The organism is Novosphingobium sp. FG90 (assembly GCF_057808725.1).
The window spans coordinates 113,273-170,943 of record NZ_JBMDIO010000005.1; the positions used below are offsets into that span (position 1 = coordinate 113,273).

General features: G+C 62.0%; 43 protein-coding genes (2 of these 43 running past the window's edge). 13 read left to right on the forward strand and 30 right to left on the reverse strand.

All coding sequences use genetic code 11. The features are described 5' to 3' along the window. Together ACODRZ_RS06655 and ACODRZ_RS06660 are read left to right on the forward strand one after the other, a co-directional pair. Positions 1-21, forward strand: the final stretch of a protein-coding gene (locus ACODRZ_RS06655) for a cytochrome c oxidase subunit 3 (RefSeq protein ID WP_488971194.1). Its footprint begins 558 nt before the window's first position; the window shows 21 of its 579 coding nt (coding positions 559-579); its start codon lies beyond the left edge, outside the window; the stop codon is at positions 19-21. Positions 22-26: 5 nt separating this feature from the next. Further along, on the forward strand, positions 27-293 hold the full coding sequence (locus ACODRZ_RS06660; protein WP_488971193.1) for a cytochrome C oxidase subunit IV family protein: 267 nt from the start codon (positions 27-29) through the stop codon (positions 291-293). 202 nt (positions 294-495) lie between these two features. On the opposite strand, the gene ACODRZ_RS06665 is transcribed toward ACODRZ_RS06660, so the two are convergent. Beyond that, entirely contained in the window at positions 496-1,203 is a 708-nt protein-coding gene (locus ACODRZ_RS06665; protein WP_488971192.1) for a TetR/AcrR family transcriptional regulator, read from the reverse strand. Between the two features lie 70 nt (positions 1,204-1,273). Then, positions 1,274-2,680, reverse strand: a complete 1,407-nt coding sequence (locus ACODRZ_RS06670; RefSeq protein WP_488971191.1) for an aromatic ring-hydroxylating oxygenase subunit alpha — start codon at positions 2,678-2,680, stop codon at positions 1,274-1,276. A gap of 201 nt (positions 2,681-2,881) precedes the next feature. Here ACODRZ_RS06670 and ACODRZ_RS06675 point away from each other — a divergent pair, with 201 nt between their 5' ends. Further along, complete coding sequence (locus ACODRZ_RS06675; RefSeq protein WP_488971190.1) at positions 2,882-4,543, forward strand: methylmalonyl-CoA mutase family protein; 1,662 nt, start codon at positions 2,882-2,884, stop codon at positions 4,541-4,543. 361 nt (positions 4,544-4,904) lie between these two features. Here ACODRZ_RS06675 and ACODRZ_RS06680 read toward each other — a convergent pair whose 3' ends face one another. The 4 genes from ACODRZ_RS06680 to ACODRZ_RS06695 form a co-directional block, all read right to left on the reverse strand. Further along, entirely contained in the window at positions 4,905-5,282 is a 378-nt protein-coding gene (locus ACODRZ_RS06680) for a hypothetical protein (RefSeq protein ID WP_488971189.1), read from the reverse strand. Between the two features lie 589 nt (positions 5,283-5,871). After that, entirely contained in the window at positions 5,872-6,321 is a 450-nt protein-coding gene (locus ACODRZ_RS06685) for a cobalamin B12-binding domain-containing protein (RefSeq protein WP_488971188.1), read from the reverse strand. Next, the gene (locus ACODRZ_RS06690) at positions 6,318-6,590 is read right to left on the reverse strand and encodes a hypothetical protein (RefSeq protein ID WP_285021467.1); all 273 of its coding nucleotides are present in this window, start codon (positions 6,588-6,590) and stop codon (positions 6,318-6,320) included. Before ACODRZ_RS06690 ends, ACODRZ_RS06685 begins: the two co-directional genes overlap by 4 nt. 23 nt (positions 6,591-6,613) lie before the next feature. Continuing rightward, positions 6,614-8,206: a phytoene desaturase family protein gene (locus ACODRZ_RS06695; RefSeq protein ID WP_488971187.1), complete on the reverse strand. Its 1,593-nt coding sequence runs from the start codon at positions 8,204-8,206 to the stop codon at positions 6,614-6,616. 217 nt (positions 8,207-8,423) lie between these two features. Between ACODRZ_RS06695 and ACODRZ_RS06700 the strand changes: the two genes are divergently transcribed. The 5 genes from ACODRZ_RS06700 to ACODRZ_RS06720 are packed head-to-tail and all read left to right on the forward strand — an operon-like array spanning position 8,424 to position 13,358. Then, positions 8,424-9,260 carry a DUF1295 domain-containing protein gene (locus ACODRZ_RS06700; protein ID WP_488971186.1) on the forward strand — a complete coding sequence of 279 codons (837 nt, stop codon included), beginning with the start codon at positions 8,424-8,426 and terminating at the stop codon, positions 9,258-9,260. Between the two features lie 16 nt (positions 9,261-9,276). After that, positions 9,277-9,648: a Rieske (2Fe-2S) protein gene (locus tag ACODRZ_RS06705; RefSeq protein ID WP_488971185.1), complete on the forward strand. Its 372-nt coding sequence runs from the start codon at positions 9,277-9,279 to the stop codon at positions 9,646-9,648. 47 nt (positions 9,649-9,695) lie between these two features. Beyond that, the gene (locus tag ACODRZ_RS06710; protein WP_488971184.1) at positions 9,696-11,900 is read left to right on the forward strand and encodes a TonB-dependent receptor; all 2,205 of its coding nucleotides are present in this window, start codon (positions 9,696-9,698) and stop codon (positions 11,898-11,900) included. A gap of 20 nt (positions 11,901-11,920) precedes the next feature. Beyond that, a complete protein-coding gene (locus ACODRZ_RS06715; RefSeq protein WP_488986175.1) occupies positions 11,921-12,418 on the forward strand; it encodes a cupin domain-containing protein in 498 nt (165 codons plus the stop codon). A gap of 1 nt (position 12,419) precedes the next feature. Then, positions 12,420-13,358: an NAD-dependent epimerase/dehydratase family protein gene (locus ACODRZ_RS06720; RefSeq protein ID WP_488971182.1), complete on the forward strand. Its 939-nt coding sequence runs from the start codon at positions 12,420-12,422 to the stop codon at positions 13,356-13,358. Here ACODRZ_RS06720 and ACODRZ_RS06725 read toward each other — a convergent pair whose 3' ends face one another. Beyond that, on the reverse strand, positions 13,359-14,471 hold the full coding sequence (locus tag ACODRZ_RS06725; RefSeq protein ID WP_488971181.1) for an alkene reductase: 1,113 nt from the start codon (positions 14,469-14,471) through the stop codon (positions 13,359-13,361). Between the two features lie 484 nt (positions 14,472-14,955). Between ACODRZ_RS06725 and ACODRZ_RS06730 the strand changes: the two genes are divergently transcribed. Continuing rightward, positions 14,956-15,279 carry a hypothetical protein gene (locus ACODRZ_RS06730; protein ID WP_488971180.1) on the forward strand — a complete coding sequence of 108 codons (324 nt, stop codon included), beginning with the start codon at positions 14,956-14,958 and terminating at the stop codon, positions 15,277-15,279. Between the two features lie 131 nt (positions 15,280-15,410). Here the strand turns inward: ACODRZ_RS06730 and ACODRZ_RS06735 are convergent, their stop codons facing one another. Next, a complete protein-coding gene (locus ACODRZ_RS06735; protein WP_488971179.1) occupies positions 15,411-15,731 on the reverse strand; it encodes a hypothetical protein in 321 nt (106 codons plus the stop codon). A gap of 96 nt (positions 15,732-15,827) precedes the next feature. Between ACODRZ_RS06735 and ACODRZ_RS06740 the strand changes: the two genes are divergently transcribed. Beyond that, positions 15,828-16,421, forward strand: a complete 594-nt coding sequence (locus ACODRZ_RS06740) for a hypothetical protein (protein WP_488971178.1) — start codon at positions 15,828-15,830, stop codon at positions 16,419-16,421. Between the two features lie 80 nt (positions 16,422-16,501). On the opposite strand, the gene ACODRZ_RS06745 is transcribed toward ACODRZ_RS06740, so the two are convergent. The 13 genes from ACODRZ_RS06745 to ACODRZ_RS06805 form a co-directional block, all read right to left on the reverse strand. Beyond that, the gene (locus ACODRZ_RS06745) at positions 16,502-16,795 is read right to left on the reverse strand and encodes a hypothetical protein (RefSeq protein WP_488971177.1); all 294 of its coding nucleotides are present in this window, start codon (positions 16,793-16,795) and stop codon (positions 16,502-16,504) included. 971 nt (positions 16,796-17,766) lie between these two features. Next, positions 17,767-20,307 carry a helicase-related protein gene (locus tag ACODRZ_RS06750; protein ID WP_488986176.1) on the reverse strand — a complete coding sequence of 847 codons (2,541 nt, stop codon included), beginning with the start codon at positions 20,305-20,307 and terminating at the stop codon, positions 17,767-17,769. Beyond that, positions 20,307-22,109 (reverse strand): hypothetical protein, encoded by a 1,803-nt coding sequence (locus ACODRZ_RS06755; protein WP_488986177.1) that lies wholly within the window; start codon positions 22,107-22,109, stop codon positions 20,307-20,309. The genes ACODRZ_RS06750 and ACODRZ_RS06755 overlap by 1 nt, the downstream gene beginning before the upstream one ends. After that, complete coding sequence (locus ACODRZ_RS06760; RefSeq protein ID WP_488986178.1) at positions 22,109-23,323, reverse strand: hypothetical protein; 1,215 nt, start codon at positions 23,321-23,323, stop codon at positions 22,109-22,111. Before ACODRZ_RS06760 ends, ACODRZ_RS06755 begins: the two co-directional genes overlap by 1 nt. Beyond that, the gene (locus ACODRZ_RS06765; RefSeq protein WP_488986179.1) at positions 23,323-26,523 is read right to left on the reverse strand and encodes a UvrD-helicase domain-containing protein; all 3,201 of its coding nucleotides are present in this window, start codon (positions 26,521-26,523) and stop codon (positions 23,323-23,325) included. Before ACODRZ_RS06765 ends, ACODRZ_RS06760 begins: the two co-directional genes overlap by 1 nt. 2 nt (positions 26,524-26,525) lie before the next feature. After that, the gene (locus ACODRZ_RS06770; protein WP_488986180.1) at positions 26,526-29,072 is read right to left on the reverse strand and encodes a PD-(D/E)XK nuclease family protein; all 2,547 of its coding nucleotides are present in this window, start codon (positions 29,070-29,072) and stop codon (positions 26,526-26,528) included. A 124-nt stretch (positions 29,073-29,196) separates the two neighbouring features. After that, positions 29,197-31,278 carry a BREX system Lon protease-like protein BrxL gene (gene brxL / locus ACODRZ_RS06775; protein WP_488986181.1) on the reverse strand — a complete coding sequence of 694 codons (2,082 nt, stop codon included), beginning with the start codon at positions 31,276-31,278 and terminating at the stop codon, positions 29,197-29,199. Between the two features lie 7 nt (positions 31,279-31,285). Beyond that, on the reverse strand, positions 31,286-33,793 hold the full coding sequence (gene pglZ / locus ACODRZ_RS06780; RefSeq protein ID WP_488986182.1) for a BREX-1 system phosphatase PglZ type A: 2,508 nt from the start codon (positions 33,791-33,793) through the stop codon (positions 31,286-31,288). Next, on the reverse strand, positions 33,786-37,289 hold the full coding sequence (gene pglX / locus ACODRZ_RS06785; RefSeq protein ID WP_488986183.1) for a BREX-1 system adenine-specific DNA-methyltransferase PglX: 3,504 nt from the start codon (positions 37,287-37,289) through the stop codon (positions 33,786-33,788). Before pglX ends, pglZ begins: the two co-directional genes overlap by 8 nt. Then, positions 37,289-40,828, reverse strand: a complete 3,540-nt coding sequence (gene brxC / locus ACODRZ_RS06790) for a BREX system P-loop protein BrxC (protein ID WP_488986184.1) — start codon at positions 40,826-40,828, stop codon at positions 37,289-37,291. The genes pglX and brxC overlap by 1 nt, the downstream gene beginning before the upstream one ends. A 3-nt stretch (positions 40,829-40,831) precedes the next feature. Continuing rightward, positions 40,832-41,434 (reverse strand): DUF1788 domain-containing protein, encoded by a 603-nt coding sequence (locus tag ACODRZ_RS06795; RefSeq protein ID WP_488972931.1) that lies wholly within the window; start codon positions 41,432-41,434, stop codon positions 40,832-40,834. A gap of 2 nt (positions 41,435-41,436) precedes the next feature. Further along, entirely contained in the window at positions 41,437-42,036 is a 600-nt protein-coding gene (locus ACODRZ_RS06800) for a DUF1819 family protein (RefSeq protein ID WP_488972932.1), read from the reverse strand. Then, a complete protein-coding gene (locus tag ACODRZ_RS06805; RefSeq protein WP_488972933.1) occupies positions 42,036-42,938 on the reverse strand; it encodes a BrxR family helix-turn-helix transcriptional regulator in 903 nt (300 codons plus the stop codon). The genes ACODRZ_RS06800 and ACODRZ_RS06805 overlap by 1 nt, the downstream gene beginning before the upstream one ends. Positions 42,939-43,047: 109 nt before the next feature. On the opposite strand from ACODRZ_RS06805, the gene ACODRZ_RS06810 reads away from it, so the two are divergent. Next, on the forward strand, positions 43,048-44,268 hold the full coding sequence (locus ACODRZ_RS06810) for an exonuclease SbcCD subunit D (RefSeq protein ID WP_488972934.1): 1,221 nt from the start codon (positions 43,048-43,050) through the stop codon (positions 44,266-44,268). Between the two features lie 17 nt (positions 44,269-44,285). Beyond that, positions 44,286-48,071 carry an AAA family ATPase gene (locus tag ACODRZ_RS06815; RefSeq protein WP_488972935.1) on the forward strand — a complete coding sequence of 1,262 codons (3,786 nt, stop codon included), beginning with the start codon at positions 44,286-44,288 and terminating at the stop codon, positions 48,069-48,071. A gap of 8 nt (positions 48,072-48,079) precedes the next feature. Here the strand turns inward: ACODRZ_RS06815 and ACODRZ_RS06820 are convergent, their stop codons facing one another. Continuing rightward, a complete protein-coding gene (locus tag ACODRZ_RS06820) occupies positions 48,080-49,051 on the reverse strand; it encodes a LysR family transcriptional regulator (RefSeq protein WP_488972936.1) in 972 nt (323 codons plus the stop codon). 171 nt (positions 49,052-49,222) lie between these two features. On the opposite strand from ACODRZ_RS06820, the gene ACODRZ_RS06825 reads away from it, so the two are divergent. After that, complete coding sequence (locus tag ACODRZ_RS06825) at positions 49,223-49,933, forward strand: TetR/AcrR family transcriptional regulator (protein WP_488972937.1); 711 nt, start codon at positions 49,223-49,225, stop codon at positions 49,931-49,933. Here the strand turns inward: ACODRZ_RS06825 and ACODRZ_RS06830 are convergent. The 8 genes in view from ACODRZ_RS06830 to trbE are tightly spaced (at most 29 nt apart) and all read right to left on the reverse strand, a layout consistent with a single transcriptional unit that may run on beyond the window. Beyond that, positions 49,928-50,149 carry a DUF2274 domain-containing protein gene (locus ACODRZ_RS06830; protein WP_276946689.1) on the reverse strand — a complete coding sequence of 74 codons (222 nt, stop codon included), beginning with the start codon at positions 50,147-50,149 and terminating at the stop codon, positions 49,928-49,930. The genes ACODRZ_RS06825 and ACODRZ_RS06830 overlap by 6 nt on opposite strands. Before the next feature lie 2 nt (positions 50,150-50,151). After that, positions 50,152-51,252: a TraB/TrbI/VirB10 family type IV secretion system protein gene (locus ACODRZ_RS06835; protein ID WP_488972944.1), complete on the reverse strand. Its 1,101-nt coding sequence runs from the start codon at positions 51,250-51,252 to the stop codon at positions 50,152-50,154. 29 nt (positions 51,253-51,281) lie between these two features. Then, on the reverse strand, positions 51,282-52,295 hold the full coding sequence (gene trbG, locus ACODRZ_RS06840; protein ID WP_488972945.1) for a P-type conjugative transfer protein TrbG: 1,014 nt from the start codon (positions 52,293-52,295) through the stop codon (positions 51,282-51,284). After that, entirely contained in the window at positions 52,292-52,975 is a 684-nt protein-coding gene (trbF, locus tag ACODRZ_RS06845) for a conjugal transfer protein TrbF (protein ID WP_488972946.1), read from the reverse strand. The genes trbG and trbF overlap by 4 nt, the downstream gene beginning before the upstream one ends. A gap of 2 nt (positions 52,976-52,977) precedes the next feature. Continuing rightward, entirely contained in the window at positions 52,978-54,339 is a 1,362-nt protein-coding gene (trbL, locus tag ACODRZ_RS06850; RefSeq protein WP_488972938.1) for a P-type conjugative transfer protein TrbL, read from the reverse strand. A 3-nt stretch (positions 54,340-54,342) separates the two neighbouring features. Further along, entirely contained in the window at positions 54,343-54,630 is a 288-nt protein-coding gene (gene trbK-alt, locus ACODRZ_RS06855) for a putative entry exclusion protein TrbK-alt (protein WP_488972939.1), read from the reverse strand. A 20-nt stretch (positions 54,631-54,650) separates the two neighbouring features. Further along, positions 54,651-55,433, reverse strand: coding sequence for a P-type conjugative transfer protein TrbJ (trbJ, locus tag ACODRZ_RS06860; protein ID WP_488972940.1), 783 nt, complete (start codon positions 55,431-55,433; stop codon positions 54,651-54,653). After that, positions 55,430-57,671: the 3' portion of a conjugal transfer protein TrbE gene (gene trbE, locus ACODRZ_RS06865; RefSeq protein ID WP_488972947.1), read on the reverse strand. Its footprint extends 266 nt past the window's final position; 2,242 of the gene's 2,508 nt are visible here — the last part of the coding sequence; its start codon lies beyond the right edge, outside the window; the stop codon is at positions 55,430-55,432. The genes trbJ and trbE overlap by 4 nt, the downstream gene beginning before the upstream one ends.

Genomic DNA, 57,671 nt, shown 5'->3' on the forward strand with positions numbered 1-57,671 from the left:
ATCTTCTACCTGCATCGGTGAGAGCCATGACCGCGAAACTCCATAGTCCCGTCGCCACCTGGCTGATCCTGGTGGTCGCCACGCTGCTCTCCTACGTCGCGTGGATCGATCCCGAGCGGCTCTCTCCCGCAGTCGCCGGATCGGCGGTGATCCTCATCGCGATGGCCAAGGCCTGGCTGATCGGCATGCGCTTCATGGAACTGGAAAGCGCCGTGCTGTCGCTGCGGATCGCCTACAACCTGTGGGTGGTGGTGGTCGGCGCCGTGCTGCTGGCGATGTTTGCCGTGGCGTGATGGGCGCCCCGTTTCCCCTGTCTTCGTCACCCTGAACTCGTTTCAGGGTCCATCGCGCCCCAAGCCCGGTGCTTTGCCGCAGCAAACCGACAGGGCCGATGGTGACATGCTCCCTCCTATGGAGCCGCCTGATGGATCCTGAAACAAGTTTAGGATGACGGTTCCGGAACCGAAATCTCAGGGAGCAATCGCCCAGCTTACCCTAACTCCCCGCCGAAACCTCGCGGCAGTATTCGGCGAGGAATTCGGCGTCCACCAACGGCTCGAACAGCGCGCCCAGTTGCAGCAGGCAGGTGTTGATGACGCCCGCGCGGGCCGGTTCCAGATCCTTGTCGCGCGCCTTCTGGAAGAACATGCAGCCCCACATCAGATACCAGATGTTGTCCGCCAGCGCGGAGGGCGAGTTGGGGTAGCGCAAGGGCCGCACCACCTGCTCGTTGACGCCGCGCTGGACCAGCTGCGCCAGCCCCATGCGCGCCTGCTGCTCCACCCGGCGAAAGGCATCGACGATCTCCGGATCGAGCCGGTGCAGCGCCATCATCGAGGTGAAGAAGAACCGGTAGTCCCAGATCAGGTTGAGCATCGAGCGCAGCAGCCGATGCGTCTCCATGGCCGAGGGCATGCGGGTGCCACTGAGCAGCTCGGCCAGAAACTGGCCCTGCATCTGGCTGATCTCGCGGTCGAAACTGTCCTTGAGCGCAATGACGATGTCGCGCTTCTTGGGGAAGTAGTACGTGAGGTTGCCCGACATGATGTCGATGCGCTCGCAGATCATGGCGATCGAGGTGCCGTCGAACCCCTCAAGGTTGAACAGGTCGCGGCTCGCCGTCAGGATCAGGTTGCGCGTCGAGGGCCTGACGCCCGCTTCGCGGTCAGCAGCCAACTTGCGCTGACCGTTCGTGGACGCCATTCTTCGTACCTTCTTGAGCGGGGTGGGAGCTTGCGCCCCCGCGCCCCTTGGTCCTGATTGGCCGCCCAAGTTACCGGCGACCGAGATATTTGTCGATCTCGGCATGATAATGCCGGATGCGGATCTCGGAATCGCCCAGCAGGATGCCGCCGAAGGCCTTGCTGCGGATGCCCTTCTGCACCAGCGGAACGCGCAGCGCGTCCTGCGCCAGCACCGCGCCGAATTCCTCCAGCGTCTGCGGCTCGCGCACGTCGGGCCGCTCGGAGCCGTCCCAGCCGGGGGCGGAGGTCGCTTCCGGCCCGATCGAGGCGATGTCCACCACGCATTCCTGCGTGCCGGGCACCGGCAGGTTCAGTGAAATCGCGCGGTAGAAGCTCTTTTCCGGGTCGGTGGGATGCGGGCGGAAGATCTGGATCAGCAGCGCCTCGGCGAAGTAGTTGATGGTGATGTTGGGGAACACGAAGTAGTTCCAGTCGTCCGTCACCCGCCGGTCGTCGAGCTGGTCGAAGAAGTCGGTGTAGCCGTGGCGCGCCGCCCACTTGCGCTTGGTGTCGGCCAGCGCCTTCCAGTATTCGTAGCCCTTGATGTCGGTGTAGTCGTCGGGATTGCCGCCGAAGAACTGGACGTACATCTGCAGGAACGGATTGACCGTGTCCTGGTCCTCGTGCCGCCCGGAAACGAAGCCGTAAGGCACGATCATGCGGCTGAGGCCACGGTCGTAGAGATCGTACTGCGTCTCGTGCGTGGCCGAAAACGGGATGACCTCTGGATGAACTTCGTCCGCATGGTAGAATTCGATGAAGGCATCGAGCGCGGTCTTCCAATTGGCGTCCCAGGTCGTCTCGAAGTCGCCGATCACGCGGAACTTTTCGAGTGGGAACACCTCCATGTGCTCGATCATGACGTTGAGGTGATCGCGAAGGCTGATGCCCTCGTCCGCCATGCTGATGAATACCAGCGTGTTCCATACCCCGCAGCGCATCCGCTTGAGGCCGGGGCGGTGCGCGATCGTCTCGCTCCGGAACAGCATCTCGTCCTTGATCTCGACGTTCTTGCCGGTGCGGTCGAATTTCCAGCCGTGGAAGTCGCACTCGAAGCAGCCCTTCTCGCCAAGGCTGCCGAAGCGCTGGCTGACGATGCGGTTGCCGCGGTGCGGGCAGACGTTGAAGTAGGCGTTCACACCCTCGTCGCCCGGCCCGTCGCGCACCACGATCACCGACTCGCGGCCGATGTCGATCATGAAATAGTCGCCCACTTCGGCAAGATCGTGCGTCAGCCCCGCGAACTGCCAGGTGCGCGTCCACATGTGTTCCCATTCCCGCTCGGCTTCCTCGCGCGAGTAATAGCGCTCGGCGCTCAGCACGCTGCCGCCGTGGTCGATGAACGGGGCCTTGGCGCCCGGATCGCCCGGCGCCGCATCGGGGTAGCGCACGAAGCCGGTTTCATGGGAATATCTGGGGGTGCTCTGGAAGTTCATTCTTGCCTCTCCAAAGGGTCGTTTACATCGGCTATATGGTTCGCCTGCTTACTGATTGAATAGACTCATGCGATCGGGTACGTCAACCTTTCTAGTAGGCGTGTACAAATCACGGAACGGCGGGAATGTGCGCTTGAGGCGCACGACCTTCGCCTGTTTCGTGCAAGGGTACGGCAAGAACGCAATGTGGAGAGATTCGCGATGAACGCCCCGACCGACCCCCGGACCACCGCGCCCGCCCCGCTCGACCCGAAGGAGGTCAAGCTGTCGCGCACGGCGACGTGGAGCGGGATCGAGACGCCGGCCTTCTACGGCCCGCCCGGCGGCGGCGATGCGGATTACCGCGCGAAGCAGGCCGATCCGGGACAGTACCCCTTCACGCGCGGCAGCTACCCGCAGATGTACCGCAGCCGCATGTGGACCTTGCGCAACATCGTCGGCTACGGATCGCCCGAGGATACGCTGGCGGGCATCCACCAGTCGCTCGCGGGCGGCTCCACCGGCATCAACATCGTGTTCGACGTGCCGACCCAGCAGGGCATCGACCCCGACCACCCGGCGTTCGGCATGGAAGTGGGGCTGGAGGGCTGCTCGGTCCCCTCGCTCCCCGACATGGAGCGGCTGATGGCCGACATCGACGTGACCCGCACCGACGTCGCCTGGCATGCCACACTGTTCGCCTATACGCTGACCGCCGCGATGGCGAAGCGGCGCGGCATTCCGCTCGATCAGGTGCAGGGCTCGCACATGCCCGACCACCTGCAGCAGACGCTGTCCGGCTGGGGCACGCATGTCGTGCCGACCGACCTGGCCCACCGCGCCACGGTGGACTGCGTGGAATTCTGCGTGCTCAACAGCCCGCGCTGGGCGCTGGGCATGCCGCAGGCCTACGACTTGCGCGAACGCGGCGCGACCCCGGCGGCGGAAATCGCCTTCGGCATGGCGATCGTCAACAAGACCATGGAAGACCTGATCGCGCGCGGCCTCCACGTCGATCAGGTGGCGCCCAGCATCGCCTGGGTCTCCACGTCCGACATCGATTTCTTCGAGGAAGTGGCCAAGTTCCGCGCCCTGCGCCGGATGTGGGCGACGACGATGCACGAGCGCTTCGGCGCGAAGGACGCGCGCTCGATGCGGCTGCGCATGGCGTGCCACACTTCGGGCAAGAGCCTCGTCTTCCAGCAACCGATCAACAACATCACCCGCGCCGCACTGCAGAGCTTCGCGGCGCTGTGCGGCGGCGTGCAGAGCCTGGAAGCCTGCACCTACGACGAGCCGATCTGCATCCCCACCGAGGAAGCGCGCGAGATCGCCACGCGCACGCAGCAGATCCTGGCACACGAGGTCGGCGCGGCGCGCGTCGCCGATCCGCTGGGCGGCAGCTACTACGTCGAAGCCCTGACCGACCGGATCGAGGCCGACGCCAGGGCCCTGCTCGCGCAAGTCGAGGACATGGGCCTGCTCAATGCGGTAGAGAACGGCTTTATCGAAGGCTGGATGGACGCGGCGAACCTGCGCTTCGAAGAGGAGCTGGAAGCGGGCGAGCGGTTGCAGGTCGGCAAGAACTGCTTCCAGTCGGCCGACAGCAAGACCCCGCCGCGCTTCGCCTTCAACCCGGCGAATACGCAAGACCATATCGCCCGCTTCAAGGCGATGAAGCGCGACCGCGATCAGGCGGCGGTGCAGACCACCTTGCAGCGCCTCTACGACGACGTGCGCGCCGGGCGAAACATGCAGCCGGGCATGATCGACGCCTTCCTCGCCTCCGCCTCGATCGGCGAGACCTGGGGGGTGGTGCGCATGGGTATGGGGCAGGCTTATGATGCGTACCGTACGCTGGAGTGCCCGTTCGCGCTGACTTGAGGGAGGAGAGGGAGCGGTCGTTGCCCGATCGTCATCCCGGCGCAGGCCGGGATCGCCGGCAAGGCCGCGCAGTTCTGGAAGGCAGCTTTACATCGCAGTGACCCACCGCGAGCTATCGCCTGAAGAGTGCCCAGCGGCCCCGGACCAAGTCCGGGACGACGAAAGCACTGGGTGCGTTAAGTGTAGGGAGCGGACCTGCCCCAAGGGCGCCTCGTCATCCTGAACTTGTTTCAGGATCCATCGGGCAGTTGGTGCCGGCAATTTGTGTCGCAAACTGCTATCTCGGTTCGCTGATCACGAAACCAAGCTATCGGCTTGATGGACCCTGAAACAAGTTCAGGGTGACGGCGGATTTGGGTGGTTAGCTGACATCTAAGAAGCGTGCCAAGTCCTCAAGATCACGCTTGAACTGGTCATGAAAGAAGCGGCCCAGTTCCTCAACTTCGGCCTGCTCCGCTGGAGAGCCGGGCTCAAACTTAACTCTGTCCACGTCCCGCCCAATGCGAGCTTGGCTCCCGCCTAGAACGTGATCTGTTTGGCTCTCGATGCCAGTGAACCCGATTATAGCATCATGTAGTGATGATCCGCCGCCCCTTACCCATGCGTTAAGAATTTGCCGACACTCAAGGATCATGTCCGATCCGCGTAGTTCGGTTTCACTGAAGCGCTTTTGTAAGGTCGCAATGGTTTGCTTGAGCGCAGCTTTGGCTTGATCGCTTGGTTCTGGGTCAGTCGGCATGATGTCTTTCTTACCCGGGACTACCGTGTCCGCAACGGGGCTCTTTCGGTCCAACCGGATTTCGGTCTCTAAGGGGGTGGAAAGCGGCCGCTATTTGAAAATCAATTGGGCCAGCACGATGGCCACGGCCGCGATGCAACCCCAAAGCCTAATTCGCCTCCAACTCATAAATTCCGGGCTGTTCTGCACGCTCTTCTCCAAATAGCGCAGTTAAAATGACCGAGGGCATTGATGTCTGCAACGGGGCGAAAGCCGCCGAACACCAAACTGCCATCGAGCAGGAAAACAACGGTCACAAAACGTGCGCGTCCAGAATTTTCCTACAGGCTGCCGATGCGGGTACATTGGCCGCATGCCCCGCCCCGCTTCACCTTGCGCATCCCGCCTATACCGCAGGCAAATGCACGGAATGCAAGGTGACACTTCCTGCGCACAAGGTGACACTTCCGCACCGCAAGGTTACACATACGTCGCGAGAAAACTCACGGTTTTTCGCCAAAATCGTACTCCCTCGGCCCAAAGTTACACCGTTTCCCCTCTGGACCGTGTAAACCGTGTAAATCCGGTGTCACCTTGCGCAGAGCGCAGCCTATTGCTGGAAGGTCTTTTCCGCCGACACACGGTTCAGCCAGGACACGATGTCCTGCGTCGTGGTGCCCGGCCCGAACAGGCCGCTGACGCCCATGTCGCGCAGGGCCGCCTCGTCGTCGGGGTGGACGAGGCCGCCGACCATCACACTGACATGGCCAAGGCCCGCCGCCTTCATCGCATCGGTGAACAGCTTCATGTAGACGAGGTAGCCGGCGGTGGAGAAGCTGAGGCCGACGAATTCCGGCTCTGCCTCGCGCACGCTTTCGACCATCTGGTCGATGGTCAGGTGCTCGCCGGCGAAGACCACGTCGATCCCGGCCGAACGCAGCATGCTCGCCACTGTGCGGATGCCCTTGGTGTGAACGTCCGACCCCAGCATGCCCAGCACGCAGCGGATGGCGTTGCTCTGCTGCCGGGGCAAAGGCATCGACGGGGCTTCTACGGTCATTTGCGGAAGAGCCGGAACAACGCGAACAGTCCCAGCAGCCCGCCGCCGATCAGCGCGGGAACCGAAGTCCCGCGCACCGGCATGACCGCCGCCTTGGCCATCGTCGGCACCGACATGGTGCGGAAGGCCGCGCGCATGTCCTCAGGCCGCAGCACGGCCTTGACCGGCACGGCGCCCATGATCGTGCCGGACACGATCAGGTTGCCGCCTTCGCTGGTGATGCGGGTGATCTCCATCAGTTCGGAATTGTCGGTCGTGTAGAGCTTCATGGCAATGTCCTTCGCAAGATGGATCAGAGATGGAACACGGCGTTCAGATCGACGCCCATGTCCTTGCACATGACCATCGCCGTGGGCCGGCCGCCCAGCGTCACCGTGCCGCCCGGATGCATGAACGGGCCGGTGAGGTAGAGGCCGTCGATCCCCGGCACGCCGTAGTTGGCGAGCGCGGGCGTCGGACGGCGGCCGAGGATCTGCCCGCCCGCCGTGCCGATGCCGAAGATGTCGCCGTTCTGCATGCTGGCGGAATGGCGGTGGTGGTCCAGCGGCGTCTCGATCAGGCGGCCGAGGATGTGGCTGTCCTTGAGGTTGGTCGTGTATTTCTTGAACGAGGTCCAGACGTGCTCGCCGTATTCGTCGCGCAAGTCCTCCCACGCCGCCAGGCCGCCGTCCTTCAGTTCCATCGGCGCGAAATGGTAGAGGTAGAGCGCACAGTTCTCCGGCTTCGGAACGCGCGTCTTGTCGATGTAGCTGTTGATGATCGTCAGCGGGTTGAAGTGGCCGTAGGGCACCTCACCGTACTTGTAGCCATCGTAGATCTTGCGCATCGCCTCGAAATCGCCGCGCGGCATGTATTCCACGACCATCGACTTCTTGAGGATCGGGTCGTTGCCGCCAATGTATTCAGGCTCGACCGAAAGCGATATCTGCTGGTTGACGGCGCCGTGATTGGACAGGCGCACCTCGCGCGCGGCCTTGGCAATCACGGGATCGACTTCGGGCACCAGATCGCCGAGCAGATGCGGGTGGATCGACGCCAGCACCGCCTCGCGTGCAGAGATGACCTCACCGTCGGCAAGCTCCACCCCGCTCGCCCGGCCGCCCGAGACGATCACGCGCGTCACATGCGCATTGGTGCGCACGGTGCCGCCGAAATGCTCGACCGCCTGCGCCAGTTTGTTGGAAAGCTGCTGCGTGCCGCCCTTCACCGCGAAGGCGCCGTTGGCGTGCACCAGCGCGAAGAGGTTGAAGACCAGGATGCCGGTGCCGTTGGCCTCCGGGTTCTCCATCGCCTCGCCGATCCACTTGAGGTGGTGGAGGCGCACTTCGGTCGATTCGAAGTAACTGCAGATGATGTCGTAGGCGCTGATGTACAGGCTGCGCACCACCTCGTCGCCCAGCGGATTGCCTTCGAGCAGGCTCATGAAGCGGTTGAACGGCATCGGCGGATTGGCCATGCCCATGCTGAGCAGCGGCGCCAGCGTCACGCAGCGGCGGCCCAGTTCGCGGTACGCCTCGGCGTCCTTTTCGGAGAATTGCGCGATCGAGGCCGCAGTGGCGTCGATATCCTTGCTGGAGACTAGGATCGAGCCATCGTCGAACAGCGTCGTGAAGGCCGCCTCCCACTCGATGAATTCCAGCCCGAACTTGGAATAGAGCCCCAGTTCATCGTTGCGCAGCGCCGGGCTGCTGAAGCAGGTCATCAACCCGGTGGCGTGCGGATCGTGGATGAAGCCGGGCGCGACTTCAGTGGACACCGCACCTCCACCGACGTGGTCGTTTTTCTCCAGCACCAGCACGCTCTTGCCGGCCTTGGCCATGTAGGCCGCCGCCGTCAGCGAATTGGAGCCGCCGCCCACCACCACGATATCGTACAAAGCCGTCACCGCATCGCTCTCCCGCTCGCGAAATCCTCAGCGCCGACATTTGGTTCGCCAGCGCACCTTATCGAATCGATCTAGGGCAAGCAATCCATGTCTGTCCAGCCCCTTTGTGTGACTTTCAAAGCCACACTTCTGCTGAATTTAAGGGCATTGACCGAAAGCCTAGTACGTGCGACCAATAATGGATTGCTAGCACACTATAAGCGTGGAGCGAGGGGATATGGAAGTATTTATCGCCAGCCTGGGATTCGATCTCGGCAGCGACTGGGGCATTTTCTGGGCCTGCACGGCGTGGACCTTCGCGGTCGTCACGCTGATATGGGTCATCGGGCTGTTTCAGCCCACGCACTCGATGATGGATGGCTGGTACGGCTTCGGTTACGCGACCGCCGCGGGGCTTGCCTACCTGCTCACGAAGACGTCTTCGCCCACCGCCGCAGTCGTGTTGCTGATGGCGGGGCTACACGGCTGCCGCCTCGGCTGGTATCTGTCGAAGCGCTGGTTTGGCTACGCGAAGGAAGGCGGCGGCGACGCGCGCTATTTCGGGTTCAAGGAAAAGCTTTCGCCCGGATACTGGTGGAAGAGCTTTTTCGTGGTGATGGAGCCGCAGGCGATCGTCATCGCGGTGATCGGCATCCCATCGGTCTGGGGCATCATCGGCAACCGCTCGGACGCGCCGATCGGGGCGCTGGGCATCCTTGGAATGATCGTCTTCGGCATCGGCTATTATTTCGAGACGGTGGGCGACGGCCAGTTGCAGGCCTTCAAGGCGGACGCCAACAACAAGGGCCGCTACCTGCGAACCGGCGTATGGACGCACACGCGCCACCCCAACTACTTCGGCAACACGACCGTATGGTGGGGCATCTGGCTCACCGCCGTTGCAGGCAATCCGTCGATCTGGTGGACCGTCGTAGGCCCGCTATTCAACACGGTGATGCTGACCGGCGTGCTGGGCAAGGCGTTCCAGGACAAGCACATGGGCGGCCGCCCGGCCTACCAGAAGGTCATGGCCGAGACGCGCGGCTTCCTGCCGCTGCCGGTGAAGAAAGCATAGGGGTCATAGGCGCGCGATGACGGCAGCCACCGCCTTGGACGAACGCACCGAGGAGCACGACCTGCTCGCCGCCGACGCGCTCGCGTCCGGCGAGATGACCGGGGTGCGCGCGGGGCGCTGGTTCGTCCTCCTCGTGCGCACGGCCGAGGGGTGGCACGCCCTTAACGACCGCTGCCCCCACGCAGCCGCGCGCCTCTCGCCGGGGCGGCTGCGTGGGCGGCAGGTGCTCTGCCCGCTGCACGGCGCCCGCTTCGACATCGCCAGCGGGCGCTGCGCCGGGTCCGCCTACGGCGCGGTGCGCACGTTCCCGCTGCGGGTCGAGAACGGCCGCGTGCTGGTAACGCTGCCCGCGCGGCCGCCGGAGATGGTGGAGACACCACTTAACTGACGACGATAAATGGTCCGCAATGACGGGCCGAACGGGGAGAGAAAACAATGCGGTACAGCATCACGGCTCTTGCGATCGCGCTGGCAGCGCACGCAACCGCCGCGTCCGCGCAGGAGGACGACGCAGCTACGAATGAGGAAATCATCGTCACTGCCGGCAAGATCGGCAGCGATCTCGATCGCGCGCCCGTCGCCGCCGTCTCGCTCAGTGGCGAGACTCTGGAACGGCTCAATATCCAGAGCGTGCGCGACACGCAGATCCGCATGCCCTCGGTCGTCTACGACACCAGCGGCGGATCGGCGCAGGTCTACATCCGCGGCATCGGTACCAACTCCGCCTATGCGGGACTGGAATCGAGCATCGGCACCTATCAGGACGGTGTCTACCTACAGCGACAGGTCGGCGCCGCGCTCGACGTGGTCGACATGGCCGGGGTAGAAGTGCTGAACGGGCCGCAGGGATCGCTCTACGGCCGCAACGCGACCGGCGGCGTGATCCTCGTCACCACCAAAGACCCGACCGACCGCTACGAAGGTTCCGCCTCGGTCGAGTACGCGCGGTTCGACAGCTTAACCGCCGAAGGCGTCGTCAACGTGCCGCTTTCACAGGACTTCGCGGTGCGCGTGGCGGGCAAGTATGCCTATAGCGACGGCTACGTCACCAACGTCGCCAATGGCGACAGGCTGGGCGGCTATCGCAACGCCACGGTGCGCGGCAAGCTGGGATACAATCCGGCAGGGCCGTTCTCGGCGGTGCTGGCCGTAGAATATTCGCGGCAGGTGAGCGATCCCATCGCCCGGCGGCGACTTGTCGGGGCGCCCGAGTGCCTAGCCTGCGCGGTCTATGGTGAAAACCTGCCCGCGCCGGGCGGCTTTTACGAAGTGGACCAGACCCGATCGCGCGACACGCTGATCTCCTACACTGCAGGCACCCTCAACCTGCGGTACGAGGGCGAGGGTTTCTCCATCGTCAGCGTGACCGGCTACCGCGATTTCTCCTACAAGGTCTTCGTCGATCAGGACTTCGCCGCCGGCGACCTGTTCCGGACCCGCGCCGAGGAATACGGCTGGACCCTCACCCACGACAGCTTCGTGCGTACCGACTTCGACGGGCCGTTCAACTTCCTCCTCGGCGCCAGCGGAGAGATCGACCGCGACACCCTGCTTGGCCAGTTCTTCGGCGATGCCTTCGGCAGCTTTCAGGGTGGGATCAACCATTCCCGTGTCGATCTGCGCTCGATCTCGCCTTACGGTGAGTTCTACTATGCGATCACGCCCAAGCTGAAGCTGACGCTGGGCGGGCGCTACAACATCGACGAGAAGAAGCTGCGGGTCACCAACGACCCCACCGCCGTCATCGCCCCGGGCGCCACCGCGCAGTTCCGCCAGAAGGACGTGTTCAAGGACTTCACCCCGCGCGCGGTGCTGTCCTACGAATTGCCCGACGGCACCGTCTACGCCAGCTTCGGCCGGGGCGCCAAGAGCGGGGGCTACAACACCCCTGCCCTCAACCCGCTGGTCCCGCTGCAGTCGGAGAAGCTGACGAGCTACGAAATCGGCGCCAAGACCGCGCTGTTCGATCGCCGCCTGAAACTGGCCGCCGCCGGGTTCTACTATGATTACAAGGACATCCAGGTCAGCTTCGTCGATGCCGCCAGCGGCGGCGTGCGGGCTGAAAACGCGGCGAATGCGCGGGTCTACGGCCTCGAACTGACCGCCTCTGCCGAGCCGGTCACCGGCCTCACCCTCAGCGGCGGCGCGACGTGGCTGGACGCCAAGTTCAAGAGCTATACCTCGGCGGCGATCTTCTGCCCCAAGGCCTATGCCTCGCCGGGATATCCGGGCTGCCCGACGCCGACCGGAGGCCCCGGCATGATCAACGGCGTCGCCAACCTGTCCGGCTCGCGCCTGCCGCGCGCACCCGAATGGTCGTTCTCCGCAGCGGTGGACTACACGATTCCGCTGAGCGACGGCTACGACGCGATCCTCACCGTGGCCGATCGCTATACCGGCAGCTACGATTTCCTCGCGGGCGCGGGCGGACCGCTGGGCCTCAGCCGTCAGGATTCGTTTCACATGGTCACCGCCAGCGCCTCGCTGGTGCAGCGGCCGGGCGGGCTCAAGCTGCGCGCCTTCGTGGAGAACCTTGCCAAGGCGAAGTACTATCTCGACCTGCCGACATCGGCATTCGGGATCGCCGGCTCGGTCGGCGCGCCGCGCATGTACGGCGCCAGCATCGGTTTCAGCTTCTGACAACGAGAGGAGAGGTTCCCATGACAATGACCCACACTCTTAACCAGGCAATCAAGCAGGCCCGGCAGATGACCGAGCACATCCGCAGCGACGACATTCCCTGGCTGCCCTACGGCCCCATTCCCAATTCCGAATGGCGCGTACTGCAGGTGGACGAGGAGTGGAACATCGTCGTCATGAACTACCGCATGGGCCCGTGGGTAACCACGCCCGTCCACGGCCACCACTGCGCCGCCACCGCCTATACGCTGGAGGGCGAGTGGTTCTACGACGACTACTGCTTCCAGGCGGGCGACATCGCCTTCGAGATCGGCGAGGAAACCCACCAGCCCATCACGAAGGACAAGGGCGCCACGCTGCTGACCACGCTGATCGGCGGCAAGGGCAACGACCGGCTGCTGGAGAACCACTTCCCCGACGGCACCACGCAGATGCTGCGCACCCGGCTGTTCAAGGCCTGCGAACGCCTGACGCCCGAAGAGTTCGCCAAGCTCGACCTGGCGACGCTGTTCGATTGAGATGAAGGTCCTCGTACTCGGCGCCACCGGCTATCTCGGCCGTCATGTGGTGCGCAACCTCGTCTCCGGCGGCCACGCGGTTTCCGGCTTCGTGCGAGGCGAAGCCGGGGCAAGCACCGTCGCCGAGGACGGGGCGCAGCCGGTGCACGGTGACCTTGCCGACATCGAAGCCGTCCCTGCGCTGGTGGACGGCTTCGACGCGGTCATCATGGCCGCGCAGCTCATGCTGGATGAGGAATATCGCCTCGTCGCCGCCGTGCTCGATGCGCTGGCGGGCACGGGCCGATGCTTCGTGTTCACCAGCGGCACCAGCCTCATGTCGATCCCCACCGGCGGCGACTGGGACGAGCGCAGCTTCGCCGAGGACGAGCCTTTCGTCCCCCGCCACCAGATCGCCCCGCGCCTCGCCGCCGAACAGATCGTGCGCGATGCCGCCGCCCGCGGGGTCCGGGCGATGGTGGTGCGTCCGCCGCTCATCTGGGGCAACGGCGGCTGCCAGATCATCGCCCAGTTGTACCACTCTGCGCGCGAGACCGGCGCGGTGTGCCACGTCGGCCGGGGCCTTAACGTCTATTCCAACGTTCATGTGGATGATCTGGCGCAGCTCTATCGCCTGTCCATCGAAAACGGCCGCGCAGGCGCTCTCTACTTCGCGGTGGCGGGCGAGGTAAGCTATGGCGTGATGGCCGCCGAGATCGCCCGGAATCTGGGCGTCCCCACCCGCAGCGTCACGGTGGAGGAAGCCTGCGAAATCTGGGGCAAGGGGCTCGGCGGGATCGTGCTGTGTTCATGTAGCCGCCAGCGCAGCCCGCGCGCACGCGAGGAACTGGGCTGGACGCCCGATCCGGCCCGGCTCGATATCCTGAAGGACTGCCGTAACCCCGCCTACGCCGCGCAGACGGACCGCCCCGCCGCCTCGTGGGTGCGGCCCGCCTCCTGACTATCCGGCAAAAGCCGGATAGTCGGTGTAGCCCTTCTCCTCGCCGACATAGGCATAGTCGAAGTTCGCCTCGGCGAGCGGAAGCCCCTGCCGGAAGCGCGTCACCAGATCCGGATTGGCAATGTAAGGGCGCCCGAACGAGATCGCATCGGCCTTGCCCTCGGCAATGAAGCGAGCGGCGGTTTCGGCGTCGAAGCTGCCGTTCTGGATCACGCAGCCGCCGAAAGCCTCGCGCAGATCCTCGATGACCGGTTTTTCGGGCGCCTCCATGAAGCCTGAAGCAATCGGCTCAATGAGGTGGATATAGGCCAGCCCCGCCTCGCGGGCCGCGCTGCCGATCCCGCGCGCGAGCGCGGCCGGATCGGCGTCTCCCATCCCCTTGCGTTCACTGGTGGGACTGATGCGCAGGCCGATCCGTCCCGGCTCGATCTCCTCGACGACGGCGGCGAGCACTTCGCGCAGGAAACGCAGCCGGCTGTCCACGCCGCCGCCGTAGCCGTCGGTGCGCAAGTTCGATTTCGACTGCAAGAAATGATCGATGATATAGCCGTTGGCGCCGTGCACCTCGACCCCGTCGAAGCCCGCGCGCATGGCGTTGCGCGCACCGCGACGATAGGCCCCGACGACGCCGTCGATATCTGCCTGCGTCATCTCGCGCGGGATCGCATAAGGCTTCATCGGCAGGAACAGCCCGGTATCCCCGTCAGGGCGAGGCGCGAAGGTCATCCCCTCCCCCGCGATCGGCGAAGGGCCGATCGGTGCCTGCCCGGCGATGTAGTCCGGCAGCACCAACCGTCCCATGTGCCAGAGCTGGGACACGATCCTGCCACCCGCCCCGTGAACGGCATCCGTCACCGCCTTCCAGCCTGCCACCATCTCGTCACTCCATATGCCGGGGACGCGATACCAGCCCATGCCGAGCGGATCGACCGCAGTCGCCTCGCTGACGATCAGTCCGGCGTCCGCGCGCTGCGCGTAGTAGCGCGCCATCAACGCAGTGGGGATATTGCTTTCGGTCGCGCGCGCGCGCGTCAACGGCGCCATTATGAGGCGATTGGGCAGGTGCAGAGCACCAAGGGTCGCAGGCTGGAACAGGCGATCGGCAGTCGGCATGCGGGTTCTCTTGACACGTTGATATCAATGCTCAGCATATAGTTCGCATGGTCACTACATGTAAATCGGTAAGTGCCGCTTTCCATCCCACGGATCTATCACGCTACCACATAGGGTCAGGGCGCTCCCGGTTGCCGTCCATGATGCAGAAGGTTTCCGATAGTGTAGGCTACGGTGTGGCTGTGTCCCAGCAGCTTTTGAAAAATCATCTAAGCTGCTGAAAAAATATCTTTTATGAACAGAACCCGTGCGTACGGTGCATTACTTTTCGCCTCCGGCGTGCGCCCCCTCCCGCAGTGCGCTTTGCGACTGCGCCCATCGGTCCACGTGAGGGTACCTCCCTCCTTCAGGCCACCTTTTTCTTCGCCTCCAGGGCGCGCGGCAAATCCCGACCCAGGCGATTGCCATCCCGACATCGGTCTGGAATAGTCGTGCCGACGGGATTCCCTCCTTCGAAGCGAAGGGAGACGCGACGATCCCCAGGATGACGGACCGCGAGCGCCTTGCGAAGATCGAGGCCGATCAGTGCACGCTAGCCAGGGACGCCGAGACAGTACGCCTGACTGTGCGTGCCAGTTACGCTGCACTGGTGACCGACCTGCCGGTGGAACGCCTGAGCGAGCGCGAGTTCCGCGACGTGCTCGCCCAGGCTGTTCGCGTGGGCGGGACAGCGGCGATCGGAGCGATGAAGACAATCGCGGGGACGACGGATCGCCCATCCCCTCCTCGAAACGTCAAGCACCAAGCGGGAAACCTCTTCCGCCCCAGCGGACCGCGACAGCCGGAACCGCTGCTAGCCCCCTGCTGACGTGGTGCAACCTTCCGGCGGCACCCCGGGCTGAGGTCAGCTGCTCCCCTAATCGTTCTGCCTGAAACCGGCGGTGCAGTCGCCCCTGCACCGCCGCGTTTCCGTTGTGGTTCCGCTTATGGATCCGGGCCCTAGCCCATCCCCGACCAGGCATCCCGGGCAGCGCCTTCGCTTTCCCGGTTCCGCCGCGCGATCAGGTCCTGCGCCCGGCCCTCGCCATCGACGATGCTCACCGCTGTGTACCAGACACCCTGCAGCCTGCCGATGACGGCCACCCTGTCGTGCTGCGCGTCCGCATCCTCCTCGTCATCGCAGGTCCCGATCCAGCGTTCGTCGATCCGTGCCTCCCGGAGGAAATCGCATTCCTCGGCATCGAGGTAACGCCGCGCCAATGCGTCGCCCGCGCCCTCGCCGAACTCGATGTCGAGCCCTGCCAGGAGCGCAGCGAACACGCGACCGTCAGCCGAATGCGCTGCGCCGAATGGAAAATGGTCATGCTTCCCTCCACGATTTATGCGTCCAGGCGAACCCAGGACAGGTCCTTGCGGATGATCGTCTACGACAAGCGCGCAGAGATCGTTGCGAAGCGCAAAACGGCGTGGTGGGACATTTGGGACGCGACACGCGCCAAAGAGGGTCGCCCTGCCCTCGTGCGTGACTGCCCGGCCGATAGCCTCATCTGGCGGGTCGAAATCCGCGCAGGCAGGCAACACCTCAAGACACGCTGGAGAATTTCATCTTGGAGCGATCTGGACACTCGCTTCGGCAACACCGTCAACGAGAGCCTGAACGCAATTCGCTATGCCGTGCCGAGCGGTGACAGTAACCGCTCCCGATGGCCGGAAACCCCACTATGGCAAGCCGTGCGGCAGGAAGTCAGCGACGACTTGTTCGAGATGCGCAACTTTGCCGATCCGGATTTGATCAAGTCCGTCCAACGCGCCGAGCACGAGAAACTTCTGGCGCAACAAATGACCGGAATATTGACAACGCGGGCGGCTATCCTCGGCCTTGCTGCGAGCGGACTTCCTGATTTCGCCGAACTGTCTGGCGGTCAGATGGCCGAGAGCATCGAGGAAGAGCCCGAACGCTATTCCCGCAAGTTGGCAGAAGCAGCGGCGCGATACCAAGTCATCGACTAGTCGCATTCAAAAGGGCCGCTTTCGGGCGGCCCTTCCTCGCTGACAAACGGCGATTTTGGGGTGGTAAGCGGTCTTAGCGCTCATCGCCCAATGAAGGTGGCGGCAAGGAAGCCAAACAGCAAAAATGCGATCAGTCCAAGCGCCACTGCTAGTGGCCACAACAGTAGCCGTGACACTTTGGAACCGATGACCGAACCAAACCCAAGAACGACTGGTGGGAGCGCAAGGAACGCGGGATAGAGCCACGTGACTGGATGCCCGCCGGGGAGAAGCAGGCGCAGGCCCATCGGCGAAAATGCCAACGCAATGAAAAGGCTAAGGAGCGCGAAGAAGAACCAGAGCGTTCCTACAATTCCGGCAAGTCGGCTTGTCATCGGCACAAACTGCCATAGTCCGATGAGGTCCGCAAAGGGGCGTGAACGGAATTTCCGGTTCCGGGTAGCTGGCTCCGAAAAGGAGACTTTCGGTTCACGCCCCAAATGGGACGTTGGCATAAGCTTCGGCACCGCCTCTGAGCCTGTCTCGCAACCGCATTCTTGCGACTTATTCGCAAACTTGGTAGCGAAGCGAATATGCGTTACCGCAAGGAAGCTGCTGTGTATTACATCTTGCTCTTGCTCACTTTCCTCGCAGCTTGGGTCCTATCAAGGTGGTGCGGCTCGATGGATCTACCAGCCCGGACGATTACTCGTGCTGTAATTGGTCTATTTCCCACCGCCCTAATCGTCTTGCTCGCCATGAAAGCGGCGATGGACGGCGATGATTTACAGGACCCTAAATTAATCTATATGGCTGTTTGGAGCCTTCCCGTGACGCTTTCATCAGTTTGCGGGACTTGGCTTGCGACACGGAAACGTCGCATTGCGAACTGAACGGGTGTTGGCGCAGCGGACGCAGATTATGCCGAGGTAAGATGCCTAACGGGGGCTCACCACCCTTTCCGGTCGTCAAGCGATGGCAAAGCGATGCCCGGAACCGGACGCTCTGGCGCTCTTCTGTTGAGAAAATTGTGCGAGTAAGAACGGACCTGGAGCGGACACGGCATCGCGCTTGGCGCGGTGTATGCCTGCTAAGTTGTTGTGATTATTGGTTGCGGGGGCTGGATCTGATCTTCACTTGCTGCGTGAGCAAGTAAAGATGGTTGCGGGGACCGGCATCGATCACAACTTGCAATCGGCGCCGGTAAAGATGGTTGCGGGAGGCTGCAACCACCATTACCTGCGACCTACTAACAGCCATTTTCCTATCAACGCCAAATCCAACGCGGGGAGAATGGTTGCTAATAATAGCAGCTTTCATTCCGTCCTATTCCGAACAGCAGCTTGAGTATCGGTTACACTACAACTCAACCGCCACGTTTTCCCGGCGAAAAATCCGGCACTGCGCGACGAACGCGGTCAGCGCAGGTTCGTTTGTCACCTATCACCTCTGACCGACCTGGAACGGGACGCAGGACATCGCCATGCAACTGCGCCCTCAGTTCCAGCCAACGCGCCTTGAGAACCTGCCAGTTGTGATCGTCGTATGTGCCACTGACGACAACAGGGTGAACCCGAATGCGGGGCGGGAGACCATCACCATGATCCCTCCATTTCCGCCATTCGCGAAGCCAAAGACTATTCTTGCGATCCACACGCCCAATCTGCTGCTCGACAATGCCGGGATTCCACTCCGCGTGCAGTAGAATCACTGTGCGACAGGCCTCATGCAGATTCAGGCCCTCACGCCCGACGCGGGATTGCGCGAGGAGCACGATCGGCCAACTGGACGACCGGTTGAATGCAGATTGCAGCATACGCCGCGTTTGCGGTGCGGTTGCGCCTGACATCATCCTGGCGAAGTTGCCCTCGCGCCCGGAATAATCGTTCAGCCAGGCATCCAGCCGGGCTTTCTGCGTATCGTTGTTCTCTGCTTCATCATCCCCGGCAAGCTCCAGGAGCAGTTTTTCGAACAGCCCGAGCATTTCCCGCCCCGTCCAGGAAGCGCCCGCAACTTCCCGCCTGCCACCAAGTGCCTCGAGCAAAGCCCCGAATTGAAGGTCTTGTTTGCCGTCCTCATGGCGCAGAATCTCTGACAGAAATGCAGCAGCTCCTCCCTCCAGCGCAAGGTCTTCCAACTCCCGATGAAGCCGTGCGAGTTCAGCCCGGCGCTCGCTCGCCCACTCCTGATAGCGGGTTTTCAACATCACATCGATTTCGTCGACCCCACCCACCACCGCAAGATCAGGATCCCTCATCGCCGCAATGACGGCTGCTATATTGCTTTCCCCGATCCCACTGGCAGGCCAGTGCTGTCCGTCTCGCAAACGACGCAGCATCTCACGCGCGTCCAGCAGTCTGGTCAGCACATTCATCGGCGTCAGGAACCTGCCGAAGACGAGCACTTTCTCGCCGGCCCGCGTATAGGCCTCGATTTGTCTCACAGCCGCCAGGATCGCAGGGTGGCTGTAGATGTCGTTGCTCTCAGCGGTGAAAGCTTCCGTCCAAAACCCCGCCGGACCAACGAGGTTTGCATCTGTCATGCCAGAAGGGCTGTCTTCCTCATCCTCTCCAAAGCCGAACCCATACCCCTGGGCAACGGCGAGCCTGACCCGTTTCACACGCGGATCATCCTGAGGGAGTAACGACAGCGCCTCAGCCGCACAAAAGCGGCGCAACCAGTCACGGGTAAAACCCTCTGCCTCCGGTGAAACCGGGATATCGGTGACCTCACGATAATCACCATGACTGTCTTTGAAGGCGCAGAATTCGGGGTCACTGCGTTTGTCCCGGCGCAGGACGTATGGTCGCAATGCTGCGCAGAACTGCCGGGCGGAGGTCTCGAATTCCCCGGTCAGCGTCTCGTCCAGTTCTTCGGTTTGAATCCGACGAACAACATCCACATAGCCGGTGATCCATTCCGTCAGCGCTGCGAGCGCAGTAATATCCTGATCGTCATCGCGACCATTGAGCCGCTCCAGCGTGTCGATCCACTGGCTGGAGTCCAGCTCGACCGGGGTTGCGGTCATGCCCAGACGAAAAGGATCATCCGCTTCCCAGCTTACCGGGCCGAGAATGCGCGAAAGGCTTGAATCTGCGCCGCGCGCCTTGTGGGCTTCGTCAACGACTATGAGATCAATCTGACCCAGGCCATAGCCGATCAGCGGCAGGATCCTGTTCTTGTAATCGTCCGCCGAAAGCCATTTCTGATCGCCGTTAATGGCGTCGCGCGGCAGTTCGTGGTCCAGAATCGTTTGGGCAATGTGCCGCGCCGCACGGCGACTGGCATATACATAGCCCACCTCACCCGAATGGAAATTTTCGCGCATGAAGTTGCGCCGTCGGCCGTCAATCAGGCGGGCGACGTTGGGTAAGAGTTCCCGGCGCCAGCCTCCAGCGGGGCCTTCTCCACGAATGGGAAACTGCATGTTCGCGAAGGAATGAGAGATCATTATGATCTCTTCGGCGGCCCAGCCGTTCTCCGGCAACTCACGCTGCTTGCGGCGATCCGAAAGCCACTCCTTATGGCTGTGTATCCGTCTTGCGCTCCCCTCCGCATCGGTATCGTGCAAGAAACCGGAGATGAAACCATCATAGCTGCGCAGCGGCAGCAATGTCTTGTCGTCGGCGTTGAACCGTTTCAGTTCCTGTTGCCATTGTGCCCCAAGGCCCGCGGGCAGAACAATGGCGCTGCGCCCGCCCGCCTCCCGCACCGCTGCGATCAGCGCCGCCGCAATGCGGGTCTTGCCCATACCCACCTCATCAGCCAGCAGGGCCGAGCGTTGGCCCGCCCGGATACGGCACGCTAGTTCTATGACACTCGCCTTCTGGCCATGATCTAGCAGGGTATCATCAGACGTCCCTGCGATACGATCCAGAATGCTCGCGACCTCGTTCCAGTCCACCATCACGCGGCCTCCCGTTCCCAGAGCGATGGGTAAGCGCTGAGCTCCCACGCGACGGACACTGCCAAAAGCGTATCTCTCAATAGGTCTGGCGAAACCCCTTCCGGGCGCATACGCGGATCTGCCAGAGCAGGCAGAGGATTTGCCCTAGCCTTCCGGAAGAACTCGAGCATCGTTTTTTCGCGAGACGCGATAGCGCAAAGGTTCTGTTGCAACTCCCGACACCACCTTTGCCAGTCCCGCGGGTCCAACCTTGCCTGTGTCTCACAAAGACGCACCAGAAGTTCCATCATCCTGCGAATGGGATAGGCAGCTGGCGGAGCTTCGGTGGTATCTGAGGCGTCGGTGAGCGGCTCTTCGCCTTCCTCACCCTCATCTTCGCTGTCAGCATCACCTGGCTCGGGAAATGAGCCAAGGCAGGCAAGGATATCTTCGACCGACATATCGGAGGGGCGAGCGACAACAAGTGCTTCGGAAGAAATGACAGGCAGCCGCCAGCCGCCCTCCGCGAGTGTCACAATCGCTGGAGCCGGTGCGGGCCATGGACAAGGTGTCTGGGCCTGAGCCGCATCGACACCAATTACCATCACCGATTTGCCTTCGGGGGCCGAGAGCACCCCGTCTTGCCATATAAGCCACGCAACTGGCGGCTGGGCTTCTGGCTCATCGGGGCGCACAAAGCCTTCCCCTTGCTGCAGGGCCTCGGGCGTCACCACATCAGTGAACTGGATCGGCAAAACTGCGGCGATACCGTTCCGCGTGTCTCTCCGTCGCGGCCATTTCAGTCCTCCCGGCAGATCGACGATCACACCTGCCTCAAGGTTTCCCCCGGTGCTTGCGGCACGCTCAAACCCGTTCATGCTCAGATTGCCGGATCCAAGATAAGCCCGTCCCGAGGCCTCGGTCTCGCCTGACGCCAGCACCACAAATTTTGCATGCAGGCACCCATCAGTTCCATGCAAGACAGAGCGCGGAGGGCGCAAGGCCCAGCCTGCGTCAATCAAGGCACCGGCCCGGGCAGCAAGCCCCTGACAGGAGGACGGGTTGAGAAACAGGTCGAGAGCCGCTGTTTTCGTCAGGGATTTCTCCTGCACCAATGCGCGGCGCAGTCGCTCTGGCAGGCCAGCAGCACCATCGCCGTCGGTCTCGAAATAGCCAGACCCGATGATGAGACGGTTGGCCTTCTTCTTGGTACCCAGGCGCTCGACCACCTGAGGAAACAGCGCCTGATTGCGGCTATCTATGAAGCGGGGACGCGCGGATGACGCGGGCAAGGCTGTGATCGCGGCCTCCAACAAGGCGTCTGGCCGGTGCCCGTCAAAACTGCGTTCGATCAGGGCGCAATCTGCCCGCTCGCGCAGCCAGCCAAACATCTCATGCGCGGCGCGGATATCGGCAATGTCCTTTGCGTCAGGCACAGCAGAGTCCAGATCGATCGACCAGAACAGGTCGATGCTGCGAGTAAGCGGATCCTGTGTCCAGTTCCCCGTGCTGACAGCGAGGCGAATGACATAGCCATCTCCGCCGCGCTTGCGAAAACCCAGAAGCGCCACCTTGGCATGGAGAAGGTTGTAGCCGCGTCCCTCGAGGCGCATCCACATCCAAGCAAGTCCCGGAACGTCCGAGATCGCATTCACGGTTGGATGGATGAAGGCGGCCAGCACCGGGCGCGCCATCTCGCCTGTGAATGTTCGGCGGATCTGCCCCAGGACCTGCCGCGTCGCGGTGAAGCCGCACATAAGGCCAAAGTCGCCATAACAATCTTCGGGCGGCATGAAGAGGGAGTAGAGCGTCGTGTTCTGCATCAGACGGGCTCCGATCCCGCGTCACGACTGCCCGGGTTCACCTTTCCGGACAGCTCCGTCACCAGACAATGAAGATTGTGCAGCCGGAAAAGCTGCGGCGCGAAGGCCTCGTCCTGAGGGGGCCGATTCTCGTCCTGTGCCTCCGAGCTGCCCCTCAACTCGCCCGCAGCCGGCCCGAGAAAAATGTGGCCTTCGCGCTGACAAATCACGGTAGAATCGCGCTCGGCCAGCCTCTGGATCAGCTGCTGATCGGACAGATTTCGGATTTCCGCGATAAATCTGCGGCTAGTCTCCTCATTGCCCTGATCGACAAGCGCGCCTTTTGCCGAGGCCAGATCGCGCAATTGTTTCAGCGGCTCGGCGGCGACTTCGGCTGCCTCCGCTTCTGACAGGCGCACAGGCTGATTATCGTCGCGAAGCTTCAGCAGGTGCTGTTCCAACTGGTCCAACACGGACAACGCAGCATCGCGCAGATCCATAAAAGCCGCTCCTGCGCGCAGATCCGACCAATGATCCGGCGCCAGCCCCGCCAATGCGGTTTCCTGGTCCAAATGCGCGGAGCTGGGGCCAGTGCCGAGGCGCGCCAGAGCCCAGCGCCGGGTCGAGCCAGGATCATTTCCGTCGAGCAATCGGGCAAGGATCAGTTTACGCACCGCTTCCGGGACAGCCCCAACCGGGGAAAGAACTGTCAGGGCTTCCTTCAGGCCATGTGGCTGCCTGCCATGCGCCCAGGCACCAAGCAAACGGCGCGGTTCTTTCATCGCATTCAGCTCCAACAGCTCTCTGCCAGCGCTATGTATGCGGAACGCGCCGTAGCGGCTGCCCTGCACGAACCCGAGTGCGACCAGAGGCTGCACCATCGCCATGCGGATCGGCTGAACCACATAAGTTCCGCGACGCCTGAGATTGTGGAAACTGCTATCCTTCAAGCCCTGCATCTTCCGCGCCCCTCGCACGCGGCGATCCTGCGGACCCGCGATGACTTCAAGCATGACGCGCGCTTCGACCGCGTTACCGACAGGCAGTGCTGGCACACCAAGTTCCTCGGCGATAGAGATCGCCAGAACCGACCAAAGGATGGGCATGGGAAACCACATGCCGCCGATTCCGGGGACCGCCCGATCATTGAAATGACGAACCGCCGCCGCAAGCCCGAGGTTCTGTTGGCGTCGTTGCGAAACCACGGTATCGGGCGCAAGTATTCCCCAAGGCATCAGTTAACTCTAGCCTGTGCGAAAGCTCCCGCGGACGCGCCCTGATCTGCCAGCTCCAGCCATCCGTGATCGACCCAGAACACCGCCACGCCCTGCAGCGGATGCTGCGGGTATAGTCCGGCCAACAGTCCGGCATAGCTGGAAAGCTGTGGCCAATAGGGGCCAAACCCGTCACCAACGCCGCCGGATTTATGGTCGATCAATATCGCACCTGCCGGGCCGATGGCGAGAAGGTCGAGGGTGCCGGGGATCTCTGCCCCCTCGGGCGTGTAGCCAAGCACCGGGATCTCGGCGCGCAGATCCGTATAGCCCTGATCGGCAAGCCAGGCTTTCAGCGCCGTGGCGCGCTCGGCCACCAGCGCAAGAGTGGCGTCGTCAAGCCCGGTCGCGAGAGCCAAAGCCGGGGCCAGATCGGGCCGGGTCAGGTATGTGCGTAGCGCCAGATGCAGTGCTGTGCCGCGGTAGGCATCGTTCAGTGCCTTTGGCCAGGGTGCTCCGATGTCGATACGGCGGGACACGGGCGGCACCCCCGCGCTACGGGTTTGCGAGGGCTGCAGCCGCCAGGGTGTCAGCGGTGTCATGGGCAACGGCGCAGCGGCACCGAAGCGCAGCGCTGAGGCTGCCGCACCGCCTGCGTATTCGGTAAATCCCGCCTCTTCGGGCAGTTGTGTGACCAGCGCCGGGCAATCTACGCCATTGATGCGCAGGCTGCCCGCCCCGATCTGCGGCGCGCAAGTATCGGACAGGATATGAAACAGGTTCGTAGCCTCGGGCGCGTCTTCTTCGCGGTCTTTCAGAAAACCCGGCCATTCCAGCACCAGCCGGTCACGGGCACGGGTCAGGGCGACATAGAGAAGGTTTTTCGCATTGGCTTCAAAATCGGCGCGGCGGTCTTCGATGAAACGGCGGGTCGCCTCGGGCGCGTCAAAGCCGGGCGTGTGGATCAGGCTCGCGGACCCCAGCACCACCACCATATCGTCGATCCGATCCAGGGCATCGAAACGGGTCGCAGTGGACCCCGCACGTTCCTCGATGCCATAGTCGAACTCGGCGACGACAGTGATCGGCCATTCGCGCCCTTTGGAGGCGTGCCAGGTGACGATCTCCACCGCCTCGGCGCTGTTGGCGGAAGGATCGGGATGACGGTCGAAATCGCGCTCGCCCCCCCGGGCGTCGAGCCAGCCGAGAAAGACCTTGGCAGTCTCGCCGTGGAACCCCGAGGCGGATTTGAGATCGCGATGAGCGGCTTCGAACTCACCCGCCTCAGCCTCTAGCCGCAGAAGATCGGCGCGGGACTGGGCGGCATCGGGCTGACGTTCGGCCCAGAGACGCAGGTCGGCGGCATTCAGCACCAGATCAAGCCCCGCCCCCACCGGCAAGCGGGCCAGAATGTCCGAGAGCGCGGCCAGCCGCATCAGCACAGGGTCATCGACCAGCCGGCCGTCAATCTGGGCGGATAGTGCGTCCTGCAAGGGCAGCGGATCCGGTCCAAGCGTGCGCAAGAGCAGTCCCGCATGGATATCCGCCGGGTTAGCCGCAAAGGCGAGTGCCGCGCGAGCGGCAACGATCACCGCACTTTGCGCCCAACCATCCTCGGCGATCCGCACGGGAACGCCACGGGCGCGCAGTTCCTCGGCATAGCGGGCGGCGGTGGTGTGGCGACAGACCAAGAGCGCGATATCCGAAGGCCGCGCCGGGCGGGCGGCCTTGCTGTGGCGGTCGGTGATCGTATCTCCATCCGTCAGAATCCGAGCGATACGCTCAGCGATATGCTCCTGCGGCTTTGACGCTGTGCGCACGCCGCGCGACTTGACTGCGTTCAGCACTTCAATCGCTGGGCCGGCAACCGCATCGCGGGTCGGCGCCAGCGGGTTATAGCCATCGCCGAACAGCCCCGCGCCCATCGCATTGACGAATTGCATCACTGCGGGCGTCGATCGCCAGTTGCGGTCCAAAGGCTGGGTGGCATCCAAGTTTGCCGCCGCCAGCGCTGTCGACAGGCGCGGATCGGCCCCTTGAAACCCCATGATCGACTGCTTGACATCGCCCACCAGCAGTGTGCGCGGCGCGTGCTGGCCCAGCTGCCACAAAAGCGCGAATTGCACGGGGTTGGTGTCCTGGAATTCGTCGATGATGACGCAGTCGATCTCGTCCAGCACCGCTTGCCGCACGGCGAGATCGGTGCGGAGCAGGTGCTCAGCCCCGGTGATCATGTCAGCAAAGTCGATCAGGCCGAGCGCCTTCTTGCGGGTCTCATAGGCCGCCATCACCTCTTGCGCGCAGGCGATCAGGCAGGACAGGTGCAGCTTAGCATCGGCCAGCGGGCCAGGATGGCAGGGCAGCACATCCGCCGCCGCCATGATCGCCGTGGCAAGGTCGTCATATCCCGCAGGCGTCTTGCTGGAGCGGTTAGAGATGAACAGGCTGCGCAGATCGTTCCAGACCTGCCAATCCCGATCCAGAAGATCGGGCGCGCGATCAACACGTTTGAAAAGCGCGAGGTTTTTCTCCAGCTTCTCGACATTGGTTTTAGCGGTGATCCCGGCCATGCCGCCCTCGGGAAAGGCTGCGATCATGACCTGCACGGCCGTCTGCAACGCGGTGGTCGCGGCGATAGGGTCATCCAGAACCGGCCCGTAAACCGCATCCAGCCGCGCCAGTGCCGGAGCGACCAGGCCAGCGTCACGCCCCTTGTCCCCAAGGCCGCGCAAGAGGTCGATCATCGATAGCACCCGGGCGCGCAAACTGTCTTCGACCGTCTCGCCCCTCATGAAGTTCGGGGCGTAACCGAACCGCTCGGGCGCGCCCTTGATCGGGTCCAGCGCCTTGGCATGTGCCAATGCCTGACGGATCAGCAGATCCCGCTCGGCATCGCCCAGATGGCGCGGCTGCGGCGAGGCGCCAGCCGCCAGAGCATGTTCGGTCAAAAGCCGCAGGCCCAGTCCATGGATGGTCGAGACATAGGCGCGTTCGACCGCCATCGCCTCGGCGACCAGTCCATCGGCCAGGAGGCCGGCACGGATCCTTTCGCGCAACTCGCCCGCCGCGGCCTCGGTAAAGGTCACGGCAAGGATACGTTCGGGCCGGACAATGCCGCGTTTTACCCAATCGGACAGCTGGGTCTTGATGCGGTGGGTCTTGCCCGCGCCGGCACCCGCGGGAACGATGACCAGACCTTGATCTGCATTGACGGGCGCCATGATCATTCCTCCTCGAGCGTGCGGATGAAGGCGGTGACCAGGGCCGAGCCATCGGTCAGCGCATAGGGGGTGAAACCGGCTTCTTTCTTGAAGAAGGCCGCATCCTCAGAGGTGTTCAGCACGACCCGGCCTGCACCAAGTTCGGCCAAGCGTTCCGCCAGCTTGGCTACCGCCCCGGCATTCACCGCATCGCCCATGTCGCGGGCGGGCGAGCCCTCGGGCAAGGCCAGACCCGAAGTCAACAGCCCGCCATCATTCATCAGGTGATAGGCCACCGCCACCTTGCGGCCGATCAGCGGGTCCATGCCGTCCCCCTCGCGCCGCATAGGCCGCGCTATCATATCGGCGTAAAGCCCTGCCTGCAGATCCCAGCCCGCCTCCATCCGCTGCCGTCGGCCCTTGGTGCCGCTTTTCTTGTGATCGATGATCAAGAGCGCACCATCGGGCAGTTCAAGGATCGCATCGGCCTTGCCATGCAGATTGATGCCATGCGCCTCACCGGCCAGCCAGATTTCATTGCCGATGATCTTGGCATTGAGCGCCAGCAAGTGGTCGCGCCAGCGCAGGGCCGCCGCCATGATCTCACGCTCCAAACCGCGGCGCTCCATCTCCCAGGACGGGCTGCGCAGATAGCCCGCGTGACGGGTGAGCGCGCGGTCATAGGCCTCGGGGATCAGTTCTGCCAACGCCTCGGTTTCCGGGAACGGCTGATCCTTCAGGAAGACATGCTCGAAGACATCATGGGCGATATTGCCTCTTGCCATCACATCGAGTTCTTCGCTCGACCAAGACATATCCTCGGCGCCAACCTCGGCCAGAAGCCAGGCGAGCGGGCTGACAAGCAACGTCTCGAGCCGTGAGGGCGATTGCGGTTTGGCGGTGCCGTCATCGCGCCGACGAAGGGACAGAAGGTCATGCCCTGGGAAAGCAAGCTCCTCAGGCAATTCCGCTGGTTCCGGCACCGGCATCAGATGGTGATACGCAATCGGCCATTCCGCGGGGCTCTGACGCGACAGATCGGTGATCAGATCGCTGGCATCCTCAACGCCCGCCACCGCCCGCGCCACCAGCGACAACCCGGCCGAGGGTTGCAAGCGTCCGCCCGCCAGATCGCGCCATGGGATGAGGAAGGTGACGCTGCCGGAAACCGCCTGAAGCTGTTGATCAAGTAACGCGAGGCTTTGCGCCAGCCCCTCGGCCCGACCGCGAAGGTGAACGCCGGTTCCCGCGCGTATCGCAGCGATCTCGCTGTCAAGGAACAGCGGATTGGCACGCGGGCGGGTCGGGTAAAGCCCGTCGGTGAAATCGCTGACGATCAGATGGCGGCATGGGCGCCACGGGCTTTCATGCGCGGACCAAAGGCTGACGCCTTCAAGATTGCGGTCGGGGTCCGCAACCATGGGCGGCGCGACCTGAATGCCACGCAGGATAATCTCCCAATCCGGCGCGCCTTCGCCGGGGGGGACTGTCAGCCGTGCGCGGACCTGATCGCCTTTTCCGATCCGCTCGCAGATCCGGTCCAGCAGGAATCGCAGCTGCGGCAAGCTACCGGCCGAGGCGCGGATATCGTCCCACAGTTCCTTATGTGCGGGCGTGCCCGTGAGGATGGCGCCTCGGAAATCGCCACCCATTAGGCTTTCGGCAAGATCGCGTCCGGTCTGTGCCGCCCATGGCATCAAGGGAGAAAGCGCGAGGCTCGCCAAGACCATAGCCGGAGTCGGCGGTCGCTTGGCCAGCGCCAGATGTAGCGCGGTCTCGCCAATGACATCTCGCTCGGGTAATTGGCCCGACAGGCCCGAGAGCGGCACGCCCTGGGCTGAGAAAGCGCGCGCGATCTGGCGCAGATCATCGCCCGACAGCACGGCGATTTCACGAGCCGAAACGCCGGCCTCAATCAGCGCCCGGGCTTGAGCGGCGGCGAAATCGGCACAGGCGGCGGGATCGCGCAGACCATAGAACGCGAGGCTGTCATCCAGAACCCCGGCCTCGATATCCTGCGCCGAAACACCGCCCTGCAGCGCGTGCAGGCGGCTGCCGATTGCGGCCCGGGGCGTATAGGCGTTTGCGGGAACAGTGCCGAACTCGTCCCTCAACCGGGCAAAAAGCGCCTGCAGCGCCGCAGGAGCTAGAGGATCCAGCGAACCTTCAACCACCGGCAACGAGCCCAGGAACGACCCATGAGGCAGGGCCAACACATGGGGGATCGGTGCCAGCCCCTCTGGCAGCGCATCCCCCAACCTTTGCCACAACGCGACCAGCGCCAAGAGGTGCCGCTTGGCGCGGCTGTCTGGCAGGTGATCGACGTTCGGCACCTTCAGATCCGGCGAGGCCAGCACAAGATCCGTCAGCGCGGCGGTCACCGCCGAGATCGTCTCGACAGGCGCATTGGCAAGACTTTCGGCCCAGACCGGGTCAGGCGCCTCGGAAATGACGCGCCCCGGCGCCCATTCGGCAGAAATGGGGGCGAGGGACAATTCGGCAAGACCGGTATCGGTTAGGCGGTATTGCAGGCCGGAGCGCGGATCAATGACGAGGAAGGGGTAGTGCATGAATGGCCTGCAATCTACTGATTAGGAAAACTGTAACGAGGATGAGGGCTTGGGCATCGAGGTCGACTTCTCGCTTCCGGCCGAGCGCGTAGCCGGACCTGCACCGCCAACACGGTCGACGAAGCTACGGGTTCTCGACATAAGTCACGTAGAAGCCACGGATCATCCGGTGCTCCTGCATGCGTTCCCCCAGCGAAAAACCATTCATCTTACGAGGCGTCGGCTGGAAAATGTCCAACCCTCGATCCAGCACCATCTTCCAACCAGTATCCGTGGTAATGTCGCGGGCATGGAGCGTTCCGGTGCCATCAAATGCCCAGGTGAAGTCAACGCCTGTGTCAGTGCAGGCCTCGACGATCCCGTCCAGGCATTCCCGCTGCTCCTGAATATTCCCATCATCGGGAGCAGTAACAAGATGCACTGCGACCTGATCTTCGGGCTGCTTGCGCCGGATCAGCATCTCGATCAGTTCCATCACGTTGCGCGCCTGATGGTACTTCCGGATATAAGGGTCGGTGATGATGATCCTCGTCGCACCATCCGTCCATGGCCCAAAGATCTTGTCGAAACTGATACCCTTGCGATTTTCCGTAAAAACGACATGTCCAGGCTTCGGAATAAACGCAGGGGTAACGGAAACAGCGGGCGCATCAGAAGTGGTCGGCATTGCGGACGGCTGCGCCGGAACCGGCGTGACATCGGATTGATCCCCACTGCCATCCACATCGTTGACAGATCGGCGATGGTAGAACTGGGGGAACTCCTCTTCCTCCAGCGTGGTGACAGCGCACTTTGCGCCATCCGATGCGATGTAATGGAAATCCGCAGCCTCGAAGGTGCTGTCGATCCGCAGGAGCTGGTCTTTCACCCGCTTTCGGCATTCAATCGCAAACCGCAGCAGTTCTTCAACTTCGGCCTCTGTCTCGCCACCATTCGGGAAGATCAGCTTCAACAGGCCTGACATGGTCTTGTTGATCGCCGCGCGGTCCCGGATATGGGTCTGAACCGGAACGGTGAAGTAGCGATCCGGCCGGTGCGAGAAATCGTCCGCGCGCAGATGGCGCAGGATTTCGGCCAGATAGTCGACGATGAATCCATAGCCAGATGTGAACATCTCGCCCCGAATAATATCGACCTCCCATCCGGGCAGATAAGCGTGCAGCCGATCGATAAAAGCGCTGTCGTGGAACTGCGGTGGCAGAGCCTCGAACAGATCAGTATTCTTCAGCATCCAGGGTACGTTATGGTCGGTGTTGCCGACGAAAGCGAAACTGGCCTCGGCGCCCATCGGATTTACCCCGCGCGAGAACTGCTTGTTCGCCATGTAGTTCTTCATGATATCGACAAGCGCCTTGTTGGCTGTCTTCTCGCGGCCGGCAAATTCGTCAAAGGCCACGACATCCCAAAAGCCGACGAGCCCAATCCGCCCATTGGAGTTGTTGACGAAAAGCTTGGGGACCGTGATTTCTCCGCCGGAGATCAACTGACCATGGGGCGAAAACTCGGAATAGATATGCGATTTGCCCGTCCCCTTGGGGCCAAGCTCGATAAGGTTGTAGTTACGCTCAACGAAGGGGACCAGGCGCAACAGTTGCAAAAGTTTTGACCGGCGCCCGAACAGGGATGGATCAAAGCCGATGCTCTGCATCAGAAGATCGATCCATTCCTCGGTGGTGAACTTGTCCCGCGTCTCGCGATAGCCGTCATAATCAACACGGGCAATCTGGATCGGCTTCAGCGTGTCGATGATCCAGGGGGAAATCCGACTGTCTTCTGAAAATTCGTACTGCACATCGGCGATACACCAGATGCCCGTTACCAGCAGTTTAGGATGCGCCTTGACCGTGGCGCTGTCGATGGCGACCCGCTTGATTCCGAGGTTTTCGAACACCGCCTCATAGGCGTCGGTCTTTTCGTTCAGCGCCACGCTGACCTGATCGATGACCTTGTAGCGGCCACGCTCCTTGATCGTCGACTGGACCAGGCCCGCTTCCGAGCGATGGACATAATGTTTGCGCAGGATGTCCTTGACCGTCTCGATGCCCGTTGCGATCGAGGCTTCGTCGTCTGTCGCGCAATATTGGCCGAGCAGATATTCGAGCACATAGGTGGGGACGATGGCATTGCCCTTCACCGCCTTCACCAGGTCCTTGCGGACCACGAAACCGGCAAAATGCTCGTTGATCTTGTCATCAAGGGTCGACATCGGCACCTCAGAAATCGAAATCTGTGCTGATCCCGCGTTTCAGCAGCAGCGGCTGTGACGCATGATCTTCGAAATGGCTGGTCTTGCCGATGCGCGTTCGCAGCTTCAGGAAGACTGTCTGGTTGTTATAGGCGTCCGCCGCCCGCGACAGCAGGAAGTTGCGCGATAACTCACGTTCGCGGGGATTGTCTGACGCGAAATCGAATTCCAGCTCAACTTCATCAGAGATGAGCGTTTCATCACCGGCAAAGATCGCGGCATAGATCTGCCGGGGCTGCTGTTTATCCGTAACAGGTTCGGCCTGATAGAATGTGATCTGGATCTGACCGGTGGTGATCTGGGCGCGGGCTGGCGGAATGATCTGCACCGACACTTGCCCGACATCCTCCTTGCGCTGCTTACCGACACGCAGAACCGGCAGGACGATCTCCTGCAAGCTTGCCCCGCCATGGACAAAACGGCTGCCTGATCCCTTCACGCGCAGGCGGTTGATCGAGTTCGGGATCAGTATGTCCTGCTCCCCCTCCAGACCAAGCTGCGCGGCCGTGAATTTCTTCATCCCGCCGCTACTGCTGAGGCCCCGCCCGATCACATAGCGCCGGTTGCGCGTGACGATGTCGCCTTCCGGCTCGCTCAGCGCAAAGCCACTCTCTTCCAGCGCCTTGTGCTGCCACAGGAACCCGTGATCGGCGGTGATCAGGATGTTCGAGAAATTGGCCGAGGTCAGCTTGCGCACCAGCTTCACCAGATCCTCGATGGCCGTCTCTGCCGCTGCGGGAACATTTTCCTCGGTGGCGAGCTTGTCGCCGATCGCATCAATCTGATTATGGTAGAGATAGAGGATGTCATGATCCCGGAAGAGGTCTTTGCCCTCTGACGATCCAAGATTCATAAAATCCTTGGCCGCCAGAACCTTTACCCGGTCTCCAGCCCTGCCAGCAGCCAGCGCCTTCTCGCGGGCGGCAGCACCCATGGTGCTTTCACCGTCCAGCAGTACCAGATCATTATCATCGCGGATCGCCAGTTGCCGATGCGGCAAGAGGGCCGCCATGCCAAGCTGGGTATAGCTTGGCAAAGCCCCGACCATCGGCTTCAGTTCGGCATCAAACCGGTTGAGTTTGCGGATCTCGCGCAACGCCTCTTCTGCCACCTCATAGCGCAGCGCATCCGAGATGATGACGACGACCTTCTGGTCCTTGCGGCGGAACTCCGCCGCCTGTTCCCGGTAGAAATCCATCTGGCGCGGAAAGCCCGGAACCGCCCAGTCCGTCAGGCGCGACACCTGATCCTGCCAGGCATCGTTCAGCTTCAGCACGAAATTCGTGGTGTAGCGGTTCTCCACCGCGTCATAGAGCGCGGACAACAGCCCCGACTGTCCGCTTTTCTGCATGTGATAGATGAACTTGCGATAGAGCTGGTCCAGCCGGAACCAGCTTGCGGAATAGCGTTTTACGCCGTCTGACACACTGGTCATGGTCAGGTCCGCTTCGGCCAACGCCTGCTGGAACTCGGTCGCAAAACCGATGGCCTGATAGACGTCCTCGTAACGGCCATACCAATGGCTCTGGCGGCGGTCGCGCACCCATTTCAGCACATCCGTCGCCGCAAGGCTCTGCTGCGCCAGCCCTTCAACCAGGGCGACGACGATCCGCCGGTCCACTTCTTCGAAATGGTCATGCGGGATCAACTGGCGGAAATCGCGGGACGCCAGATCGTTCCTGATCTTCAGCACATCCTGATAATCGCCCGACAGCGTTTCGAAGGCTTCACCCCAGCGGCGCGAGGCGCTCCAGCGGCGGAACATCAGCGCGGCATCGCTGTTCAGCCGCCCTTCCCCTCCCATTGCGCGCGCCCAGGCGCTGGAAAAGAGCGTGATGGCGAAATCCTGATAATCCGGCTCGGGCGCCGTATAGCCATAGCACGCGGAAACCTCTTTCCAGAAGAATTCCGTCAGCCCGGCCCGGTCCATCAGGCGCAGCGCATCATCCTGACCATTGGCAAGTTCGGCCAGCAGCGCCTCGATCACCGTGTCCAGATCGCCATCCGCACCAGCGCAGACGGCCAGCATCTTGCGGCGGACATCATTGGCGCTTTGCGATGGGCGCTCGCGCTCCATCAGCCGCAGCGCATCCAGCCTTTTGCCGGAGCGGTAGAATTCGGCGTGATCGCGCACGGCGGCTTCGTATTTTGCCGGGATGCCCAGATCGGCCACCCAGATCGCCGCCTGATCGGCGCGGAAGACGGCGCTGGCCAGTTGCACATCCAGCAGCCAGTTCTCAGGCATCGGCGGTTCGGGGCCGTCTTTATAGAGCAGGAACCGCCCCTTCGGCTCCTGCCGCAGCATGCGGTATTTCAGGCCGAATTCATTGTTGGCAATCTCCAGCTTGGTCACGCCGGGCAGGTCCACCGCATCGAAGGCCGCGCGCAGATCGCGGGCGGCGTCATACCAGAAGACGATGCGATGCCCCTGATCCTCATAGAGTCGCATCAGGCCGGCGGTGATGCGGTCAGTCATCCGCAGCCTCCAGCCCCTTGATCGGCTTCAGCGCACCCGCAAACAGCGGATAGTTGCGCTTCACCCCGTCATCCAGATCAATGGCGATTTTTTTCTGCGCCATCGGATAGACGACATCGCGTTCCCATTCGGTCAGCTCGGCGATCTGCTTGATCACCCCGCCAATATCTTTCTGCGCCTTGGTGCGCGCGCTTTGGGTGGCGTTCGGGTCGTCGGCCAGCTTTTCCAGCCGGGCGCGCTCGACTACCAGCTTATGGATGAATTCACGTAGATACTGGTTCAGCACGACCGAGACGGTGTCGGGCCGATAGCGGTGCATATAGATCAGCGCATTGAAGCTGCCCTTGGGGCTGGAGAACATCCAGTAGATCGGGCGCTTTTTATAGCGGCGCACATGGTAATCGAAGAAATCCTTCGTGAACCATTTGCGCAGATCCTTGCCGAGCGCGGCTTCGATGAAGGCGAGATTTTCGCGGAACTTCGCCTCCCCAAAGGTCACGCGCAGGAAATCGCGGGTGCGGGTGACGATGTCATCGGCGAACCAGTCGGCATCCAGCACCGGGATGACATTGTCGCGGTCGGGGGCGAAGCCGGGTTCCGGCACGCCTTGCTCTTGTAGAGCGGCCAGATAGTCTTCCACCCCCTCGCCCTGATTGGCGAGGATCAGGCCGGGCGCGTCGAGGCTGTAACGCCCGAACATGCAGCCCACGGCATAGTGGAGCAATTCCGCCACCGTATCCTCGCGCAGCCGCGCCTCGCGGTCTTCCTCCGATCCCTTCACACCATAGCGATAGGCCGGGTTGCAGGTGAGGGTGATTTCCTCGATCGGCACTTCCGGGGTGAGTTCCTCCTGCAATCCATAGGCGTCGATGAAGATACGGTTATTCTCTTCCTCCAGCCGCTGCATCTCATCCGTCAGTCCCTGCCAGTGGGTGCGGAGATTCGCGTAGGTATCCGCCAGCGTCTCGGCCCGGTGATCGGGTGAGAGCAGCGGGAGCTTGGTGAAATCCCAAGAGGTTTCGTAAGCATCCCAGTCGGATTGGGCGAGCGTAACTGCACCAGATACTATCTTGGTTAGGGCCCCTTCTGAAAGAGACGGAGATATGGGTAGTTTTCGGATCTCTCCTGCTTGAAAGTTTAGCGTTGGCGACAAACAACGCAACATAGCTTCACTCACGCGCGAATTGAGCAGTCCGAACACTGTGTTGAAATGTTCTGGACTTATGAAGGCTGTAGGACTAGCCGAGTTGAATACTGTACCTTTTGGAGAAAGGCGAAATGATGCCGTTCCAGAGCTTACGCGTGTGTAGAATACGCCCTCTCTAAAGTAATGAGTTCTAGAAGGCAGTTTATTTCCCTGCCTTCCAAGCGCATCGTAGTCCTGATCGGAAAATGCAATTACATCAGTTAGGTTTCCGAACCATTTCCGATACTCTCCACCTTTCGTGTGGGGAACCCAGCGGGCCTTTGCATCCACCACGTCTTTCTGAGAGTTGCCACAATGCAAGGTTCGAGAGGTTGTCACTTCGTGCCAGAGACGAAGAAAGCGAGCGTTGTCACCAGTATCAAGACCAACACGAATATCGGCTGCATCCCCCACTCGTTGATCAGAAGAAAAGGCATGGATCAGCTCCTCGCTCGCCCAAAACGCAAGGGGTGATCCCGGAAGGCCAAGGCACTCCTGCGCAGGCAGGCAATGACTCTTACGGCCAGCCTTCACTCCGGCAGCTTTCTCGGCCCCCGGCAAATCGCTGACATCAATGAAGTGGCTTGGTCGTGTTGAGGGGCGCGAATTGTTGAAAATAAAGGCCGAGTTCTGAACCTTTTCGCCGTTGATCTCGGGGAAAACGTCGGGGCCAAGGTAAATGAGGTCACAAAGCCACTGAGTGGACAAAATGCGCGACCTAAACGCCTCCAGTCGGGACAGGAACATCCAACTGCGCTGTGTAATCAAAGCGAAATACCCACCCGAAATCGCTCGACGTTTGGCAACTTCGATGAATGTAGAGTCGAGGCCCTGCTTCGAATCCAGATAGTTTTCTTCCACAAAAGACTTCAGAGTGGGGTTCATATTCCCGAGATCAAGGTAAGGCGGGTTGGCCACCACTACATGATATTTCGGCGACAGCGCCTCGGCCATGCGCAGCACGGCCACGACGCGCTCCTGCACCTCCTTCAGCAGCAGGTCGGACCCGAAATCCCGCGCCTCCACCACCCGCAGCGCCTCGGCCGGGTCGCGCAGCTTCGGCACGATCAGCGAGCCGAAGTTCTTCGCCTGCTCGAACTGCCCTAAAGTCTCGCGCAGCTCGTCGGTGAACAGATCCTTGCCCACCACGGCGGCCACGTCCCGGACATCCGCCGCCGTGAAGCGCACATCCTGCAAGACCACGATGTCCGGCTTCGCCTCCATCCGCAGGAAGCGCCGCCGCCCCAGCCGCGCCGCCGCCTTCATCGACAGGGCAAAGGCCGCCAATGCCCCGGCCCGGTCGTCGATCTCGACCCCGGTCAGGTTGTGCACCAATATCAGGCCGGGGATTTCAGCCGCGTCATGGCCTTCCTCGGCATAGATCTCATACAGCAGATCAAAGGCATAAGTCAGCATATGGCCCGAGCCGCAGGCCGGATCGCAGATGCGGATATCCTCAGGGCCCGCAATGCGAAGAAAATCCGTCTCAGGCTCTTCCGGTGCGATGTAATAGTCCATCTGCGCGGCAAGCTTCGATTGCGGGCGGTTCAGCAGCCACAGCCGCCCCAGCGAATTTTCCACCAGATAGCGGACGATCCAGTGCGGGGTGAACAGCTGCGTCGCGGCGGGGATGTTTTCCGCCGTGATCTTGATGTTCTTCTTCAGCCCGGCGAAGACCTGATCTTTTTTCTCGCTGATATAGAATTGATAGAGCCAGCCGATGATCTCGACATCCTGGCAGGCGTCCTCGCTCATCACCTCGCGCAGGCGGGCAAGGATGCTGTCCGGTGACAGCAGATCGTCGGGCATCAGCAGTTCGGTATAATCCTCAGCCCGGTCGAGCATGTCGGCGCGCTCGAACATATAGGGCATCGCCCCGTGCCATTCGTTGCAGGCATGGATCAGCAGCAGGCGATAGGCTTCGGCCTGCCCATCATGAGCCGGGCGGGTGCCATTTAGATACTCGGCAATCTCGGGGCGGGCACGATCGGGCAGATTGCCCGCCATCGCCTCGGCCAGAATTTCGGGCCGGGTCGCGCCATCTGCGGGCGACACCACGCGCGGGTTGGTCAGCCCTGTCGCATCCATGAAACGCAGCGCGGTGAAGCGGTTGAACCATGTGTAGGCCGCCTGTTCGATCACCTGCCCACGGTTGGTTTTGGCCGCAGCTTCCAGTTTCGCAATCGCCTTTGGGTGTTCCCGGCGGGCCGCCGCGCCTTCGGCCAGCACCATATCAAGCCGGGCAGTAACCTGATCGATCAGCAGGTTGCGCGCACTTTGCGCAAATTTCTTCAGGGCGTTGGTATCCATCAGACAATCACTTTCTTGCCCGCGCCAATCTCGGTCAGCAGGGTCTCTTTCATCGCATCAAGGTAGCGGGTCACATCATCGGCATCTTCGAGATAGGCTTTCCCGATGGAGACGGTGATCGACTGGGCGTTGACATATTGGGGCTTTGCCGGCGCCGGTGGCACATATGGCGCTGGCTGAGGTTCGGCTACGCCACCGGCAGGCTGCGGCTGTGGTGCAGGAGCGGGAGCCGGTGCAGGCGTCAGTTCGGCGATCCGAGTCAGCGTGTTAGCCAGAAGGTTGGACCGCGCCTCGGTTGCCAGATTGCGCAAGGCCGGGATCAGGCTCTGTGCGGCAAGGCCGGATTTCCGCGCGGCAAGCCCGTCGCGGATACGCGTCTGCTGTTCGGGCGGCAGCGCACGGAATTCGGAAGTCTGGGCGATCTTATCCGCCACCTCGTCAATCGCCGTGATGACGGCGTTGCGCTCAGCCAGGACCGTTTGTTCGATACGCTCCTTCAGGGCGTAGAAATCCGCCTTCAGTTCCTGAATGGCATTGCCCTTGAAGCAGTGCGGATCGGCCAGCACCTGGCGCAGCTTGTCGGCTGCGGAATCCCCGGCATAGGCAAGGTTCTGGTCCTGCGCGGCAAGGAAAGCGCGCACCTCATCGTAGATGCCCTTCTGCGGCCCGGACATGAAACTGCGGACCTTGTCGAGGATATCCTCCTTCGCATCCAGAAGCTGGTCTTCGTGGCCCACCGGGCCGGTAATGAACCAGGTTGCCGACTGGTCGCGCATGCTGTCGAGCAGGGTCCGCAGCGGATCGAGGGCTGCGATGAAGGGATAGCCCGTCGCCTGCCGACCAAGAGTTTCCAGTTCGCTGATCAGCTTGCGCAACTGCACCTGCCACTCCGCCCCCAGGCTACGGGCGTCATTGCCCGAGGCGGGCAGATCAAACAGCGCCTGAAACAGTTCGCGGGATTTGCGGATCTGGGGAGCGGTGAACTCGATCTGCGGCGAAAGCAGGATATTGCCAAGGGCATGGCTGTTGCGCAGCTGCTGCACCAGCGCATCCCCTTCCAGCAGAGCGCTGTCGGCCCGCGCCTCAAGCTTGCCGCGGGCAACAAGGCTTGCGGTCAGGCAGAGTACGGCGATGGAAGGCCAGCCATAAGGTTTTGCACCGAACTTCTCGACAAGAGCCTTGATGGAGACCCGGGTTCCAAGACGCATCTGGGCCTGTGCATGGTTCAGCACATCCTGCTCGGCTTCGGTCAGACCGCTGCCTTCGCCGCCGAAAAGCCCGCCATCGACGCGGCCCGCGCGCCCAAGGTCGGCTTCGGTGTAGGTGGCGCCGCGCAAAACTGGCAGGCTGGTGTAGACCTTGTCCACCAGGACCTGGAACGCCTTGACCAGCCGTTCCTGCGGGTCTTCCCCGCCGATTTCCAGCTCTGTCCCCCGCACGAACAGCCGCGCATCCGCGATCAGGCTGCGCAGGCGCTGGACCAGTTCCTTTTCACGTCGCGTATTCTGATCGCGCTTTTCCGCAATGATACGATCACGGCCGGGCTGGGCATCGCCGCTGGTGACCTGACGGGCAAATTTTACAGTCTGAAGCCACAGGACAAGATCGCGCGTAAAGCGCACATCCCGCCCGAGCAGGACAACCATCTCATCGCTTGCCATGCTGTTGGAACGGACCACATCCGGCGCGTCAGAATCATCGCTGAAGGGCGAGATGATGTTCACCGACAGCTCATGCTCCCGGTTCAGGCTGTGCCCGTCGAGCTTGCGCGTAAAAGCATAGTCGACACCCGTGCCTGCATGCCTGATCTTGCCGTGACGCAGGATTGCGCCGAACGCCAGCTCATCAAGCTGCCGCTCGATCTCGGCGGGATCGACAGCAATCGCCTTGATCTCGGCCTCGACGTCCTTTTCCTCATTGGTGAGGAATTCGTAGACCTCGCCATTGCGCTGGATCAGCGTCTGGCGTTCCAGCAGGGACAAAGCCTCTTCGATATTGCGGCGCTGCTCGGTCTGGTCCGCCTCGAACCGAGACAATAGCAGAATCGAGATGTTGCGGGCGGTCGGCTTGAATTCCTTGACGTATTTCACAAGGAACAAGACTTTTAGCACCCGCACGGCAAAATCATCGCCAAGGTTCTTTTCGGCCAGCTGGATCGACTGCTGAACCGATGATTTCAGGGCAGTACGAATACCCTCGAACATCAAGTCGAAGGTCGCCAGCCCCCCGACCGGCGTATCCGCCAGCTTTTTGGCCACCTCCTGGAACACCCCCAGCATAGAGCGTTCGCCGACCGAGCTGTGCTTGCCCTCAAACGCGTTATGCTGCGAGAGACCCATGATTGCGCGCTGGAACAGATCATACTGGTAGTTCGGGAACGGATAACTTGCGACGAACTGCTCCTTTCCGGAGAAGTTCTTAAACTTGAAAGAATTATCCCCAAAGTCGAACAGCGTACGCAGGTTGTTCTCTTCAGCATTGTACAGATTGCCAAGGGTAATCTGGCCGGCCTCGGTCTTGGCCAGCAAACGGCGCTGAATAACTTCGGCCACATCCTGAGAGTTCAGCGGCATCCGGTTGGCGAAGCGCGCCTGGATTTTCGAGAAGTCATTTTCCTGCTGCGCCGTGAGATCGCCGATAACCGACCCCATGTCCTGCTGCGCGGTGACAACAATCCAAGCCTGTCCCTTGCATTTGGTGTTCAGACTTTCGGCAATGGTCTGCAGGTTTGTCATGAGCTTGACGTTGTCGGCGATATACTGCCCGACCTCATCGACGAAGAAGTTCAGCCGGAACTTTGGCCCCTGCACATCGATCCACGCCTTCACCATATTGGCGAAATCTTCAATCGAGACCTTCGTGTCCTTGCGATACTGGCCAAGGATATCCTTGACCTCATCGCCCGTGACCTCTGCGAAGGCTGCTGCAATGTGCTTGCCTTCCATCAGCGCCTGTTCGCGCCCACGCTCCCAGGGCTTGCCTGAAAACTGCGCAAAGGCCGTCTTGAAGTCATCAAGCTTGCCGCGGCTGTCCAGATCACGCTCGAACTGTGCGATATGCGGGAGCTTGCCATAATAGCCGCACATCTCGTCAAAGACCTTCTGGAAGACCGCCAGAAGCGCATCGACATCCGTCTTCGAGATCACATCGGCCTTCTGGTCGATATTGAACAAGACCGACCGGGACGGAATCGACACGGCCTTGCGCAGCGCACCCGCCAGCATCGGATTGCCCTCAAGCTTGCGCTCAAAGATTTCGACGGGACGTTGCCCCTCGACCTCGTCATTCTCCAGCAGCAGGGCGAGCATCTTCAGCAGGTGAGATTTGCCTGACCCGAAGAAGCCGGAAATCCACACTCCGTTCGCGGTATCGTAATTGTTGTAGGCGTCGAGGAATTGCTCCAGCCGGGCGCCGATCTCGTTGGTGATGACATATTCATCAAGCTCGGTCAGGAGGCTGGCCTTGTCATCAGCCTTGATCACCCCATCGATCGACCGGTCGACCGGCTTGGCAAAGATATCACGTAGAAGAGTAGCCATCGGTCAGACCTCGTAATTCATGATATTGAACGCGCGGTAGTATTTGTCGTCGTGCAGCAACCCGAACAATTCCAGCGAGGCCCCCGTCGCCAGCGCATGGGTATATTTTCCCGGGAAGAACAGGACCGTCGGCCGGTCTTTGGCGGTACTTTGCAGGTTGTTGAGCACGTTGTGCGATCGCAGGTAGGGGTAAACCTCGCCTACACCTGACAGGAAGATCACATCGTGCGGGACATCCGCGATGCGCCGCGCGATCTCCGGAATCAGATGCTCCTGCGGATCCAGAACGCCCTGCAAGAGCTCCTTGAGCTCCCCCTTCTCCGTCTCGGCTTCGACCTCGAGAATTTGCTCAAGGATCCCTCTGTCCGCCAGTATCCCGAGCGAAAGGTCATAGAGGTCGACATCCAGCACCCGCACACCGGCGTGCCCCAGCCGGGTGATCAGATCCTCGCGGTCTTCCCCCAGGCTCAACCCGTCCTCTGCATCAAAAGCACAGATGAAAAAGGGAACCTCGTTGCCCAGTCCTTGCTTTTGCAGGAACCGTTCACTGGAAATCACTTTGAACAGGTGCTCGGCACGGGCGCGCCGATCAGTCTTTGTGCTCACAATTACCCCCCATTTCCGGGAAAGACCCGCAAGTCCGCCGGATTATTCTCCTCAATCAGCCGCTTCATGCGCCCCGACAACCAGATCGGCTGAATTCTGCCCTCGATGCTCCTCAATCCGGCCTCACGCAAAATCCGAAACAGGACCTGACGCAATTTCGCGCAAGTTGATGACGAAAGCTCCGCAAGGGCAGGATCGGTCTCAGCTTTCTCCGCGAGAAAACGGTCAAAGACCTCATGGCCCAGATCAAGTCGCCAGGATTGGTACCGCTCACTGATCACCTCGACGGCGAACTCGTGGACGAACCGATAGGTCCGGCAGATTGCCAGCCAGATCATCGCCTGCTGCTCGGCGCGGTCAGCCTCTGCCGACAGGTAATGGCGCTCTGCATCGGAGAGATGACCTATTCGGTCATACACTTCACGAAGTGCGCGAGTTTGCGAGGCCAGTTTGGGCAAGGACGACGCGCCCTGGGCAAGCAGGCGCTCGCGAGCACAAGCCCATGTCTCTCCAGGGTGATAGGCCTGCGCGATCGCAAGGCTCTCATTGAGCATCAGCCCGCCCACACTGAAGGACATCCGGTATTTCGATACGGTAGCCATCATCGAGGCGCCGCCCCGCTTGCTACGTCAGCCTCATCGAATTCCCGCTGCGCACGCTCAAGGGCTGCAGCAACCTCATGTTCGTTGGCGGCAACTATATGCTGGGTCCGCGGATCACGCGTCAGCGCCCCTTCAAGAAGTCCCAACCGCTTGAGCACATAAAACAACATGGCGTAGCGAACTGTCAGCACAGCCCGCCCATCCGCCATGCTGTAGTCCTTCGCGACCACTGCCTGCTGACCGGCCGACAGCTCGGGATGCGGAACAATGGTGATGTCGAATGTTTCTTGCCAAAGCCTGTCCTGCGCCGCTCGAGCGCCCGGCTCTCCAGACTCGCCGTGGCCAAGGACGCGTGAAAGCAGGAAATCCTTGAACCTTTCCGTCTCATGACACCAGGCCCGAACGTGCCAACGCAGGCCATCAAAGCCAAAGGCATGAGGGGTAATCCGCCGCCAGGCCGGATCGGGCCGATCACGGTTCATAGATTGGTAGTGAAGGACGAGCGATCTTTCCTCACGCACCGCCGCCAGAACCGAACGCAGAACTTCGGTATCGACCTTACGACGCAGCGTAAGGGCGACATCCATATCAGGCGGGGCAGCGAGCCAGTTCGCACCCGGCTCGGCGAAACCTTCCGCCATCGAGCGCAGGCGCATGAGATAGGCATCGGGGTCCGGATCCATAAACACCGGCTGAAATTCCGGGCCAGCTACGTACCGGCGAGCACTTTTGTCATAGACCGCATTCTGCGGTGCCCGCTCCTGATAATGGGTCAAATCCTTTGACGCCTGCGGAACCGAGACGCCAAAGGTATCGATGAGGTCAGAGCGATTGACGCCCCCCTCCCAGAACAGGCGGAATTCAATGAACTCCAGCCGCCTCTCGACACCCCATTTCAGCATTGCGCGTTCCATCACCCGTACAGGGATATAAAATATATGGACAATCTTGCGATGCCCGTATACTTTCTATTCTATCGACCCTCCAACTGTCAAGCCCGAGGAAGACCTGATGCGTATCCTGCACACTGCTGACTGGCACATCGGCCAAACTCTGAACGGCTGGTCGCGCGACTTTGAACATCAGGCTTTTTTCGATGCACTGCGCGATGTGATTGTGACCGAGAGTGTCGATGTACTCCTGATTGCAGGCGATGTCTTCGATGGCATCAATCCATCGGGTGAAGCACAGCGGTTGCTGTACGCCGCGATCGCCGGTTTTTTGCGTGCCAATCCCAAGCTGCAAATCGTGATCACGGCAGGAAACCATGATCCAGCGCAGCGGCTCGAAGCGCCCGAGGCCGTGCTGAACGCACTCGGTGTGCATGTGCTGGGCACATTGCGGCGTGATGCGACAGGTGTGGATATGGACCGCCATCTCATCCCGTTGCGTGACAGGGCCGGCGCGGTCCGCGCACAGGTGATGGCTGTGCCCTTCTTGAGACAGGCCGACCTGCCCGGACTGCAACTCGGAGCGACCGGTGGAGCCGAGCCCGCAGTTAGCGCCGCAGTTCGCGCATTACACTTGGCAATGTCAGATGCCGCAGAGGCGTACGCCGATGGACTACCGATCATTGCTATGGGACATCTAACCTGTTCGGGTGGCCTCGAATCCGAAGGCGCGGAACGACGCATCCTAATTGGCGGTGAACATGCTGTGCCGCCCGACATTTTCCCGCCCGCCCTGTCCTATGTTGCTCTTGGCCATTTGCACCGGCCGCAATCGCTTGATGGCGGAAGGGTGCGCTATTCCGGCTCACCCTTCCCGATGTCTGCGTCTGAAATCGCCTATGACCACGGCGTAACGCTGCTCGATTTCGACGATGGGCTTACCCCCCGACATATCCCCCTGCCCCGACCCGTGCCAATGCACCGTCTGCCAGCCACCGGCGCTGCGCCGCTGGCAGAGGTTGCCTCAGCCCTGAATACGCTAGAGCTGTCGCCCGACACACCTCGCGAGGCTCAGCCGTTCATCTATCTCTCGCTCATTGCCGACCGACCAGTGACCCAGATAGCCGCCGAGGCCGAAGAGGTGATCGAGGGGCTTCCAGTCCGGCTGGCGGGCCTCTCGATTGTGCGACCGGAGGCCATGGCCATGTCAGAAACACCGCCGCCGAGCCTGTCCGAGACGGCGCCGGAAGATTTATTTCAGATGGCCTTCACGCAATCTCATGGTGTCGATCCGGATACAGCGCATCTTGCCGCCTTCCGTGATGCCCTGTCCGAAATCTAAAGCTGAGTTCTGATCCCATGCGTATCCTCTCCATCTCGGGCCAGAACATCGCAAGCCTTGCCCAGCCGTTTTCCATCGACTTCACTGCAGCACCACTGGCAGGCGCAGGCCTCTTCGTCATTACGGGCGAAACCGGGGCGGGAAAATCCTCGATCCTCGACGCAATGTGCCTGGCGCTTTATGGCGATGCCCCACGCCTTGCCGGATCCGCAGGCGACGAAGTGCCGGACCCGTCTGGCAAAGCCATCAAGGCACGCGATTCCCGTGCCATCCTGCGTCGGGGCGCAGCACAAGGCTGGGCCGAGGTTCGTTTTACCGCGCGCGACGGGGAAGATTATATCGCACGCTGGCAGGCGCGCCGCGCCCGCGACAAGGTCGACGGGCAGTTGCAGAACGTCTCGCGCTCGCTGGCCCGTGTCTCGGACGGCCAGGTCCTGGCCAGCCAGATCACAATCGCCACTGACCAAATCACCGCGCTGACCGGCTTTTCCTACGACGAGTTTCGCCGCACCGTCTTGCTAGCCCAAGGCGACTTCGATGCCTTTCTTCGCGCCGACACCAATGATCGCGCAAGTTTGTTGGAGAAAGTGACCGGCACCGGACTCTACCGAGCGGTATCATCGCGCATCTATGAACGCACCGAGGCCGCCCGTCAGGTGCATGGGGCGCTGGTCCAGCGACGCGAGGGCCATCAGATATTGACAGATGAGGACCGTGCGGCACTGGAGGCCGAACGACTTGTCATAACCGCGGCCAATCAGGCAGCAGGTGCAGAGGCCAAGACCCTCAAGGAGGCCTTGGCACGCCATACCCGGCATGCTGAAACCTCCCGGCAGGTCGCTCTTGCCGAGGCTGTATTCGAACAGGCCGTGACCCGTCAGGCTGATGCCAGCGTTGAACGCGCGCAACTTGCGCGTATTGACCAGGCGGCACCGCTGCGGGCGCAGTGGCAAACGATGCAGAGCGCCAGGGAGCGGGTAAAAGACGCCTCAGCCTCAGTAACGGCAACCACAATTCTCTCAAATGAGGCCGCCGCCAACGCCAATACGCTGCAGGAAACGACCAAGCAGGCAGAAGTCGAACACATAGCCCGCGAAGATGAATTCAAGGTATTTGGCCCGCTGTGGGATCAGGCCGCCGCTCTCGACAGCCGCATCAACTCGGCAACGGCGGAGCTGGAAACATCCCGCTCGCAAGCGCAGGTATTCGAACACGAAGCAACAGAGGCCCGAGTTGCATTCCAGGCCTTGCTACAAGAAGAAGCCAAAGTCCGCGAAACCTTAGAAGCGGTCCAAGGGAAACTTGCCGAACGTTCCCCGGATTGCGCATTGGCGGACCACTGGCCGCAAACCCGCCAGCATATCGCGGAGCATATCGAAGCGCAGTCTACCCTGTCGCGCGCAAAGACCGAGAGCGCCGCCCATCACGCCGAGATCCAGCGATTGACCACGGCACTGGCCGAACTCACCACCCAGACAGCGAATGACACGGCAGAGGAAGTCAGGCTGGCCGAGGAAATGGCCAACTTCGCCGATCAGCTTAGCGCCATCGAGGCTGCGCATCCGCCAGGGAGAGGAATCGAACTTCAGACGCTTGCCACAGCCCTTGCGGATATGCGCCGCGCCGAGCAGGAACACAGTTCCGCCCTGTCGGACCTTAGTGCCGCAGAAATAGCCGCCAAGGCCGCAAAAGAGGCCATGACCATTGCCGGGGCCGAAGCAGGCTCCGCCGCTGAGACCGTGGCAACCGCGAACGCGCAGGCCAGCGCCCTCGCCGCCCCCGCCGAGCGCGCCAACATGGCGGCATCAGATTCCGCGCGAGAGCTGCGTCTGCGTCTAGAACCTGGCGAGCCCTGCCCCGTCTGCGGATCCCCCGAGCATCCGACGCATGCCGATACTGTCCTGGCCAAACTCGCGGCGGGCCTCCGTGCAAACCTGTTGGCCGCACGAGCAACCGCTGAGGATGCGCGGAACAAACAAGCTGATGCTCTACGCGCTCAAGATCGTGCAAAGGGAAAGCTGGAGCAAGCCGGAACGAATGCGCAAGCGGCCGAAGCGAAGATCGCCACCGCTCTAACTCATTGGCAGGACGCATACAACCGGGCCGTATCGATTCCGCATTGCCCTGCACTGCCAGCGAAACTCGGAGAAGACCCCGAAAAGCTCGACATTCTGCAGACGGCGACAACCGCTGCGCAGCAGACTGAAGCTGCCGCTCAGGTCGAACTGGCCGGACTGCGCCAAACACTGGCGACCACCACCACCCGGCGCGAGGATCTACGTAAAATCATTGCCGGTCATGCCACCGCGCGGGAAAGCCTGAGCAGCAAGCTTGCCGCCGCCACCAGCCATAAAACGCTTAGCATTCGAGCGGCCGAGATCGCCGAGGCGCAAACTACTCGTCATGCCACGGCACTTTCTCCGATATTGGAAGAGTTGGGTGAAACCCTGAGCGAATCCGGCTTATCTGATCGACTGGAAAGCCGGGTCATGAAAATCGCCGAGCTGCGCAAGGCGCGTGACGGCAGTTCCGACACGCTTGCTGCTCTGGCCCCCCGGATTGCCAAGGCGGAAAGCCGCGCAGAGAGCAGCGCAAAACACTCCGAGACAGCGAAAGAAGCTGTCACCACCCGCTTGAAAACGTTGCAGTCCTTACAGGCAGAACGTGCACCTCTTTTAGGCGGCGAAGCCACTGCCACACATCGTACGCGCAACAATGACGCTCGCAAAGCAGCCTCCACCGCGCTGGATACCGCCCGCACTGCTCTCACGGAAGCCACGAATGCCTGGGCCGCTGCCCGCGCCAAGGCCGAAACCGCAGCCGATGAATTAAGCGGCGCACAGCAGGCGCTTGAAACCGCCCAAGCGGTGCTCGCCGATGCATTGGCAGACACAGATTTGGTCCAGGATGATCTGGGCATCCTTTTCGCACTCCCGGGGACAGAGGTCACTGCCCTGCGTCAACGGCTTCGTGAACTCGACGATGCCGTCACCTCAGCTCGTGCCGCGCTGGACTCCCGGCGCAAAGACCACACCGAAGCTGAAGCTGCTGGTCTACCTGAAGAGTCGCCAGAGGCCCTGACAGACGCGCTTTCCGTGCTGGATGTAGCCAACCAGACGCGCGCCGAACGGATCGGCGCAATCGACGGCGAACTTCAACGTGATATTGAAACGCGAACAGCCCTTGCCGGGCTGGAGGCGGAAATTGCACAGGCACGCTCCGAACTGGATGTCTGGGAGGCAGTGAATCACGCGGCGGGTTCTCGTAATGGGGACAAATTCGCCAGGGTCGCGCAATCTGTTACGCTGGACGTGTTGGTCGATCACGCCAACCACCATCTGGCGGACCTCAATCCGCGTTACCGCTTGCGCCGTGCGGCCGATCTCGCGCTACAGGTCGAAGATCGCGACATGGGCGGCGAGGCCCGTGCCACACGCAGCCTTTCAGGCGGCGAACGATTCCTGGTGTCGCTCGCCCTGGCACTCGCCCTTTCGCGAATGGGCGGAAAAGGCGGGCTCGCGGCGACATTATTCATCGACGAAGGGTTCGGCTCGCTCGACGCAGGCAGCCTGGACCTGGCTATCGATGCGCTGGAAAGCCTGCAATCCCAGGGTCGTCAGGTCGGGGTCATTAGCCATGTCGAGGCAATGAAAGAGCGCATCCCCACCCGCATCGCAGTGCACAAACAGGGTGGCGGGCGGGAAAAGCGCCATCGAGGTTTGTGCGAGTTGAAACGCGCAGCGGCATGGCGCCTTCGGCGCCAACACGCCCCTTACCCATTGCAGCTCATTCCTTCAGCGTAACCCAAACGCTATTTCCGCACGGCCGGCTCTGTCATCGATCGAGCCAGGCTCAACAGCCGCCGACATGCCGGATTATCGTTTTGGACAGACCAGACCATGCTGAATGGCAAAACCTCACCCGTGATGTGCCGGTAGGTGATCCCCGGGAACTGCACGTCGGTCGTCGCTTCGCTCGTCAGAGTGAGACCGCGTCCGAGAGCGACGAGCGATAGAATATTGTCGCGGCCGACCTGCTGAGACTGAATATCGAGGTGGCGACCGAGACCGGCAAGGTGAGCGACCAGGTAATCATGAATCTCCTGACCGGGTGCGACATCGCTCACGATGAACCGCTCGTTTGCCAAGTCGTCCCATCCAAGTTCTGGCTTGTCCGCCAAGGGGTGATCATCGGGCAGCACCACGAAGACCTTTTCGCACCATAGATGTTCCACCTCACAGCCATCCCAGGGCGTCGTTCCCGTTATGAATGCGACGTCGAGGCACAGTTTGCGGACAGCAGCAACGTGCTCGGGTGGATTGCCGTCAATGATGTCGACCTGCACCTTCGGGTGGCGTGTGCCGAAATCCCGCAGCAGATCAAACAGAAATCCTGACGCGAGGGACGAGAATATCCCCACCTTGATCAATCCCTGGTCCGCCCGGCCAACCGCCGCCACCTTGGTCACCCCGATGTCGATCTGGCGAAGAGCATGGCGGGCGTTGCGCAGGAACTCCCGTCCGGCGACGGTTAGCTGCACCCCGCCAGCATATCGTACGAAAAGCGATGCGCCCAGTTCATCTTCGAGATCACGGATTCGCCGGCTGATTGAAGACTCCTGGATGGCAAGCGCTGCAGCTGCCTTGCGGAAGCTCCCGTAATCGACCGCCGCAACGAAATATCGCAACTGGGGCAGCCGGATCGCACGGTTGCTGACATCGCCCGCAACAATCTTTGTGAGGGCATCACCAGACGAAATCTGATTGTTCCGGATCGCAGGCATGGCGTATCACCCTGAACCGTGTTCAGCTTCTGGTGGGCACCCCACCACCATTCGCGCAAAAAGCGGCCTGCCCCCTTCGCCGACGGCGTTCAACGCATCACGATGCTTGAATCTGCGCGCGCTCATCGCATCTCCGCACAATCTCAAACTAAACGGCATTCAGTTACTCAAATGCTGCGTCTTGACATCCGCCCCGTCAACGAAAAAAGTAAACGGCGTTCAGTTTCCACGATCAGTTGCGACAGGATGGCCATGGCTCGCCCCCGGAAAGAGCAAGAACTTGATATTGCTCGTCGCGCTGTTGACGAAACCATCCGGCTGCTGGCGGAGCGCGGCGACCTCGACGTACCGCTGACCGCCGTTGCGCGTGCCATTGGCTGCACGGCACCGGCGCTTTACGGGCACTTTCACGACAAGAGCGCCCTGCTGCGTGCCGTCCGAGACGAAGGTTTCAACCGGCTCTACAGGGAAAAGCTGGCCGTCTTCGAGCAAATGCGCGGTGACCCTTTCGGTTATTTGCGTGATGGCAGCTATGCCTATGTCCGCTTCGCCCTGGAAAACCCCACGCTGTATCGGCTGATGTTCACCCCGCCGCCACGGCTTGGGATCAGCGACGATCCATGGTCGGGCGAAGCTGGAAGTCAGGTGCTGAATCTCCTGCTGACAGGACTTCGATGTTCTCAGGACCAGGGCTATTTGCCCGACATGGATCTCGGCCGCTACAGCTTCATGTTCTGGTCAACGGTTCACGGAGCGGTGAGCCTCACGCTCCAGAACCGGGAAATGGATCAGTCCGCCAAATGGGACGCGATGCGAGAGGCTGTCGATACGCTGATGGACATCATCGCGGCGACCTGTTCTGACAGGGGATCTGCCTCATGACTGGGCCTTTCTGGCGCTAGCAAACCCCCTATCCGTGGCGATGAACCGCTCCAGCATCGGCACGATCAGCCTGACGGGATCCGTGGCGGCTTGCCCGGTTTCACGGGCCAATACCTCGGCATAAGCAACAAGATCACGGTGCAGTGAACCGGGCAGTTCCACCGTAACTTTCACGGGCTTGTCCTCAACAATCGGTCCAAGTTTCAGCTTTGCCATGATCAGCTCCTGTAGGGTTCAAGGACGAGGTCACGTGTGACAATGACCCTGACCGGGAAGCCGGGCCGGATGGTGAGTGTCGGCGCAACCTGCAACTGGCGCTGGACGATCTGCTGCCCGGCTTGATTGATCGTATCCTGCGCCCCGTCACGGATAGCGCGGATCAGTCGATCCTCGTCATCGGCTGCAAGCTCGGTGCCGATGCCGAGCAGCGTGGACAGCCCTGCCGCCTTCATCAGATCCCACCAGTGGTAATCAACGCCATCTTCGAGACCCGCATAACCGGAAGCGTCCGCACCGGGCTGACGCTCCAGCACGATGGAGCGTCCATTGGGGAGAATCAGGCGGTTCCAGACCAGTAGCACCCGGCGCTGACCGAAGGTGACGCCAGCATCATATTGACCGATGATCCGCGTGCCCTGGGGGATCAGGAGCAGGCTGCCGGTGGGGCTGTCATAGACATTTTCAGTGACCTGCGCGGTAATCTGGCCAGGCAGATCGGAGCGGATGCCGGTTATCATCGCCGCCGGGATCACGGCCCCGGCCTGTAGGATGTAGGGCGACGCCGGGGCCATGATACGATCCAGAGCGACCGTCTGGCGATCCACAGGACCATTTAAGAAAGCTGTGTGCCGGTCCTGCGGCGCGGCCTGACCACCGAGGTCAAGTCCCGCAGGGCCAGACACTGCAGAGCCCGGTGTCGCTGTAGTTCTCTGCCCAGACTGGAAGAAGACCGCGCTCAGACGCGCGGCCTCCTCTTCCGCGAGGCGCCGTTCTTCAGCTGGATCGCGAGCGGACGTTGCCATGGCGGGCGGCGCGACGGGCTGGCCTCTGCTCTGGGCATCGAGGATCGGGCCGCCAAGATCCCCGGGCAATGCCGGCCCCAGAACCGGGCCGGTATAATCGCGCGGCAGGCCAGACAGGCCATCCGCAGTGGGGCGGTTCTCGGTCGAATAGAGTTCTTCACCCCCGCCGCTCATATCGCGGGTCTGGAGCGCATAGATCAGCGCCGCGCCGATCCCGAGCAGCGCGACAGCGGCAACACCTGCGAGCATCTTGCGCGACAGGCGGGTGACACGCGGCGTCTCGGCACGCAGGCGCATCGGAGATTCATTCGTAGGGGTCTCCTCGCTCATGACGGCACCCTCCCGGTGTTCGCAGGCTTTGCCGCCTGTCGTTGTTCGATACGAACGATCCTGACGGTCTGCTGGCGATCACCACTGCCCAGGCGCAGTTCGGCCGCGCCAAAAAGGCGATCCACGATCAGGACGTTCTGGTGGATACGGGAATTGACGATCTGCGGTTCCCCATTGGAACCCAGGACGAAGATCGGGGGCATCTCGCCCTGAACAATCCCGCGCGGGAATACGATATAGATGCGGCGACCATCGTCGAAGACGGAGATCGGCCGCCATGGCGGGCTATCGCCCGTAAGGCCGTAGCGATAATTGCGCGCCGCCTCGGCCGGAATGATCGGTGCCGCCGGAACGGTCTGGCGCCGACTTGCCGGGGGTGCCGGATAGGACCAGGCAACGGACGGCATATAGAGCGATTCCCGTGCGCGCAGCTCGAGCATGTACGTGCGCCGGTCGGTCGTCACAACGAGATTGGTCGAGATGTCCGGCCGTGATGGCTTGACGAGGATGTGGACGCGGCGGTTCAAACCGCTGCCACTTTCGGTGTCCCCGATAATCCAGCGAGCGGTATCGCCCGCCGCGATCGGCCCCGCGCCGGTCAGGCTCTCTCCGGGCTCCAGCGCGATATTGGTGATCTGCCCCGGCGCGGCATAGACCTGATACAGTGCGCCTTCCGACCAGGGGTAGATCTGGATCGCGTTATAATAGCCTTCACGACGTGGCTCGACGCGCGCGGCGGCATTTGCGTTTTCAACGCGGCCTGCCGGTGTGCCTGCTGCGGTTCCACCGCGCGCGACCGTCCATGCCGGCGGTGTGTGCAATGGCCGCGGTCGGTCATCAGTGATGGCAGCCTGCACGGTCGGCAGCGCGGGAACATCGGCATCGTAGCTGAACTGGGGCGTCCGGTTGGTGGCACAGCCTGCCAGCATGCTGGCCGAGAGCAGCAAGGCCGCGAAGGCGGGTTTACGGAAATCCCGTATGCCGGAATTGCGGGGAGCCGTGTGTGTCATTGGCTCATCTCCCGCGACCACGAGATTGCATTGACGTAGATGCCGAGCGGGTTGACGCGCAGACGCGTCGCATCGCGCGGCGTCTGGAGCACGATGGTCAGGATCGCCGTCCAGCGTTCGGTCGTGGAAAGCTGCCCGTTCTCGTAATGACGCTCGGTCCAGGCGACGCGGAAACTGTCGTTCGAGGCCCGGATGACGCTGGAGACCTCGATTGCGACCGCCACGCGACCGACCTTGGTGAACGGGTCATTGGCGCGGGCGTAGTCGTTGAGCGCGGCGGCACCCCGGTCCGTAGTGAACTCATAGGCGCGCAGCCAGTTCTGACGCACGATGATGGCGTCGGCCGGGATCGAGCGCGTCTGCTCGATGAAGCGGCCCAGATGGAAGGCGATCTGCGGATCTGTCGGACGATAATCGGCCGTCGCTGCGGCAACGGTCTGTGCCTGGCCAAGATTGTCCACCTGCACCACCCAGGGCACGACCGTCCCGCGTGCCGATTGCCAGACAAGCGCGGAGGCGAAGCCCGCCGAGAGGATCAAGGAGCCAAAGGCCATGAGCCGCCAGTTCTTCGCCTGCACGCGGGCCGAGCCGATGCGCTCGTCCCAGACTTGCGCGGCCTTCTGATAAGGCGTCTCGGGTTCCGGCGATTTGCCGTAATGGGTCGATGGACGTCTGAAGATGTTCATGAGCGGTCGCTTTCGGAAATGTTGACGGAAGAGCCGCCCCCGTGGCTATCGCCGGAACGGACGGCATGAGCGGCCATGGTCGTGCCGTGATTGAGGGCCTGCTTGCGCTGCATCGACTGCGCCCAAGCTGGAGGCCCGCCCGCCGGAGCGGCAGGCGCTGCGGAAACCGCTGAATTCGCGCCGCCAATGGTTCCCTGCGTGGACGATCCTCCGGTAACGCCGAGCCCTGCCCGCGCACCATCGGAGAAGCTGCCTTTGACGCTTTCCGCGGTTTTCGATGCGGCCCGCTTCAAAGGCGATGTCACAGCGGAACCTGCGGCGCGGGCGACGCCGCCAAGACCGGATGCAACACCGGCCGCGCCGGACTGGCCAAGCGATCCGACACTATAGGCCGCGCTCGCAGCACCGGCGGCGGCGGCACCGCCACGGACGGCAGCTGCTCCACCCGAGAGCGCCGCAGCTCCCCCCCTCGCGGCCATGCCAGCGGCTGCGCCGCCGGCAAGCATCATGCCGCCAGCGGCAAGGCCGGTTCCGACGGCAGCGCCTGCACCAAGCTGCGGGCCGCCGGAAACGAGACCGGATGCGATGCCGGGACCGAAAATGCCGAGGCCGAGAAGAGAAAGTGCGGCCAGTACGATCGCCATCGCGTCGTCGATGGTCGGTGTTGCGCCGCCAAAACCTGCCGTGAACTGCGAAAACAGCGTCGAGCCGATGCCGATGATGACGGCAAGCACCAAAACCTTGATGCCGGAGGAAACGACGTTGCCGAGCACGCGTTCGGCCATGAAGGCGGTCTTGCCGAAAAGGCCGAAGGGGATGAGGACGAAGCCCGCAAGCGTTGTCAGCTTGAACTCGATCAGGGTGACGAAGAGCTGCACGGCGAGGATGAAGAAGGCCAGCAGCACCAGCGCCCAGGCGAACATCAGGCAGGCGATCTGGATGAAGTTCTCGAAGAAGGACCAGTAGCCCATCATGTCCGAAATCGATTCGAGCAGCGGGCGACCGGCATCGAGGCCGGTCTGCGCCACTTTGCCGGGCCGCAGCAAATCGGCGGCGGAAAAGCCGGTCCCCGATCCCTTCAGGCCGAGACCTGCGAAGCTGTCGAAGATAATCTGCGCGAGATTGTTCCAGTTGCCGATCAGATAGGCGAAGACACCGACAAAGAGCGTCTTCTTGACCAGCCGAGCGATAATGTCGTCATCAGCGCCCCAGGACCAGAAGAGTGCCGCCAGCGTCACGTCGATGACGATCAGGGTGGTGGCGATGAAGGCAACTTCACCGCCGAGCAGGCCGAAGCCGCTGTCGATATAGCTGGTGAATACGCCCAGGAAATTGTCGATGACGCCAGTGCCGCCCATGGCTCATTGTCCCCCGTTCTGATGCGGGACGGCGGGCACCGGCGTCCGGCCGAGGAACCTGTCGCGGTTCTCGGCCCAGGTGGCGAGGCAACCGGGATCGTTCACGGCGGCCTCGCCCAACTGCTGGCAGCGGCGCAGGCTCTGGCGCAGCGGATCGGCAGAGGGCTGAAGCGATGGAGCCGGACGGTTCTGCGCCGGTTCATCCTCGCGAGTCATTTCGATCACCGTCGCAGTGATGGCGATGGCCACGAATATGATCGCGCCCAGCCGGGCCAGCAGCTTGCCGTCCATGCCGCGCCCCTCCTGTCCGGTCAGTTGTTGCCGTTGCCAAACATCCGGGCATTGCCGGGCTGGTAGCCCGATCCCGGTGTCAGAAAGCGTTCCCGCTGGATGCGGCCCTGTTCGGCGGCCGTGGCGCGTTCCGCTTCGATCAGCGCTTCAGACCTGCCATTGGCCGACATCAGCGCGATCAGGTCGGAAAGCTGCTGTGACTGGAGCGCGAGAAGCTGATTGCCAGCTTGCGTGGCCTGCAACGCGCCTGTGGCGTTCTGGCTCTGACCGACCAGGGCGGACATCTCGGCGCGGTTGGTGTCGATATTGCCAACGACACCGGCCTGCACGCGCATGGCATCCTGCAAGCCACCAACCGTATTCTGCCAGCGGGACCGCGCATCGGCGACGAGTTGGGCATCGGTCGCCGACAGCGAAACATTGCCGTATTTCTGCTGGAACATCTGATCGACGTTCTGGACGTCGAAGGCGATGTTCTGCGCCTGGCTCAGAAGCTGCTGCGTGCGTTGCACATTCTGCTGCAAAGTCTGGAGTGACGAATATGGCAGACTTGCCAAATTCTTGGCCTGATTGATGAGCATCTGCGCTTCGTTCTGAAGCGAGGTGATCTGGTGATTGATCTGCTCCAGCGTGCGCGCCGCGGTCAGCAGGTTCTGCGCATAGTTGGTTGGATCATAGACAATACGGCCAAAACCGAAGGCCTGAGCCGGGCTGGTCAGCATGGGCGACATCGCGACAGGCATGGCGAGCGCGACCGCCAGCGCGGAAGCACCAGCGATACGGCGAACGGGAATACGGGTCATGGCAGGATCTCCTCTTCTTGCGGGCCGTCAGGCTGGGAATGATCTGGTGCGGCCGGAACGGTGGGTTCGGTCGGCGCTGTGAGATTTGTAAGGTTCGGGATCAGTTCGGCGGCCCAATCGACGCCGCGATGGCGTAGCCAGGCGGCAAGGAAACCGTCCCGCCCATGTTCAGCGATGAGTTCGGCGATGCGGGTCTGATCGGATTTGGCGGATGCTGCGCAGAGCGCGAGGCCAACTTCGCTGAGACCCAGCTCGAACAGCCGATTGCCGCGCCGAGACTGGCAGTAGTAGTCCCGCTTGGGCGTGGCCCGTGCAAGGATCTCGATCTGCCGGTCGTTGAGGCCGAAGCGCCGATAGATGGCCGTGATCTGCGGCTCGATGGCCCGTTCGTTCGGCAACAACAGCCGTGTCGGGCAGCTTTCGATGATAGCAGGGGCAATATTGCTGCCGTCGATGTCGGAGAGCGACTGCGTGGCGAAAATGACGGAAGCGTTCTTCTTTCTGAGCGTCTTCAGCCATTCGCGGAGCTGGCCGGCGAAACCTTCGTCGTCCAGCGCCAGCCAGCCTTCATCGATAATGAGCAGTGTTGGGCGCCCGTCGAGCCGATCGCCGATACGGTGAAACAGATAGGCCAGCACCGCAGGCGCAGCGCCAGTGCCGACCAGCCCCTCGATCTCGAAGGCTTGCACATCGGCGGATCCCAGATGCTCGAACTCGGCATCAAGCAACCGGCCATAAGCTCCGCCGATGCAATAAGGCCGCAGCGCCTGTTTGAGATCGTTAGATTGCAGCAGGACCGCAAGGCCGGTGATGGTACGCTCGCCCAGTGGCGCGGAAGCGAGCGAGGTCAGCGCTGTCCAGATATGCTCCTTCACCTCTGGCGTGAGCACAATGCCCTCGCGCATCAGGATCGCGGCGATCCAGTCGGCGGCCCAGGACCGCTCATAGGCGTCATCGATCCGCGCCAGCGGTTGCAGAGAGACAGTAACGTCCGATCCTTCCGTCAGCCCACCCCCCAGATCATGCCAATCCCCGCCCATGGCGAGGGAGGCGGCCCGGATCGAGCCGCCGAAATCGAAGGCGAAAATCTGGGAGCGTGCGTAGCGGCGAAATTGCAGCGCCATCAGCGCCAGGAGCACGGATTTGCCCGCGCCGGTCGGGCCGACGACGAGCGTATGGCCGACATCGCCGATATGAAGGGAAAGCCGGAACGGTGTCGAACCCTCGGTCTTGCCGTAAAGCAAGGGGGGCGCTCCAAGGTGATCATTCCGTTCCGGCCCCGCCCACACGGCCGATAGCGGGATCATGTGGGCGAGATTGAGCGTCGAGACCGGTGGCTGCCGGACATTGGCATAGGCATGTCCAGGCAAGGAGCCGAGCCAGGCATCAACCGCATTGACGGTTTCCGGCATGGCCGTGAAATCGCGGCCCTGGATGATCTTCTCGACCAGCCGTAGCTTCTCATCGGCAATGCGTGGATCGGCATCCCAGACGGTGACGGTGGCCGTAACATAGGCCATGCCCGCCATATCCGCCCCGAGTTCTTGCAGGGCCATGTCGGCATCGAGCGCCTTGTTCGACGCATCGGTGTCGACCAGCGCGGATTGCTCGTTGGTCATCACCTCCTTCAGGATCGCGGCGATGGATTTGCGCTTGGCGAACCATTGGCGACGGATCTTGGTCAGCAGCTTCGTGGCGTCCGTCTTGTCCAGCAGGATCGCGCGGGTGGACCAGCGGTAGGGAAAGGCCAGCCGGTTCATCTCGTCGAGCAGGCCCGGCGTCGTCGCGGTTGGGAATCCGATAATGGTCAGGATCCGCAGATGCTGATCGCCAAGGCGCGGCTCCAGCCCACCGGTCAGTGGCTGATCGGCCAGCAGCGCGTCGAGGTGCATCGGCACCTCGGGCACACGCACGCGATGGCGGTTGGCGGAAATCGTCGAGTGAAGATAGGTCAGCGTGGCGGCGTCATCGATCCAGTGACATTCGGGCATGAAGCCGTCGAGCAAAGCCAGCACGCGGTCGGTCCGGTCGATGAAGCCGCGCATCACCTGCCATGGATTGACGCCGGATTGCTCGCGGCCCTCATAGAGCCATGTCTCGGCACGGGCGGCATCCTCGGCAGGCGGCAGCCAGAGGAAGGTCAGGAAATAGCCAGATGTGAAATGCGTGCTGGCCTCCTCAAAGGCGGCCCTGCGTTCGGCATCGACCAGCGCGGAAGCCGCATCAGGAAATTGACTA

What these genes read in the sequence shown, in the direction of transcription:
- ACODRZ_RS06660 (WP_488971193.1), top strand. Translation starts at nt 27, where the DNA reads ATGACCGCGAAACTCCATAGTCCCGTCGCCACCTGGCTGATCCTGGTG.
- ACODRZ_RS06665 (WP_488971192.1), bottom strand. Translation starts at nt 1,203, where the DNA reads ATGGCGTCCACGAACGGTCAGCGCAAGTTGGCTGCTGACCGCGAAGCG.
- ACODRZ_RS06670 (WP_488971191.1), bottom strand. Translation starts at nt 2,680, where the DNA reads ATGAACTTCCAGAGCACCCCCAGATATTCCCATGAAACCGGCTTCGTG.
- ACODRZ_RS06675 (WP_488971190.1), top strand. Translation starts at nt 2,882, where the DNA reads ATGAACGCCCCGACCGACCCCCGGACCACCGCGCCCGCCCCGCTCGAC.
- ACODRZ_RS06680 (WP_488971189.1), bottom strand. Translation starts at nt 5,282, where the DNA reads ATGCCGACTGACCCAGAACCAAGCGATCAAGCCAAAGCTGCGCTCAAG.
- ACODRZ_RS06685 (WP_488971188.1), bottom strand. Translation starts at nt 6,321, where the DNA reads ATGACCGTAGAAGCCCCGTCGATGCCTTTGCCCCGGCAGCAGAGCAAC.
- ACODRZ_RS06690 (WP_285021467.1), bottom strand. Translation starts at nt 6,590, where the DNA reads ATGAAGCTCTACACGACCGACAATTCCGAACTGATGGAGATCACCCGC.
- ACODRZ_RS06700 (WP_488971186.1), top strand. Translation starts at nt 8,424, where the DNA reads ATGGAAGTATTTATCGCCAGCCTGGGATTCGATCTCGGCAGCGACTGG.
- ACODRZ_RS06705 (WP_488971185.1), top strand. Translation starts at nt 9,277, where the DNA reads ATGACGGCAGCCACCGCCTTGGACGAACGCACCGAGGAGCACGACCTG.
- ACODRZ_RS06710 (WP_488971184.1), top strand. Translation starts at nt 9,696, where the DNA reads ATGCGGTACAGCATCACGGCTCTTGCGATCGCGCTGGCAGCGCACGCA.
- ACODRZ_RS06715 (WP_488986175.1), top strand. Translation starts at nt 11,921, where the DNA reads ATGACAATGACCCACACTCTTAACCAGGCAATCAAGCAGGCCCGGCAG.
- ACODRZ_RS06720 (WP_488971182.1), top strand. Translation starts at nt 12,420, where the DNA reads ATGAAGGTCCTCGTACTCGGCGCCACCGGCTATCTCGGCCGTCATGTG.
- ACODRZ_RS06725 (WP_488971181.1), bottom strand. Translation starts at nt 14,471, where the DNA reads ATGCCGACTGCCGATCGCCTGTTCCAGCCTGCGACCCTTGGTGCTCTG.
- ACODRZ_RS06730 (WP_488971180.1), top strand. Translation starts at nt 14,956, where the DNA reads ATGACGGACCGCGAGCGCCTTGCGAAGATCGAGGCCGATCAGTGCACG.
- ACODRZ_RS06740 (WP_488971178.1), top strand. Translation starts at nt 15,828, where the DNA reads ATGATCGTCTACGACAAGCGCGCAGAGATCGTTGCGAAGCGCAAAACG.
- ACODRZ_RS06745 (WP_488971177.1), bottom strand. Translation starts at nt 16,795, where the DNA reads ATGACAAGCCGACTTGCCGGAATTGTAGGAACGCTCTGGTTCTTCTTC.
- ACODRZ_RS06750 (WP_488986176.1), bottom strand. Translation starts at nt 20,307, where the DNA reads ATGGTGGACTGGAACGAGGTCGCGAGCATTCTGGATCGTATCGCAGGG.
- ACODRZ_RS06755 (WP_488986177.1), bottom strand. Translation starts at nt 22,109, where the DNA reads ATGCAGAACACGACGCTCTACTCCCTCTTCATGCCGCCCGAAGATTGT.
- ACODRZ_RS06760 (WP_488986178.1), bottom strand. Translation starts at nt 23,323, where the DNA reads ATGCCTTGGGGAATACTTGCGCCCGATACCGTGGTTTCGCAACGACGC.
- ACODRZ_RS06765 (WP_488986179.1), bottom strand. Translation starts at nt 26,523, where the DNA reads ATGGCGCCCGTCAATGCAGATCAAGGTCTGGTCATCGTTCCCGCGGGT.
- ACODRZ_RS06770 (WP_488986180.1), bottom strand. Translation starts at nt 29,072, where the DNA reads ATGCACTACCCCTTCCTCGTCATTGATCCGCGCTCCGGCCTGCAATAC.
- brxL (WP_488986181.1), bottom strand. Translation starts at nt 31,278, where the DNA reads ATGTCGACCCTTGATGACAAGATCAACGAGCATTTTGCCGGTTTCGTG.
- pglZ (WP_488986182.1), bottom strand. Translation starts at nt 33,793, where the DNA reads ATGACTGACCGCATCACCGCCGGCCTGATGCGACTCTATGAGGATCAG.
- pglX (WP_488986183.1), bottom strand. Translation starts at nt 37,289, where the DNA reads ATGGATACCAACGCCCTGAAGAAATTTGCGCAAAGTGCGCGCAACCTG.
- brxC (WP_488986184.1), bottom strand. Translation starts at nt 40,828, where the DNA reads ATGGCTACTCTTCTACGTGATATCTTTGCCAAGCCGGTCGACCGGTCG.
- ACODRZ_RS06800 (WP_488972932.1), bottom strand. Translation starts at nt 42,036, where the DNA reads ATGGCTACCGTATCGAAATACCGGATGTCCTTCAGTGTGGGCGGGCTG.
- ACODRZ_RS06805 (WP_488972933.1), bottom strand. Translation starts at nt 42,938, where the DNA reads ATGCTGAAATGGGGTGTCGAGAGGCGGCTGGAGTTCATTGAATTCCGC.
- ACODRZ_RS06810 (WP_488972934.1), top strand. Translation starts at nt 43,048, where the DNA reads ATGCGTATCCTGCACACTGCTGACTGGCACATCGGCCAAACTCTGAAC.
- ACODRZ_RS06815 (WP_488972935.1), top strand. Translation starts at nt 44,286, where the DNA reads ATGCGTATCCTCTCCATCTCGGGCCAGAACATCGCAAGCCTTGCCCAG.
- ACODRZ_RS06820 (WP_488972936.1), bottom strand. Translation starts at nt 49,051, where the DNA reads ATGCCTGCGATCCGGAACAATCAGATTTCGTCTGGTGATGCCCTCACA.
- ACODRZ_RS06825 (WP_488972937.1), top strand. Translation starts at nt 49,223, where the DNA reads ATGCTGCGTCTTGACATCCGCCCCGTCAACGAAAAAAGTAAACGGCGT.
- ACODRZ_RS06830 (WP_276946689.1), bottom strand. Translation starts at nt 50,149, where the DNA reads ATGGCAAAGCTGAAACTTGGACCGATTGTTGAGGACAAGCCCGTGAAA.
- ACODRZ_RS06835 (WP_488972944.1), bottom strand. Translation starts at nt 51,252, where the DNA reads ATGCGCCTGCGTGCCGAGACGCCGCGTGTCACCCGCCTGTCGCGCAAG.
- trbG (WP_488972945.1), bottom strand. Translation starts at nt 52,295, where the DNA reads ATGACACACACGGCTCCCCGCAATTCCGGCATACGGGATTTCCGTAAA.
- trbL (WP_488972938.1), bottom strand. Translation starts at nt 54,339, where the DNA reads ATGGGCGGCACTGGCGTCATCGACAATTTCCTGGGCGTATTCACCAGC.
- trbK-alt (WP_488972939.1), bottom strand. Translation starts at nt 54,630, where the DNA reads ATGGACGGCAAGCTGCTGGCCCGGCTGGGCGCGATCATATTCGTGGCC.
- trbJ (WP_488972940.1), bottom strand. Translation starts at nt 55,433, where the DNA reads ATGACCCGTATTCCCGTTCGCCGTATCGCTGGTGCTTCCGCGCTGGCG.